Here is a 57,671-nt window from a genome sequence, read left to right as displayed (position 1 = left end):
CCTATATCTCGGCGAATCTTGCCGATGCCAGTCTTGTCCAGGCCGCACGTTCCGCGTCGATGAGTCCGTCGACGTTTTCCCGGTTCTTCAAGAACGTGGCCGGCATCGGGTTCTCTGATTTCGTCTGCCAGCTGAGAATCGGTCGGGCATGCCGACTGCTGACCACCACGACCATGCCCATCGCCAAAATCCAGAAGTCGAGCGGCTATGCCAACGCCTCCAATTTCAATCGTCGTTTCCTGGCCCGGACCGGTATGACGCCGTCACAGTATCGCAAGACGCATGCCGGACGGTAAACGGGTGTTCGTCGGCGTCGCACAAGATACTGCCGGAGAATAATTCCGTGGCATAGTTTTGGCAGGGAAGCGGTATTTCGCCGCATATTGCGTTCCGCAGCCGGTTGCCTTGGCAGGGAACGCCCGTATATCGCGTTGTTGTATTCCGTGGCGGAATTTCTTGGCATGGAGCAGTTGAATGGGTGTTTTCTTCGTTCCGTGCCGGAATCCTCAATATGAAGGATTTCAAAATCGTTGAAAAATCAACGTTCTTAGTATGTGCCCTGTAATGAAAAACGGCACGGAGTACGGAATTGTAGAAAATCCGTACTCCGTGCCGCATTTGTCCGTTCACTCTTTTCGAAAGGATGAAAACGAGTGAACCGGAATTCGGGTTTCACACGATCTGGCAGAACTCGATGGTCTCGTTGTTCGGGCCGTAGACGTTGAAGAATCGGATGCCGTTGCTCCAGAACGAGGGGATGGACTGGATCTCGGTGTCCTTGAAGCGCAGGCCGAGCGCCTTGGCGTTCTCGAACGCGGCCTCGATGTCCGGGGTGTCGAACGCCCAGTGGTTGATGGCGCCGGTCTCCATCGGCGCCGGGTCGCCCTCCCAGGTTTCGATGGTCAGATGGCCGTAGCGCAGGAACGCGCAACGGTTATCGCCGTTGTGGAACAGGCCGGCCAGCTCGAAGCCGAGCTTCTTCGTGTAGAACTCGATGGTCTCGTCGAGGTTTTTGGCGGGCATGCCGGAATGCTGGAAATCGGTGGTGAATGCGGTCATGGGCTTGGAATCGGCCATGGTCGATGCTCCTTTGCAAGGGTTGGTGATTTGAGTGATTTCAGTGTATGAAGGCACGTCGTGTCTGGCGCCGCCGCAATGCCGTGCCATTTGCCGAATGATGATACTTTGATGCGATCGTCGGTTGATGCACGACGGTGATGTTCGGGGGATTATGTGTGCGGTCCGGAGTTCGGGACGTGACTGATGGACCCCTCGGTCAGTCTGGAGACTGGCAACTCCCCCTGCGTGGCGGGGAGAGTTGCCAGCATATAACCGTGGTCAGGCGGTGGCCATGACCTTGGTGGTCTTGGTGCCGGAGGCGATGGTCCTGGACTCGGATTCGGAGGAGGAATCGGCCACGAGGGTTACCTCCTGCTCGGCCTCCTCGACCAGCTCGTCACCGATGGTCCTGGCACCGGGGATGCGACGGCCCTTCTCGTCGAAGCCGGGCTGCTTCGGATGCAGGGTGAACGTGAGCAGCAGCGCCACCACGTACAGCGCCGCGTACGTCCAGCAGATGCCTTCGATGCCGATGACGGGCAGCAGCACCGTGGCGATGCCGGGGCCGACGAACGTGGTCAGGCCGGCGGCGAGATTGTAGGCGGAGAGCGCCGCGCCCTGCTTGTCGGGGGCCTCAAGCGTCATGATGGTCGGCAGGCAGGAGAACGCGCAGGTGCCGATGCCGACCACGATGGAGGCGACGATCATCATCAGCGTGTTCGGGCCGAACCAGCGGGGCATGTAGTAGAAGAGCACGGAGCCTACGGCCAGCACGCCGCAGCCGAACCAGCGCATCGGCCACACCCATCCGAAGCGGTCCATGAACCAGCCCCAGAAGGTGTTGAAGATTAGCGTGACGACGAACACGAAGCCCCAGATGCGCATCCATTCCTCGGTCTTGAAGATGTTGATGCCGCCGTACTTCGTGGTGCACAGATACAGCGGCATGATGACCGGGAAGCCGTAGAGCAGCAGGTTGTTGATGATGCGGATGACGGCGCAGATGGCGATCTTGCGGTTGGTGAACAGGATGGTGGCGCCGTCGGTGAGCTCCTTCAGCTTCTCGGCGGTGCTCAGACCGTCGCCCTTGACCACCTTGTTCTTCGGCACGCAGAAGAAGCACATGATGGTGCCGACGATAGAGAACGGCAGCGCGAACCAGAAGGTGCGGTACTCGCCGAAGTGCGGCATGATGTAGCTCGGCAGGTAGGCGCCGAACACGCCGATGCCCAACGAGAAGCAGGTCCAGAAGAAGCCGGTGGCGGAGGCGAGTCGGGCCGGTGGGATGTACTGGGCCATAAGCACGACGAACGAGTAGATGAACAGCGGGTAGCCGATGCCGCGCACCGCGTAGATGCCTAGGATGAACGGATAGATGCCGCTCGGCAGCGCGAGTCCGAGGAAGACGAGATGCACGCCGATCCACCAGCAGGCGCCGAACATCATGACGCGACGGGCGCCGAACATCTCGGCGAGCACGCCGGCCGTCCAGCCGCCGAGCGCGGCGAACAGGCCGTAGACGGTGACGAGCAGGGAGGCCTGCGAGGCGGTGAAGCCCTGGTCGACCATGTATTTGGAAAGGAAGGTGAGCTCGAATCCGTCGCCGGTCATGAAGATGGCCACGGCAAGGAATCCGAGCAGCAAAGTTCGTGGAATACCGAATTTCTCAAAAAGCCTGATCATAATGTCTCTCTTGGTTCCCATCCCGCCTCGTTGCGGGATCCTTCGAATGTGCGCGTGAAGTCGCTGAGATAAGAATTGCGTTGCATAAAGCCAACAGGCACCGAGTGGGTTCTCCATGCCCTTGAGTCCAAGTACTCGCGCCACCGTGGCGTAGGGAGGGGGTGTGTTTCTAGACCGTAAGCAACGGAGGGGGTTGTTATGCTGGGCAAAACAACCCCCGGAGTGAGGCCGAACGGCCTTGAGTGTGTCCAGAAACACACCCCCTCCCTACGCCCCAGCAGTAAAGCGAGGCTTACTTGTCGAAGTCGCCGACCTTGACGACCGCCTTGGAGACGCCCTTGATCTTGCCGTCGAGGAAGTCCTGCACCTCTTCGAGTTCGAGCTCGTGGCTGATGAGGCCGCCGATGTTCATCTTGCCGGTGGAGACGAGGGCGATGGCGTCCTTGAAGGTCAGCGGGTTGATGAAGGAGCCCTGGATGGTCAGCTGCTTCTTGTAGATCTCGTAGGTGTTCATCTCGAAGTGGGCCTCCTGCGGGCCGACGCCGAACATGAGCACCTGGGCTCCCTTCTTGGTGGCGGCAACGGCCTGGGCCTGGGTGGTGGGCAGGCCGACGGCCTCGATGACGACGTCGTAGGCGTCGGCGGGAATCTGCTCGCGGGTGGTGTTGAACGTTTCGGTGACGCCGAACTTCTCCTTGTTGCGGGCGAGCTTGTCGTCGAAGATGCCGGCGAGGTCCACCTGATGCACACCGTAGGCCTGGAGCAGCTGGGCGAAGATCTGGCCCATGAAGCCGTCGCCGATCACGAGAGCCTTCTGGTAGGGGTGCAGGTCGAGCAGGTCGAGGCCGTGCACGCCGCAGGAGACGGGCTCGATGGCGGCGGCGTCGCGCAGGCTCACGTTGTCGGGCAGCTGGTAGACCACGGAGGCGGGGGCGGTGAACTGTTCGGCGAGGCCGCCGTCGCGGGTCACGCCGACGGCGCTGAGATGGTCGCACAGTTCGGGACGCTGGGTGAGGCAGAACTCGCACTGGCCGCAGTAGATGTTCGGGTCGACGGCCACGCGGTCGCCGGGCTTGACATTGGTGACCTCGGCGCCGACGGCTTCGACGATGCCGGAGTTCTCGTGGCCGAGCACGATCGGCGGGACGGCGGCGGCGGAGCCGGGACGGCCGGCGTACAGGTCGTGGTCGGTGCCGCACACGCCCGCGTACGCAGTGTTGATGAGCACCTCGTTCGGGGCGATCTCGGGGGTGGGCAGGTCCTGGATTTCGAACTGCTTGACGCCGGTGAGAACAAGAGCCTTCATGATGATTTCCTTCTTATATAAAAGTCCGTGGGGCAAGTGGTTTGTTATTTGAATTCTTCGTTGAATCCGGGTGGATGAATCCGGAAGGGGATGTCATGCGACGGCTGCGTCGCGGAAGGACTTTGTGCGTCGAAGGCTCTTACATGTGGGTGAGGCGGCCGACCAGACGTTCCTGACGGTGACGGAACTGCGCTTCCGTAAGGGCCGAGTCGGCGAAGAAGTTCATCATGGTGGTTCACCTCCTGTCGTCGTTGAATGGCGGTTGATCTCCCGCCGCCTTTCGGCGGCTGTCTCGTTTGGGTCGCCTCCGTGGCGACCGCTTCGTTGCGTTGTTGTTGATATTGACTATAGCTTATAGAAAAGACTTTTGCAAATATAATTTGTAAAACTGGCGACATGCCTGAAATTTCAACCTTTTCAAGGGGAAAGACATAAGTTACATAACGACGATAAGGCGAAAGATCCGGCCGACCGCAAGGCGGCGCCGGCCGGCATCGGCCGTGGACGACCGACGAATGTGACCAAATCGACCCTTCCCAAGACCGATGAATCACGCTACCGTTGTGGGGATGTTTTCAAGCGGGATGTTTCCGAAGGGGATGTTCCAATATGGAAGGGACGGCATGTTCGACAAACGATTGTTCTCGGTGACCCCCGGCATCGGCCGGCTCGTGGCGGCGAAGGTCGCGGCGTTGTGGATGACGCTGATCGCCAACATCGCGTTCGCCGTCACCGTGGTGCTCGCGCTCGCCGACCTGCTGCGGGTCGTCGACCGCAACGCGCCGGTCGCGGCGTTCTGCCAGATCGACCCGAACGGAGGCTGCGTCACGCCCACGCCGCTTGAACGGCTCGCCGCCTTCGTCCCCACCCCCGACGGCCATGCCATCGCCGTGTATGCCGCCGTGTTCGTCGTCATCGCCGCCGTACGATACGCCGCCACCCGCGCCGCCACGCACTTCGGCTTCCTCGCCGCCGAACGCGTCAAACTGGCGTTGCGCCAGAAGCTCATGCGCAAGATGCTCGCACTCGGTCCCTCGTACTCCAACGCCACGCGAACCGCCGACGTGGTGCAGCTCACCGGCGAGGGCATCGAACAGGTGCAGACCTTCTTCGAACTGTTCCTGCCGCAGCTGTTCTTCAGCATCCTCGCGCCGGTCACCCTGTTCGTCGTGCTGCTGCCCGTCAACATCCCCGCGGCGGCGACGCTGCTCGTCTGCGCGCCGCTGATCGTGCTGATCGTGGGTCTCGTGGCGATGAGCGCCGCCCGCGTCTTCAAGAAGTACTGGGGCAAGTACACCGACCTCGGCTCCACCTTCCTCGACGACCTCCGGGGCCTTGAGACGCTGAAGATCTTCGATGCCGACGAGCACGCGCACGCCGTCATGAACCGTCGCGCCGAGGAATTCCGCGTGATGACCATGAACGTGCTGCAGATTCAGCTGCGCTCGCTGTCGGTGATGGACCTCGTGGCATACGGCGGCAGCGCGGCCGGCATCATCGTGGCGCTCTGGCAGTACCTCGCATCCGACAGTGTGCTGCCGCTGACCGGATTCCTGCTGGTCGTGCTGCTCTCCGCCGACTTCTTCATCCCGTTGCGTCAGCTCGGCTCCTACTTCCATGTGGCCATGAACGGCATGACATCGAGCCGGAAGATCTTCGCGCTGCTCGACCTTCCCGAACCCGAACACGGCGGCCGTCCGTTGCCGGCCGGCGACGTCGACGTGACGTTCGACGGCGTATCGTTCGCCTACGGCGTCGATACGACCGACGACGCGGCTGACGTAGCCGACGCGACAAGCGGGGCCGATGCGGCGTCCGATGGCGGTCCCGGCAGGACCTACGCCCTGCGCGGCGCGACCTTCACGGCCAGGCCGCGCGCGCTCACCGCCATCGTGGGTGCGAGCGGATCGGGCAAGTCCACCGCGGCCGGCCTCATCAGCGGCCGCCTCACCGGATACGAAGGCTCGCTGACATTGGGCGGCGTCGAACTGCGCGACCTCACGCTCGACGCCCTGCTGCAGGACGTGACCGTCGTCTCCGCCACCAGCCACCTGTTCCGCGGCACGCTGCGCGAGAACCTGCTCATGGCCCGGCCCGACGCCGGTGACGACGAACTCATGGCCGCCCTGCACGCGGCCCGCATCGACGACGTCGTCCGCAATGGCGTCGACGGGCTCGACATGCCCATCGCCGATGACGGCGGCAACCTCTCCGGCGGGCAGCGCCAGCGCATCGCCCTGGCCCGTGGGCTGCTCCATGACTCCGCCGTATACGTCTTCGACGAGGCCACCAGCAACGTGGACGTCGAAAGTGAACGGCTGATCCTCGAAGCCATCCACGACCTCGCCGCGCATAAGACGGTCATCATGATCACCCATCGCATGGCCAACGCCGTCGACGCCGACAACGTCGTGGTGTTCGACCGCGGCACCGTGGCGCAGACCGGGCCGCATGACGTTCTCATGGCCGATGCCGCCGGGGTCTACGCCCGCATGTTCCGCACGCAGAGTGCGGTGGAGAACCTCGACGGAGCCGTCTGCGGCACGCCGGCCGAGACCGAGGCAGGTGTTGATGCCATGACAGGTATTGACGCCACGACGAATATCGGTGTCGCAGAGCAGGCCGGCGTCACGTCCGCCGATGCCGAGCGTTCGGTCACCGAGCGTGCCGTCATCGATTCTTCGACCGCCATCGATTCCCCGGCCACCGCGGATTCATCGACCGGCAGGCTCATCGCCCGCCTCCTGCGCGTGGCCTCGCCGCTGCGCGGATTCATGACGCTCGCCGTCGTCTGCGGCACGGTCGGTCATCTCGCCGCCGCGGCCATCCCCGTGTTCGGAATCTTCGCCGTGCTCGCGCTCGCCGGCCACCCCGTCTGGGGGCTCGGCTTCGGCGCATCCGTCGCCGTGATGGTCGTCAGCGCGGTATTACGCGGCGCCATGCGATACGTCGAGCAGTACATGAACCACAACGTGGCGTTCCGCCTGCTGGCGCTCTTCCGCGACAAGGCCTTCGGCGCGCTGCGCCGCCTGGCCCCCGCCAAGCTCGCGGGCCGCGGCAAGGGCGACCTCATCGCATTGATCACGACCGATGTGGAACTGCTCGAGATCTTCTTCGCACACACCATCTCGCCGGTCGTCATCGCCGTCGTCACCTCCCTCGTGTTCGCCGTGGCATTGGTCGCGCTCGACCCGTGGTACGCCCTGCTGCTCGTCGTGGCCCATCTTGTAGTCGGCGCGGCCCTGCCCAAGGCGTTCGCCGCCCGTGTGAAGCCCATGGGCGAGCGCATCCGCCGCGAATCCTCGCAGCTCGACGACTACGTGCTCGACGGCATGCGCGGCATCGACGAGATCATCCGCTTCCGTCAGGGAGACCGTCGCATCGACGGCATCACCTCGCGCACGAAGTCGCTGTGGGACGAGCGTGGCCGGCTCAGCCGAGCCAACGGCTCGTTCGCCGCAATCGGCGGCGTGCTGGTCGAACTGTTCGTGGTGGCCGCCGTGGCCGTTGCCTGGTGGGCGGCGGCCGGCACGTCGCTGTCCATCCCCGAATCGGTGATTGCCGTGGTGCTCATCGCCAGCTCCTTCGGTCCCACGCTCGCATTGAGCGCGCTGCCCGCGAACCTGACGCAGACGTTCGCCGCCGCGCGCCGCCTGTTCTCCTTGATGGACGAGGCTCCCGCCGTCGTCGAAAACGGCACGGAGGCGCCGCGTTACGACGGCATGGCGATGGACCACGTCACCTTCGCCTATCCGCAGGACGGTCCCGCATCCTCGAAGGCCCGGCCGGTGCTCGACGACGTGTCGATCACGGTGCCGAAGACCGGCGTGCTCGGCATCCAGGGACGTTCCGGCGCCGGAAAGTCGACGATGCTCAAGCTGATGCTGCATTATTGGGACCCGCAGGCCGGCGTCGTCGCGCTGTCCGGCGTCGACATCCGCGATGTCGAGCCGCATCATCGCCGCCGCATGCAGACGATGATGACGCAGGAGACCTATCTGTTCGACGGCACGATACGCGAGAACCTGCGCATCGCCGTGCCCGACGCCGGCATGGGTGGCGCGGGGCACGGCGATGCGGCGACCGACGACGAGGGCGACGGCATCGATGACACGCGACTGCTCGACGCCTGCCGCAAGGCGTCCGTCGACGACCTCATCGCGTCGCTGCCCGACGGACTCGACACGCAGGTCGGCGAACTCGGGGACCGACTCTCCGAAGGCGAACGCCAGCGTATCGGACTGGCCCGCATGTTCCTGCGACAGGCCGATCTGGTACTGTTCGACGAGCCGACGAGTCGTCTGGACGCGTTCAACGAGGCCGTGATCCTGCGGTCCATACGCACGCTGGCCATAGGCTCCGACGCGAACCGCGATGTGGACGACGCCGATAAGTCTGGGGATATCCCCGCCGCGCGGCATGCCGCGCCGGCGGTCGTGCTGGTCTCGCATCGTGAATCCGCCATGCGCATCGCCGACCATGTGCTCCATGCGGACGATGTCGACTACGCTGATGGAAAGACATGCTGATCGAAGACATGACGAACATCGGTAAGGAGACACGATGACGTTTGGACCCATTCCCGACATCACCCTGGCGGATGGCAACCGCATTCCGCAGATCGGCCTCGGCGTGCTGCGCATCGACGACGAGCACACCGCACCGGTCGTCGAATCGGCGATCGCCGCCGGCTACCGCCACATCGACACCGCCGCCGGCTACAACAACGAGGGCGGCGTGGGCAAGGCGCTCGAAAACAGCGGCTATGCCGCCGGCGAGAAGCGCAAGGACATCTGGGTGACCACCAAGCTGCGCGACTCCGAGCAGGGCTACGATTCCGCGCTCAGGGCGTTCGACCGCCAGATCGGCCTGCTGCGCACCGACTACGTGGACATGTACATGATCCACTGGCCCACGCCGTTCGACTGGCGTAGCGACGAGGTGTGGCGCGCGTTCGTGCGTCTGCGCGAGGAGGGCCGCGTCCGCACGCTCGGCGTGTGCAACTTCCTTCCCGAGAACCTCGACCGTCTGCACGAGGAGACCGGCGAATACCCGACCGTCAACCAGATCGAGCTGCACCCCACCTGGCAGCAGCGTGAGGTCGTCGCCTACTGCAAGGAGCATGGCATCGCCGTCGAGGCTTACTCGCCCATGGCGCGCGGCGCCGACCTCGACGCCGGCGACGGCGTCATCGGCCGTATCGCCGAAGCGCACGGCGTCAGCCACGCACAGGTGATCCTGCGCTGGCACATCGAAAACGGGACCATCATCATCCCCAAGTCCACGCATGCGGAACGTCAGATCGAGAACGCCTCGCTGTTCGACTTCGCGCTGACGGACGAGGAGCACGCCGCCATCGACGCGCTCGACGGCCCCACGCGCGCCGGCCACGACCCGCGCACCTTCTCCTACAGCTGACCGTCGGTTCGATCAACCGATCAGGGCTGATTCATGGCGTATCGTCGCAGGCGATTCCGCGGAGCAACCGCCTTCGGGCGGTTCCTGGTTCTGCTGGTGATGGCCGTGGCCATCGGGGTCACGGCCGGTCTCGTGCTGCCTCAGGTGAGCGAGACCGCAGGGAGGATCACCGGCGAATACACGGCGCGGGGGAGCGCCGCCGACACGCTGGAAACGCTTGCGGTCGTCGACGGCCGCAGGCCGCAATCCGTATACAAGCGCGACGCCTTCGGCTTCCGCCAGTACGATCCTGACGGCAACGGCTGCGATTCGCGCAACGACGTGCTCGCCCGCGACCTGAGGAACGTGCGGTATGCGAACGCTGAACGATGCAAGGTGCAGTCGGGGACGCTCGACGACCCGTACACCGGCAGGACCATTGATTTCGTGCGCGGACAGGCCACCAGCGCCAGGGTGCAGATCGATCATGTGGTCGCGCTCAACAACGCGTGGAAGTCCGGCGCCGACCAGTGGAACACGAAGAAACGATACGAGTTCAGCAACGCCCCCTACAACCTGCTCGCCGTGGATGGTCCCGCCAACGAGGACAAGGGCGACGCCGACGCCTCCGTATGGCTGCCACCGAACACCGCATACCGCTGCGATTACGTGGCGCGGCAGATCGGCGTGAAGGCGAAGTACGGGCTGAGCGTCACCGGCGCCGAGAAACGCGCCATGCTCGGCGTGCTCCACGACTGCCCGGGGCAGGCGGTGCCGGAGCGGTAGCGGTCGGCTGTGATCTGTGATTGTGATTGTGGTTTGTGACCTGCGCCGTGCCTCGTGCCATGGAAACGTGGGAAGTCCGCCGAGGTGCTATACCAATAGGCGGGGAGGCAAGGAATGGACGAATCAGAATCCATGGAATCCGCAGAATCCACGACGTCGACACGGTCCACAAGATCTGCGCGGCGCCATCATATCGATCCCGACGAGGAGAAGGCGCTCGAGGCGAGCGGGCATCCGCACACCGAGCACATGCACAGCGTGCCGAAGCTCGCCGCGCCCCATACCGATGCCAAATCCAAGCTCAGCGCACTGCTCGGCCCGGCGTTCGTGGCGGCCGTCGCCTATGTGGACCCGGGCAACGTGGCCGCCAACATCACGTCGGGCGCCCGATACGGCTATCTGCTGGTCTGGGTGCTGGTGCTCGCCAACGCCATGAGCGTGCTCATCCAATACCAGAGCGCCAAGCTCGGCATCGTCACCGGCCAGTCGTTGCCGGCATTGCTCGGCAACCGCATGAACCCGGGCGGCCGCCTCCTGTTCTTCGCCCAGGCCGAGGTCATCGCCATCGCCACCGACCTCGCCGAGGTCATCGGCGGCGCCATCGCCCTGAACCTGCTGTTCGGTCTGCCGCTGTTCGTCGGCGGATGCATCATCGGCGCCGTCTCCACGGTGCTGCTGCGATTCCAGGGAGGCCATACGCAGGGCACGTTCGAGAAGATGATCATCGCGCTGCTGCTCGTCATCACGTTCGGCTTCATCGCCGGCCTGTTCATCGCGCCGCCGGACCCGGGGCAGGTGCTCGGCGGCCTCGTCCCGCGCTTCACCACCACCGACTCCGTGCTCATGGCCAGCTCCATGCTCGGCGCCACCGTCATGCCCCACGCCATCTACCTGCATTCCACGCTCGTCAACGACCACTTCGCTGGACGCACCGACCGCCCCGGAATCAAGCGGGAACTGTTCGGCGCCAAGATCGACGTGGTGTGGGCGCTGCTGCTCGCCGGAACCGTGAACCTCGCACTGCTGCTGCTCGCCGCCAACTCCCTGCACGGCATGGCCGGCACCGACACCATCGAAGGAGCCCAGCACGCCGTCGTGCAGGTGCTCGGACCGGTCATCGGCACCATATTCTCCATCGGTCTGCTCGCCTCCAGCCTGTCGAGCACATCGGTCGGCACCTACGCCGGACAGGAGATCATGCACGGCCTGCTGCACGTTGACGCCCCCATGTGGGCATGCCGCATCATCACGCTCGTGCCCGCGCTCGTGGTCCTGTGGTTCAGCACCAATCCCACGTTCGCGCTGGTCGTCGGCCAGGTGATCCTCTCCATCGGCATCCCCTTCGCCATCATCCCGCTCATGCGCTACACGCACGACCGCGAGCTCATGGGCAAGTGGGCGGACGGGCCGGTCAAGCACGTCGTATTCATCCTCGTCGCCGCGCTGATCGTGGCCCTCAACGTGGTGCTCGTCGTGCTGACGCTCGCCGGACAGGATTAGCGAGTCGTCGCCGGCCGCGCCTGACGCCGTCGTTGTTGCCACGATGGCATATCGTTGGTGACGAATCCGAAGTCACGCGAATCACATCGGTCGCGTATGCACACAGTCGGGCCGTGCGGCCCGGCGGAACGGTCGGTCGAGCACAATGGCAATCTCACTTTCAACGACGGAATCCTCGTTCTTCCTCATCGTCCTCATCATCGTGGTCGCGGCCGCGGCGCTGCTCATCTGGCAGTCGTATCGCAAGGGCGTCGACGCCGGCGCCCTGCGGATGGTGAGGAAGATCGCGCAGGACAACGAGCCGCCGGCCTCCTCGGTGTTCGGCAGGGGGGTCAATGCGCAGAACGCGGCCCACAATCTGCTCGACGTGATGCGCAGCGCCGTCATCCTCGTCGATGGACTCGGCAATACACGATACGTCAGCCCGCTGGCCGAACAGCTGGATGTCGTCTCCGACGGGCATCTCGAATACGACGAGATCCGCGACATCCTCGCCCAGGTGGTCTCCGACGGCAAGATCCGCGACCGCGAGATCGAACTGCATGTCGAGCCCGAATCCGGCAGGCTCACCGACCGCGTGCCGATGTACCTGCGCGTGCGCATCGGCCGCATCGCGCGGATACACAGCGACGTCATGCCCGACGACGACGTCGACGACATCGCCGTCTCGGGAGGCGCCGACGAGCTGTACGCCGTCTTCCTCGAGAACGTGAGCGAGCGCCGCAACTTCGAGCGCATGCGCCGCGATTTCGTGACCAACGTCTCCCATGAGCTCAAGACTCCGGCCGGCGCCATCTCGCTGCTCGCCGAGACGGTGTCGGACGCGGCCGAGGACCCCGACGCCGTGCGCTACTTCTCCGGCCGCATCTCGAAGGAGTCCGAGCGCCTGACCGAGCTCGTGCAGAAGCTCATCGCCCTGCAGAAGGTGCAGAACGACGAAGGCCTCGCCGCGGCCGACCGCCGGCCGGTCGACGTGCCGAAGGTCGTGCGCGAGGCGCTCGACGAGAACGCGGTGCAGGCCGACGCGGCGAACATCGAACTGCGCATGTACGTCGGCGACGACACCGTCGGCGTGCAGACCAACGAGGCCGACGGCGCCGGCAGGCCCGGCGACGGCGCCGACGGCGAGGCCGCCGCTCCCGCAGCGCCGGAGTGCGAGCCGATGATCGTGGACGGCGACGCCGACGCCATCAAGACCGCCGTGAAGAACCTCGTGGAGAACGCCGTGCACTACTCGCCCAGGGGCACGCACGTGGGCGTGAGCGTCAAGCAGGAGGGCGATGACGTCCGCATCCGCGTGATCGACCAGGGCATCGGCATCCCCGTCGAGGCGCAGAGCCGCATCTTCGAACGGTTCTACCGGGTCGATCCGGCCCGCTCGCGCGAGACCGGCGGCACCGGTCTCGGCCTCGCCATCACCAAGCACATCGTGCAGGAGGCGGGTGGAACGATTGACGTATGGTCCCGCCCCGGAGAAGGCTCCACGTTCACCATCACGCTGCCCGTCGCAAGTGGGGAAAATCACTCCGACGATTAACCCGTGCGCAAGATATGTGGGTACACTGTTCATGTCTGTGTAAGGGCGGGGAAGTCTTCGCCGGCCTGGGTAAGTTTCGAAAAATCAAGGGAAGTCAACGTATATGACGCGCATACTTATCGTCGAGGATGAGGAATCCTATCGCGAGCCTCTGGTCTACCAGTTCACGCACGAGGGCTACGACGTGATCGCCGCGGCCACGGGTGAGGAGGGCCTGGAGCTGTTCACCAAGGGCGGTGTCGACCTGGTGCTGCTCGACCTCATGCTTCCCGGCCTTGACGGAACCTCCCTGTGCCGCCGCATCCGCGAGCAGAGCCGCGTGCCCATCATCATGCTCACGGCCAAGAGCTCGGAGATCGATAAGGTCGTCGGTCTGGAGATCGGCGCCGACGACTATGTGACCAAGCCGTATTCCTTCCGCGAGCTGCTCGCCCGCGTGCGCGCCGTGCTGCGTCGCAACCAGGCGAGCGTCGACGCCGGCGACGTCTCCGGCGACGACGTGCCGCTGGTGTGCGGACCCATCCGCATGCTGGTGGGGCAGCATGCCGTCACCGTGCACGGCGAAAGCGTGTTCTTCCCGCTCAAGGAGTTCGAGCTGCTGGAATACCTCATGCAGAACAAGGGCCGCGTGCTCACCCGCCACCAGCTCATCGACCGCGTGTGGGGCTCCGACTACGTCGGCGACACGAAGACGCTCGACGTGCACATCAAGCGCGTGCGCTCGAAGATCGAGGAGGATTCCGCCCATCCGCACTACATCACCACGGTGCGCGGCCTCGGCTACAAGATCGACGAGCCGTCCGACTGACGGCGCGCGCGGCCGGCGCGCCGTGGTGCCGGCCATGTAGTACATTCATAACCGTATGCAAAATCTACGTAGATATTGCATACGGTTTTCTTGTACCTACCTCTTTCGACGAAAGGACGATCGGCAACCAACAAGCGCGCATGATACTGATATCCGATGGGGAATCGCGGCTTTCCAACGATTTTCGCGTCGAACGCCGGTGGTCTCCGCATCGTGGAAATACTACAAAAACAGATATCAGCACAAGTTCACTTACTGTTTACCGATTTTGGTTTTCGACCCCCGAAACCATCAATAATCTGTTAAGTGTCATAACAAAGGTGCGCATATCCACATGGTTTCAAGACGTGGTGCGCACGGCGGCCCCGGACCTGCCGGGGACGCGGACAGACAAGAGGGAATAAGTTATGCGAAAGAATCTTCTGCTTCGCTCCATGGCCGTGGTTTCCGGCCTGGCAATGATGGCTTCTCTGGCGGCCTGCGGCGACAACGCCCCGGCCGGTAGCTCCTCCTCCAGCTCCAGCGCCTCCGGCACCCAGCTGAGCGGCGAGTTCTCCGGCGCCGGCGCCTCCTCCCAGAAGAGCGCCGTCGATGCCTGGATCGCCGGCTTCGGCGCCAAGCAGCCCAACGCCAAGATCGCCTACGATCCGTCCGGATCCGGCGCCGGCGTGAGCACCTTCCTGACCGGCGCCACCGTGTGGGCCGGCTCCGACGCCCCGCTCGAGGCCGATCAGGTCGAGCAGTCCAAGAGCGTGTGCGAAGGCAAGACCGCCTTCGACGTGCCGGTCTACATCTCCCCGATCGCCATCGTCTACAACCTCAAGTCGGCCGGCCTCAACGGCACCGACAAGCACCTGAACATGGACGCCGCCACGCTGGCTAAGATTTTCGACGGCAAGATCACCAAGTGGAACGATCCGGCCATCGCCAAGCAGAACCCCGACGCCAAGCTTCCGTCCACCGACATCACCGTGGTTCACCGTTCCGACAAGTCCGGCACCACCAAGAACTTCCTGAGCTACATCAAGGACGCCGCCGGCGACTCCAACTGGAAGTACGAGGTCGGCGAGAACTGGCCGAACAACGTCGGCCAGGGCGGCAAGGGCACCTCCGGTGTGATCTCCACCGTCAACCAGGCCGAAGGCACCATCGGCTACGCCGACGCCTCCCAGGCCGGCGACCTCGGCACCGTGGCCGTCAAGGTTGGCGAGAAGTACGTGCCGTACTCGGCCGAAGCCGCCGCCAAGGTCGTGGACGCCTCCCCGAAGGACGACACCGCCAAGGGTGATAACCGCGTGGTCATCAAGCTCGACCACAAGACCACCGAGGACGGCGCCTACCCGGTCGTGCTCGTCTCCTACGACGTCGCCTGCCCCACCTACAAGGACGCCAACAAGGCCGAGTTCGCCAAGCAGTGGCTCAGCTACGTGGTGAGTGACGAGGGCCAGCAGACCGCCGCCACCAACGCCGGCTCCGCCCCGATGTCCGACACGCTGCGCGCTCAGGTCCAGAAGTCCATCGACGCCATCCAGACCAAGTAACCCATCCGGGTTCGCGTCCCCATCGCTTCATCTACGCGAAATCACGACGGTGATGTCGTCAGGAAGTGGTGGGGGCGCCTTCTCGTTTCTACCAACCATCATTGAAGGAGAATGAGGTGACTTCTCAAACTACGTCGGAGGTAGGTGGCGCCGTCAAGGACGGCAAAACCGCCGACAAAGTGTTCAAGGGAGTGGCCTACGCCTGCGGCATCCTGATTCTTGTCGCGCTGGCGGCCGTGTTCATCTTCCTGTTCGTCCGCGCCCTGCCGCTGCTCGTCGGCGACCAGGCCGCCAACAAGGCGACCATCGAGAACTTCTCCGGTGGCACCGCCCATAACTTCCTGCAGTACGTCGGCCCGCTCGTGTTCGGAACCATTCTGGTCTCCGCGCTCGCACTGATCATCGCGTTCTTCATCGCGGTGGGCATCGCACTGTTCATCTCCCACTACGCCTCGCCGAAGCTGTCGGCCGTGCTCTCGGCCGTCATCGACCTGCTGGCCGCCATCCCCTCCGTCATCTACGGTCTGTGGGGCGGTCTGATTCTCGTGCCGCACATCGTCGGCGTATGGAACTGGTTCGCCAAGTACCTCGGCTGGACGTACATCTTCGGCGGTCCGGCCTCGAACCCGCCGCGTACGGTCGCCACGGTCGCCGTGGTGCTGGCCGTGATGATCCTGCCGATCATCACCTCCGTCTCGCGTGACATCTTCCTGCAGACCCCGGCCCTCCAGCAGGAGGCCGCCCTGGCGCTCGGCGCCACCAAGTGGGAGATGATCAAGCTGGCCGTCATTCCGTTCGGCAAGTCCGGCGTGATCTCCGCCTCCATGCTCGGCCTCGGCCGCGCACTCGGCGAGACGATGGCCGTGCTCATGATCCTGTCCCCGGGCATGCTGTACTCCTTCAGGCTGCTGCAGGCCTCCCAGAGCCAGACCATCGCAGCCAACATCGCCGCGCAGTTCCCCGAGGCCAACGACCTCGGTGTGAGCACGCTGATCGCCACCGGTCTCGTGCTGTTCGTCATCACGTTCATCGTGAACTATGCGGCACGCAAGATCACGGATAGGAAGGACGCCTGATGACCGCCGCAGCAACCAATCCCGAATTCCATCGCGGACCGCAGCCCGACTTCGACAAGTTCAAGCCCAGCCGCTCCTCCATCCAGGCGCGTAAGTACAAGGACATCGCCATGCGTGTCCTCATCTACATCGCGTTCCTCATCGCGCTGGTCCCGCTCATCTCCGTGCTGTGGACCTGCCTCGCCGAAGGCTACAAGCGTCTTGACGGCTACTTCCTGAGCCACAACATGGTCGGCGTCATCGGCGGCATGTATCCGTACGGCGGCATCCTCCACGCCATCATCGGCACCGTGGAGATCACGTTCGGCGCCATGGTCATCTCCATCCCGATCGGCCTCATGTGCGCCGTCTACCTCGTGGAATACGCGCAGAAGGGCGCGCTGTCGAAGACCATCTCCCTGCTGGTCGACGTGATGAGCGGCATCCCGTCCATCGTCGCCGGTCTGTTCGCCTTCTCGCTGTTCACCATCCTGCTCGGCCCCGGCACCGTCAACGGCTTCGTCGGTTCGGTGGCGTTGTCGCTGCTCATGATCCCGACCGTGGTGAAGACCAGCGAGGAGATGCTCAAGATCGTGCCGAACGATCTTCGTGAATGCTCCTACGCACTGGGCGTCACCAAGCAGCGCACCATCACCAAGATCGTGCTGCGCACCGCGCTTCCGGGCATCGTCTCCGGCGTGATCCTCGCCATCGCGCGAGTCATCGGCGAGACCGCCCCGCTGCTCATCGCCTCCGGCTTCATCGCCAACACGAACTTCAACCTCTTCTCCGGTCGTATGACGACGCTGCCGGTGTACGTCTACAACGAATACTCCCAGGGTCTGGCCACCTGCACGCCCGCCGCGCTCAAGCTCAACCCGCCGTGCCTGCCGGGCATCCGTATGGAACGTGCATGGGCCGCCGCCCTCGTGCTGATCCTCATCGTGCTGCTGCTGAACGTCATCGGCCGCATCGTGGCCAAGGTGTTCTCGGTCGAAGGCACGCAGAAGTAATCGAGTAATCGCCGTCACTGGAAAACATAAGGAAAGAACATGGGACAACGAATTGATGTCAACCATCTGAACGTCTACTACGGCGACTTCCTGGCCGTCGAGGACGTCAACATGAAGATCGAGCCGAACAAGGTCACCGCCTTCATCGGCCCCTCCGGCTGTGGCAAGTCCACCGTGCTGCGCACCCTCGACCGCATGCACGAGATCATCCCCGGCGCCCACGTCACCGGCGAGGTGCTGCTCGAAGGCAAGAACCTCTATGGCCCCGGCGTCGACCCGGTCGCCGTCCGTCGTGACGTCGGCATGGTGTTCCAGCGCCCGAACCCGTTCCCCACGATGTCCATCCGTGAGAACGTGCTTGCCGGCATGAAGCTCAACAACCGCTCCGTCGACAAGAAGGACGCCGACGAGCTCGTCGAATGGGCCCTGCGCGGCGCCAACCTGTGGGACGAGGTCAAGGACCGTCTCGACAACCCCGGCATCGGCCTCTCCGGCGGCCAGCAGCAGCGTCTGTGCATCGCCCGCGCCGTGGCCGTCCACCCGCAGGTGCTGCTCATGGACGAGCCCTGCTCCGCCCTTGACCCGATTTCGACGCTCGCCGTCGAGGATCTGATCAACGAGCTGAAGAAGGACTACACGATCGTCATCGTGACCCACAACATGCAGCAGGCCGCCCGTGTGTCCGACTACACCGCCTTCTTCAACCTCAAGGAGATCGGCCAGCCCGGTCATCTCGTCGAGATGAACGAGACCAAGGTCATCTTTGAGAACCCGCACGAGGAAGACACCGAGCGTTACATCTCCGGCCGCTTCGGCTGATCCTCACCGTTGGGGGACCGTCCGCAGTCGTTCCCATCCGTTGCGCTCCGGTGCCGGGCCGCCGGCGATATCAATCGTCCGGTGTTCGGTCTCGCGGCGTGACGGAGGGAAACGCAGGGTCCGAGGGCTTCGACTCGTCATTCATTCATGAGTGCAACGCGGAATGACGGGCCGGACGCCTGATGGGCCGCGGCCCCCAACGGATCGACTCTTCCCCTGTCGTTCTGTTTCTTCTCTCCGACGGGGGATACCAAGACTCCTGTACTGCCTCGCGCAGACAGGAGTTTTTGCATATCATGCGGCCGGTGCATATTCGATTGCAGCGTATATGGCTGACGTTGCATATGCGGCCGTGGTGCATATGCAACGCATGCGCGAGGCTTCCGAACCCATCCTCGCGGTCTTCCGCCGTATTCCCGGAATCTCCGGCACATGCCGCACGGTGCATGCCTGTACGCGATGTTTGCAGACCCTGCAGAATACCGTCGTCAAGACGAATCGAATGAAACCATGCCCCAAGAAATACAAATCGGGTTTGTGGGCCTATGCAATCAGATTTTATGGGTCTAGGGCATCAGCTTTGTGGGTCAAGACATGCGCGGGGACCCGAAAATCCCCTCCTCGTGAGCGGATGGACCCGCTTTCGTATTCCGACGACCGATCAGACCCACAAACCTCTATTTGGTTCCCATTGGTTCCCATTTGATGACGCGATGGACCCACAAGCCCGACCGGATTGACGGGGCGGCCAGTCGACGGTGGTATTGCCGCCGATATATGCCGAGGTCCCGGCACCTCAGGGGAAGTGCCGGGACCTCGGTTGCGGAGATTCGATATTCGTGAATCGGCGCGGAGTCGCGCGAATCAGTAGTTGTGGTTGGCGAGCCAGTAGTTGTAGGCTCCCTGCACGCTGCCGTATCGTTCGTTGCAGTAGCTGAGGAACCACTTGAGCTGCGTCTGGTAGTTGGTCTGCCAGTCGGCGCCGGCGGACGACATCTTGCTGCCCGGCAGGGCCTGTGGCAGGCCGTATGCGCCGGAGGACGGGTTCGTGGCGGTCGGATCCCAGCCGGACTCGTGGTTGATGATGTACACGGTGGCGGAGAAGTCGGCCTCGCTGTAGCCGTTGGCGAGCAGATAGTCATGCGCCCACTTCTGCATGTCGCTGGCCGGGACCGTGGTGCCCAGGTTCGAGGAGCCGGTGGAGCTCGACGACGAGGACGAAGAGGAAGAGGAGGACGACGAAGACGAGGAATCGGACTGCGTGCTGCCGGTGCCGATGAGGATGACCTTCGACTTCGGGGCCTTCTTAACCCATGCGCTCAGCGTGTTCGAGGAGGTGACCTTGCCGCCGGCCTTGGTGACCAGGTTGGTCATCTGCATGATGCCCTTCTCGCCTTCCTCCTGCACCTTCTTGGTGCCGGCGGGCAGCGCGTCGGTCTTCTTCTCGACGGTGTTGAAGGCGATGGCCTTCTCGGCGGTCTCGATGGAGGAGCCGGCACGGTCGATGGTGATGACCGTGGACTCGTTCACCTTGGTCGTCAGGCTGGGGGAGACGGCGTCATCGGGCTCGAGGGTGATGTTGCCCTGGTCGAGCACGGACTTGACGTCGGTGAAGTTCTCGCCGAGCACCACGCGGGAGTTGCCGTTGATGACGACCTTCACATAGGACGTGTTCGCGTCGGCGCCACGCAGGCCCGCCTTGATGTCGGCGCGGGCGTCGCCACGGGACGCGGCCTGGAACTGGTTGACCTCGTCGCTCTTCGTGGCGGAATACGAGGTGATGGACGACGTGTTCGTACGGTTCGTGTTGCTCGTGTAGAAGTCACGGGAGACGAAACCCCCGGTGATCAGCAGCGCAGCGGCGGCGGCTCCCGCCCCCAGACGAATCCACTGACGACGGGTGATGCGCTTGAGAATAAAAGCCTTTTCCTTGCGGTGGCTTGCCATGAATCTCCTTACGTAGACCTACAGAGTCTCACACAACATCCATATCTTACCGACCCATGATGACGGCGGCAAAAAAATCAGCGCGCCGTATGCGACAACGACGCGCCGAATGTGATAAAAAAGATTATTTCGACGATTCGTCCGACGGTCGCGACCGCGACCGCGTCGGACGGATGATCGTCATGGCCGTCAGGCCGCGGGAGTCTCCTCCTTGACCTTGTCGATCAGCGTGTCCAGATCGGACGCGCGCAGCGCGCCGGCCTGCTTGAAGACCACCTCGCCGTTCTTGAGGACGATGAGCGTCGGCACCGCGGAGATGCCGGCGGCCTCGGCCAGACCCTGCTGCTGGTCGATGTCCACCTTGGTGAACCACACGTCGTCATGGGATTCGGAGGCCTTCTCGTAGATCGGGCCGAATGCGCGGCACGGGCCGCACCACGTGGCCCAGAAGTCGATGAACACCAGCGGGTGCTCCTTGACGGTGGTTTCGAAATTCTCGGCGGTCAACTCGTGCGTGGCCATGGTGCCTCCCTAACGGATCATGGAAGATTGACGGAACAAAGGGCGTCGCCGCAAGGGCGACGACATACGTACATAAGCATCTCATAGCGTGGCCGCGACACAAGACCCTATTGCTTACGGCGCATAGACATGCAAAGGTCATACGGCGGTCTGATAATAAGGGCATGCCTGTGCTGAATGACGAAGTGCCCGACGAGGGCGACTACGACGCGTCGCGCCGTCGCGGCGAATTCGACGACATCACCCCCGACGATTTCATCCGCGGATCGGGGCACGACAACCCGCCGGGATGGCTGGACTCCTCCGACATCGACCGTGCGCGCCGCCAGCTGCCGATCGTCTATGTGGAGATCGTGCCCGTGCGCACCGACGAGCTCGGCCGCATATCCAAGGTCGGCACGCTGCTGCACGCCGGCGACGACAGCGCCATCGAACGCACGCTGATCACCGGTCGCGTGCTGTTCCACGAATCGTTGCGCGAGGCCGTGGCCCGCAACATCGCCAAGGACCTGGGCGACATCGCGCTGCCCATCCTGCCGGTCTCGCTGCAGCCGTTCACCGTGGCCGAGTTCTTCCCCACGCCCGGCGTCTCCGAGTTCTACGATCCCCGTCAGCACGCCGTGGCCCTGTGCTATGTGGTGCCGATCGCCGGCGACTGCAAGCCGCAGGACGAGACGCTCGACGTGGAATGGGTGAGTCCCGCCGAAGTGCTGCGCCCCGACTACCTGGCGCAGATGCCCGGCGGCCACGACCGCATCATCCGCCGCGCGCTGGCCTGGGCCGAATAGACGCAACCGAACATACCGAGGTGATTTCTTCATGACCATCGACAACCCCGCGACCATGACGATTCTGAACACCGTGTACCGCGACGTCCCCGCCGTCGAAGGCTCGCCGACGCCGGTGGTACTGGTGCACGCGTTCCCCGTGGACCATCGCGTATGGGACGTATGCGCCGGCCGTCTGGCCGCAATGGCCGACGAACAGGGCGCGGCGCCGTTCGCCGTCTACGGGCTGGAGATGCCGGGCGCCGGCAAGTGCCCCATCCCCGGTGCCGAACAGACCGGGCCGGTCGCCGCCGACGGCGCCTACCCCGAGGCCATGGACCGCATGGCCGAATCCTTCGTCGCGGCCCTCAAGGCCACGGGCTACGACAAGGCCGTATGGGTGGGCATCTCGATGGGAGGCTACCTCACGCTCGCGGTGCACCGCCTGCACCCCGAAGCCGTAGCCGGCGTGGTGCTGTGCGACACCAAGTCCGAAGGCGACGGCCCCGAGGCCCGCGCCAACCGCCTGCGCATCGCCGACGAATGCGAGACGCACGACACCGTCGAGCCGGTCATGCACTTCGCCAAGCCGCAGCCGGGCGACTCCGCGCTCAAGCGCTCGCAGGGCTTCATCGACCTGTTCAGCGGCTGGATCGGCGAACAGGACCCCAAGGGCGTGGCATGGCGCCAGCGCATGGCGGCCGGACGCCCCGACGAGACCCCGCAGCTCGCGAAGATCGCCGTTCCCGCCGGGCTCGTCTCCGGCACGCTCGACCCCTCCAGCGCCCCGGACCGCATGCGCCCCATGGCCGAGGCGATGACCGCCACCGACCCCGTGTTCACCGTGGTCGACGACGCCGGCCACTTCACCTGCGTGGAAAAGCCCGACGTGGTGGCGCAGGCCATCCTCGACGTCCAGCGCCGCGCCTGAGCCCACGACCGTCGGCGCCGCGGACGATGCGGACGACACAGCCGACATAGCAGTAAGGATTGTCATGACCGATTCCATCGACCCCGTATTCTCGCCGCTGGCGCTCACCCAGGCGCTGCCGTTCCTGCCTCTGGCGCAGGGCACCATCGACTATGAGGTCGACCGGCGCGGCGAGGAGGGCCTCATCGACACCGTGCTCGGCGAGACCGCCACCCAGGTGATGCTCATCAGCAACGGACTCATCGCCGTGCCCAAGGGCGACGCCGCGAAGGTCGAATACGACGTGGCGAAGATCCGTCCCGCACTGGTCCCCGGCCCCTACGTGCGCGCCGAGCTGCGCGCGCACCGCGGCGTCACCGCCATCTTCCTCGGCACCGACCGGCTCGGCGCCGCGCCGGAGACGCACTACGTGGCCCTCGACATCACCCGCGCCGCCTCCGACATCCCCGGCAGCCAGTTCGGCGCCGACCACACCTTCGGCCGCGACGACGACTCCCTGATAGGCAAGGCCGCGGCCCGCTTCGACTGGGTCGACCTGCGTGGCTTCGCGCCGCACGTCGGCTCGCGCGACGCCGGCCTCGCCACCAGCGCCGTCACCGTCGGCATCTGGCACAACCGCCAGCGCTTCTGCCCCTGCTGCGGCTCGCCCGTGGAGCCGGCGCTCGCCGGATGGGCGCAGCGCTGCACCAACGCCTCTGACGGCAACCGCATCCTGTTCCCGCGCATCGAGCCGGCGGTCATCACCGCCATCGTGGACTCCTCGGACCGTCTGCTCCTGCAGCACAACGCCGCATGGAAGGACAACCTCTACTCCGTCTCCGCCGGATTCGTGGAGGCCGGCGAGAACCTCGAGCACGCCGCCCGCCGCGAGGCCAAGGAGGAGACCGGCATCACGCTGGGCGAGGTGAAGTACCTCGGCTCCCAGCCATGGCCGTTCCCCGCCTCGCTGATGATGGCGTTCAAGGCCCGCGCGCTGACCACCGAGGTCCGCGTGGACCACGAGGAGACGGCCGACGCCCGGTGGTTCACCCGCGACGAGTTCACCGACGCGATGATCATGGGGCGCATCAAGGTGCCCGGCAAGGCCACCATCGCCCGGTACATGCTCGAGGAATGGTACGGCCGGCCCCTGCAATAAGGTCAATAAGGTCATTGTCGTCTGGCGGCCGGCTTCGGGGCCGCGTCGCGGGGCGAGGCACCCCCGCCCTCGATACGTGGTGTCCGGCGGCCATGCGAATCGTCCACTGTGCCCTGCAATGGACACGGTCTCCCTCGACGGACACAGTTCTCCCGCGCGTTCGTTGTCGGATTAATCACAATTACGGCCCTCGGGAAATGTCATTTGCGCGGGTATAGTTGGGAACGTTGAAAATACACGAGAAATGGGAAGATCATGACTAACGAACAGAACTTCGAGAACGGGAGGCCCGAACAGGGCGCGTCCTTCGATTTTCTTTCGTCCGCCTCTGCGCCGGACGAGGCGCAGACCGTAACGATGGCCCCCCTGCCGGCATCGGCGTCTGGTGATGTGTTCAACGGCGCCGCGACCGTGAGGACGAAGAAGAAGCCGGTCGGGCTGATCGTCGCGCTTACCCTGCTGGTTGTGGTCCTCGCCGCATTCGCCGGCTACATCATCGGCGGACAGTACTACTTCAAGGACAAGGCCGCCCCCGGCGTGCGCCTCGGCACCATCTCCGTCGCCGGCCAGACCTCCGACGAACTGAAGAACACGGTGACCGACGCCGTGCGCAACTCCTCTGTCAAGGTGACCGTCAAGGGCGGCGCCTCGACCACCGCCTCGCTCACCGACCTCGGCGTGAGCGTGAACGTGGACAAGACCGTCAACGACCTGATGAACGCCAACAAGGAGAACTTCATCAGCACGGTCAACCCCTTCGCCAAGACCTCGGTCTCCCTGGAGACCAGCGGCGACAAGCTCGCCATGACCACCTTCCTCTCCGACAAGCTGATCGGCGAGGACTCCCGCGTGGTCAACGCCACCGTCAAGTACGATTCGTCCGCCAAGAAGTTCGTCGTGTCCAACAGCCGCGACGGCGAGTCGCCGAAGATCGCCCCCGTCCAGCAGGCCGTCAACGCCATCAAGGCCGAGCCCGGCGACACCAAGTCCGTCGAGATCGGCACCGAGACCATCAAGGCCCCAATCAGCGACGCCACCGCCACGAAGGCCGCCGACGACGCGAACGCGCGTCTGGCGAGCCAGCTCGTCATCTCGAACGGCGACACCAAGACGTTCACCATCCCCGCCGACCAGATCGCCACGTGGATCAAGGTGAACGAGGACCCGACCAAGGGCACCATCGCCCTCTCGTATGACGAGAGCGCCATCAACTCCTACCTGTCCAGCACGCTGCCCGACGCCCTGAACCAGAAGATGGTCGCCGAGCAGAACGTCGTCAACACGGCCGGCACCGTGATCACCACCGACGTCAAGGGCGTCAACGGCGTGGAGGTCAACAGCGACGCCTCCGCCACCACCAAGCAGGTGTGCACGGCGCTGCGCAACGGCACCTCCGGCACCATCAAGGCCGACGCCAAGGTGGTCAAGTACGAGACCAAGTCGCGCAAGGTGCGCTACGACGTGCCGAACGGCGACCCGCACATGGTCATCAACCTCAGCGAGCAGAAGGCCTACGCCTACAAGGGCACCACCCTGGTGAACACCTTCAACGTCTCCACCGGCAAGCCCTCCACGCCCACCGACAACGGCACCTTCTTCGTGCACACCAAGTACGAGAGCCAGACGATGCGCGGCGAGGACTACGTGACGCCGAACGTGCCGTGGGTCACCTACTACAACGAGGGCGAAGGCTTCCACGGCGCCCCGTGGAACCCCGACGGCATCGCCAGCGGCACGCCCAAGTCGCACGGCTGCACCAACATGAACGTCGCGGACGCCAAGTGGGTCTACGACTTCATGCCGATCGGCGCGATGGTCGAAGTGACCGGCAGCACGCCCAGCGGCGCCGTGCGGTAAACGCCTGCGGGTACGCTTGGAGTCATGACTGACGAACAGCGTTATGACCATGAGCTGGCCGCAGCCGCCAGCAGCATCGAAGTGCCCGAGCACCTGAAGTATTCCGATGACCACGTGTGGCTCGACGATTCCGTCGACCCCGTGGTCATCGGCATTACTGAGCATGCCGCCGAGGAACTGGGCGACCTGGTGTTCATCGACTTCCCCGAGCCGGGAACCCGCGTCGAGGCCGGCGACGAGATCGTGTCGCTGGAATCCTCCAAGGCCGTCTCCCCGGTGATCAGCCCCGTCGCAGGCGAGGTGAAGTACGTCAACCGCGAGGCATACGACGATCCCTCCGTGGTCGATTCCGACCCGTACGGCGAGGGATGGCTGCTGAAGATCGCCCTTGACGACGACGAGCCCGACATGATGGACGCCGAGGAATACGTCGCCCTGCTGCGCAAGTAAGGACGCCTCCATGCGCCGCGCCCCGCCTTCGGGCGGCGCGGCGAGAACAAGACTATCGAAGACTACCTAAGGTTGACCATGGTCGATTCCCATTCCATCCATTCCCATGCTCCCTCCGGTCGCGGGACGGCGGCCGACGCCGATTCCGCTCCCGACACGGCCGTCGAGGCCGAGACCCCGATCGTCGCGCAGCCGTCCACGTCGAACTTCGACACGGCGAGCCGTCGCGAGCAGATCGACTTCAAGCCGTTGGCCGTGCGCGCCACACGCCGCGCCGTGACCCACACGTTCGGCCTGTGGAGCCTGTTCTCCACGGCCATCGCACGGCGTCTGGGATGGTATCCGCGCGTGGAGCCGTATGTGGGCTATGGCACCGGCGCGTATTCGCGGCTGATCTGCCGCACCGTATACGCTCCCGAGCAGCGCACCGCCGGTCTGGTCACACGCGGCATCCGCGCCGCGTTCATGGTCCCCGCCGCCGAGACGCAGGTGAAGATCAGCATCGACTCCATCCCCCTGGTCACCGTGCAGGTGGGGGATTCCGAACAGTACGACAAATTCGACAGCGCCCGCGAGCAGGGCAGCGAATTCGCCGTCTCCGATTCGCAGGGCTATCTCGACCTCGTGGCCGAGCGCGAGCTGACGCCCGGCAGGCATGACGTCTCCTACACGGTGGACCGCCGCCATCCGGTGCACTCCACGCTGTATACGATCCCGGCCGACGCGAAGGTCGGCATCATCTCCGACATCGACGACACGGTGATGGTCACGCAGGTGCCCACGCTGTGGCGGGCCGTGTTCAACATGCTGTTCCTCAACCCGCGCAAGCGCATGTCGGTGCCCTCGATGTCGGTGTTCTACTCCAAGCTGCGCGAGCTGTTCCCCGACGCCCCGTTCTTCTACCTGTCGACCTCGCCGTGGAACGTGGAGAGCTCCATCCGCCACTTCATCGAATACCACGGGTTCCCCGAAGGCCCGCTGCTGCTGCGCGACCTCGACCCGCGTCCGAAGACGTTCATCCCCTCCGGCGTGCAGCACAAGCTGGAGTTCGTCGAGCAGCTCATGGCCGACTTCCCCGAAATGCGGTTCATCCTCCTCGGCGACGACGGCCAGAAGGACCCGAGCACGTACGCCACCATCGCACAGCGCTACAAGGGCCGTGTGATCGCCATCGGCATCCGCCAGCTCAGTCCGCGCGACATGGGCCGGTCGCTGCCGCAGCGGGTCACCGGGCCGGTCGTGCCGGCACCCGTGCCCGACGTGCCGGTCTTCTACGGTCCGAACGGCGTCAATCTCATGAACACGATGATGCCGTATCTCAGGAACCTCTTCCACTGACGCGGAATCCCGATCGCGATTCATCGCTGTCCGATTCCACGTCGTCCATCCGATGGGGCCGCCGACGAATCGTCCGGCGGCCCCATCGCCGTCATTATCCGTCATCAATGACGTCAATCCATATGCTTCGTGACGAAAAACCGCCGAATTCTATAAGAAACCGATAAAAGCGTGGGATACTTGAGCGTATGACTGTGGACAATGGATGGACGGACGTCGCAGGGCTCAAGCCGCCGGAGGCCGTGAAGGAACCCAGCCGACGCCGCGCTCAAGGGGATACGTTCAGCGATCCGTACGAATGGATGCGCGACAAGGAATCCGACCGCGTGCAGGAGTACGTGGCCGCGCAGAACGCATACTGCGAGCAGCGCATGGCGGGATTGAAGACGCTGCGCGGCACGCTGTTCGAGGAGATTCGCTCCCGCGTGCAGCAGACCGACATGTCGGTGCCCACGCGCATGAACGGCTACTGGTACTACACGCGCACGCAGGAGGGCAAGCAGTACGGCATCCAGTGCCGCGTGCCCATCCGCGGCGCCGACGACTGGGATCCCCCGACCATCGCCGCGGCCGGCGGCGACCGGCCCGTCGGCGAGGAGATCGTCTTCGACTGCAACGAGGAGGCCGAGGGCCACCAGTTCTTCAGCATCGGCGGCATGGACATGAGCCATGACGGACGTCTCATGGCATATAGCGTGGATGTGACGGGCAACGAACGCTACGACCTGCGTATCCGCGACCTCGAAACGGGGGAGGACTTCCCCGAGACCATCCACGAGGTCGCCGGCGGCGGATGCATCACGCCCGACGGCAAATGGGTGTTCTACACGAAGGTCGACGCCGCATGGCGCCCCTACTGCGTCTGGCGTCACCGCGTCGGCACCAGCGCCGACGACGACGTGCAGGTGTATCACGACCCCGACGAGCGGTTCTGGGTGGGCGTCGGCATCTCGTTCGACGAACAGCAGATCATCGTCGAATCCGGGTCGAAGACCACGTCCGAGGTGCTGATGCTTTCGGTGGACGACCCCGAAGGCGAGTTCAAGCCGTTCATCGAACGCACCGAAGGCGTCGAATACGACGTGAGCTTCGCCGAGTTCGAGGACGAGGCCGGCAACATCCCCGTCGCCCTCGTGATCCACAACGTGTCGAACCCGAACTTCGAGATCGACGTCATCGACATGCGCACCCACCAGCCGCCGTACACGCTCGGCGAGGGCGTATGCGTGGCGCAGGGGTCGCTCGCCGGATGCGAGCCGCCGCACGGCGGCCGTCCGACGCCGCAGACCCGCGCCACCCGATACCAGTCCATCAGCACGCTGAGCGACATCCCCGACAATCCGGAGATCCTGCAGGGCGTGCAGGGACTGCGCATCGAGGGCATCGCCATGTACCGGCACTTCGTGGCGCTGTCGTACCGTGCCGACAGCCTGCCGCAGCTGGCCGTCATGCCCAAGCGCGCCGCCAAGGAGGACTTCCTCGCCGGCCGCCCGTGGGGATTCGGCGGCATCGTGCCGCGTGTGGACGGCAAGCTGTACTCCATCGGCATGAGCGGCAACCCCTCGTATGACGCGCCGCGCATGCGCTACACGACCGTGAGCTACACGCAGCCGGGCGAGCTGCATGAATACGATCCCGAGACCGACACCGACGTGCTGCTCAAGCGCGCCACCGTGCTCGGCGACTTCGACCCCGCAGACTACGCCGAAAAGCGCATGTGGGTGCGCGTGCGCGACGGCGAGCATGTGCCCGTCTCGCTGGTGTGGCGCCGCGGGCTCATCCCCGCGCTGGAGGGCGCGCGCGAGGGCCTGACCGACGAGGTCATCGAGGTGCCGCGCGAGCTGACGCTCTCGTACGAGGACATGTCGGCGCGCTACGACCGCCGCGAGGCGCCGATGTTCATCACCGGCTACGGCGCGTACGAGATCAGCTCCGACCCGAGCTTCTCCGTGCCGCGTCTGAGCCTGCTCGACCGAGGCGTGCTCTACGCCGTGCCGCATGTGCGCGGCGGCGGCGAGCTCGGCCGAGGCTGGTATGAGCAGGGCCGCAAGCTCAACAAGATGAACACGTTCATCGACTTCATCGACGTCACGGCCGCCCTGCAGCGCAACGGCATCGCCGACCCGAAGCGCACCGTGGCCAACGGCGGCTCGGCCGGCGGCCTGCTCATGGGCGCCGTGGCCAACATGGCGCCGCAGCTCTACGCGGGCATCGAGGCGGACGTGCCGTTCGTCGACGCGCTTACGTCCATCCTCGACACGTCGCTGCCGCTGACCGTCACCGAATGGGACGAGTGGGGCGACCCGCTGCACAACGCCGAGGTCTACCGCTACATGAAGCAGTACTCGCCGTACGAGAACGTGCAGGACGCCGACGAGCGCGAGCGCGAATACGGCACGAGGCACTTCCCTGCCATGTTCATCACCACGTCGATGAACGACACGCGCGTGCTCTACGTGGAACCGCTCAAGTGGATCGCCCGCCTGCAGGAGCCGGACGCCGAGGTCGACGCCGTGGCGAAGATCGAGGTGGAGGCCGGCCATGGCGGCGTGACGGGCCGTTACAAGCGCTGGCAGGAGATCTCCTACGAAAACGCCTGGTGCCTCTCCGCCATGGGCATCGAGGAGTAGAACGAGGACCGGCCGGCTCCCCTTCCCGGAAAGGGGAGCCGGCATGTGTCCATAAGACGGAACGGCGGGATTGTTTCCGGACGGGCGCACCTACCCTGTTGGGTATGGCAAATGACATCAAGACATTGAACATCGCGGTCATCCCCGGCGATGGCATCGGCAAGGAAGTCACGCCCGTCGCCCAGGCCGTGCTGGAGAAGGCCTCCGAAGGCGTCGTGAACTTCAACTACACCAACTTCGAGCTCGGTGCCGAGCGCTACCTGCGTGACGGCGCCATCCTGCCCGACGACGAACTCGAGGAGATCAAGAAGCAGGACGCCATCCTGCTCGGCGCCGTCGGCGACCCGCGCATCAAGGCCGGCATCCTGGAACGCGGCCTGCTGCTCAAGCTGCGCTTCGCGCTTGACCAGTACGTGAACCTCCGCCCGACCAAGCTGTACAAGGGCGTCACCTCGCCGCTCGCCAACCCCGGCGACATCGACTTCGTCGTCGTGCGTGAAGGCACCGAGGGCCTGTACTGCGGCGCCGGCGGCGCCGTGCGCGTCGGCACGCCGAACGAGGTGGCCACCGAGGTCTCCATCAACACCGCCTACGGCGTCGAGCGCGTGGTGCGCTACGCCTTCGAGCTGGCCATGAAGCGCAAGAAGCACGTCACCCTCGTGCACAAGAAGAACGTGCTCGTCAACGCCGGCGACATGTGGCAGCGCATCGTCGACAAGGTCGGCGAGGAGTACCCGGAGGTCACGCACGACTACCTGCACATCGACGCGACCACCATCTTCCTGGTCTCCAACCCGAGCCGTTTCGACGTGATCCTCACCGACAACCTCTTCGGCGACATCATCACCGATGAGGCCGGTGCCGTGGTCGGCGGCGTGGGATACTCCGCCTCCGGCTGCATCAACGCCAGCAACGAATACCCGTCGATGTTCGAGCCGATCCACGGATCCGCCCCCGACATCGCCGGCAAGGGCATCGCCAACCCGACGGCCGCCGTGCTGTCCACCGCCATGCTGCTGCGTCACTTCGGCTACGACGAGATCGCCGAGCGCATCGACGCCGCCGTGGAGGCCGACATCGAGGAGCTCGGCTCCACGCAGCGCAGCACCGAACAGGTCGGCAAGGACATCCTCGCCCGCCTGTGAGCGTTGCAAGCCATGCAAGCCTTGTAGGCACTGCATCGTTGCGTCGCTCGCATCCAACAAAACCGCCTTGTGGAATATCTACGGGGCGGTTTCGTCGTATGTACGCGACGAACGGGACGCGAAGAGATGGTGCGGTTCCCATTCGTCGCGTATCGTGCAACGGATGGGAACCGAGGAATCCTTAAGATTCCTGTCCGTTGCGTGGGATTTGGCGAACAGGACGCAGGGGAGGGCTACGGTTCCTGTCTGTCATGTTTCGTGCAACGGATGGTAACCGGGGGAGTCGTGCGGTTCCCATCCGTCGTATGGGTACGACGAACCGGACTCGAGCGGCGGTAGACAGCGGCCGATACGGTGGCGGTATGGTCATACGCAACGTTGAATCCGAATCCGCCGTCATGGAGTCCGATGCCGTGGAACCCGATGCCGTGGAGTACGGCGCCGCGAGGTCCGCAGCCGGGCCGATGCAAACCGTCGGCCGTGGCGAATACAAGACGCCGAGCGGCAAACTTGTGGCGGTGTCCGTCCGATTGGGGAGCGGCAAACCGGCCGCCGGCGATGACGGGAACGGCGATGATGACATCATCGTGACGGAGGCCCATATCGACGGCGATTTCCTTATCGAGGAAACCGACGACACCGGCGTCGCCGATATGACATTGATAACCGGCATCGAACGGATTCTTGCCCGACGGCCGCTGCCGATCGACACAATGCGACTGCGTGATGTCATCGCCGCCGTCATCGCCGACCATACGAACGTACGATTGATCGGCACCACGACCGACGCCATCGCCACGGCCACGATGCGTGCCGTCGCCAATGCCCTCGGCCATGGCGCACGGGATAACGACGGCCGGTGGTCCGGTCAGACGGAAGAGAACCCGACCGCCAGGGAGATTCTCGACGGTCCGGGGAATGACGATTTCGCCAGACGATGGTCCGCTCTCGTCCCGTGCGTCGACGTCATCATCGACGCCGAACCCTATGACCCAGCCATGCAGATGGCGCTCGACGAGGTCATCGCGCGGCGCGTGGCCGCAGGCCAGCTGCCGCCGACGCTCAGATTCTGGCGGTGGGGGAGCGCGGCCGTCGTCATCGGCGCCTACCAGTCCGTGCGCAACGAGGTCGACGAACAGGCGGCGGCATCGGCCGGATTCACGGTGGTGCGCCGAGTGACCGGCGGAGGCGCCATGTTCGTCCGCCCCGACGAGACCATCACGTATTCGCTGTACGTTCCGTCCGGGTTCACGGCCGGCCTCGACGCCGCGGCATCCTACCGATTGTGCGATGCGTGGGCGTTCGACGCCCTGCACGCCATCGGCATCCCCGCCGTCCCGCAGCCGCTCAACGACATCGCCACGGTCGACGGCGGCAAGATCGGCGGCGCCGCCCAGCGCCGCTTCCCCGCGCCTCGGCGTGCCTCGGACGGCTCCCGCGGCCCCGGCTGCATCCTTCACCATGTCACCATGGCCTATGACATCGACGCCGAACTCATGACCCACGTGCTGCGCATATCCGGGGAGAAGCTCGTCGACAAGGCCGTATCCTCGGCGAAGAAACGCGTGACGCCGTTGCGCACGCTCACGGCATTGAGCCGTGAGGCCGTCGTCGAATCGATGCGGGACCACGCGCTCGCCGATATCTTCTCGTCCCGTCCGTCTGTTCTGTCGGCCGACGTCATCGACGAGGCACGGTTCCTGGCCGTCGACAAATACGAGACCCGGGAATGGACGTATCGCATCACCTGACCGGAATATCCACGAAACTTGGCCGAACCGTTCATAAGGACGTCGATTATGGGGCCCTTATAACGGATTCGACCAAGTTAGAGATTTCGTGACCGAATCAACCGACTTTCGTGACCGGATCTATCGGATTCCTTGGCGTCGGGCGGCGGAAGCGTGTAAAAAGGGACGTATGAGTTACGTGTCGCAGTCGCCAGTACAGAACGCCATCAACAAGGCCAGCACCGATCTGTTCACCTTCGCCTACCGGAACGTGGCGAAGAAGATGTTCTTCGCCATGCCGCCGGACAAGGCGCATGACGCGATGATTGCCGGCTGCGCCGCCGCCGGCCGGGTGAAGCCGCTGATGTGGATGCTGCGCGAGATGCTCGACTACACCGACCCCGCCCTGGAGACCGAGGTCATGGGCATCCGCTTCGACAACCCGTTCGGCCTTTCCGCCGGTCTCGACAAGAACTGCGACCTGCCGGCCGTGCTCGACGCCGCCGGATTCGGCTTCGAGACCGTCGGTTCGACGACCGCCCGTCCCTGCGCCGGCAACCCCCGCCCGTGGTTCCACCGCTTGCCCGACTACGGTTCGATGGTCGTGCACGCCGGCCTCGCCAACATCGGTTCCGACAAGGTCATCGCCCGCGCGGAGAAGGCCTATACGAACGCGAGGACCATGAGGATGTCCGTATCGATCGCCCGCACGAACGACAATCTCGTCGGCGACCTCGACGAGGGCATCGCCGACTACCGCACGTCGTTCGAACGCGCCGTGGGCCGTACGAACATGATCGAGATCAACGTCTCCTGCCCGAACACCATGGCCGGCGAGCCGTTCACCAGCGACCCGAACAACCTCGACCGTCTGTTTGCTGAACTCGACAAGGTCGACCGTCCGCAGCCGGTGCTCGTCAAGCTGCCGCTCAACAAGCCGTGGCCCGAATTCAAGGAGCTGCTCGACGTGCTGGCCGAACACAACGTGCAGGGCGTCTCCATCGCGAACCTGCAGAAGGACCGCACCGGCATGGACGACGTCCCCGCCGACTGGAAGGGCGGTCTCTCCGGTCTGCCGTGCCGCAAGCGCAGCGACGCCATGGTGGCGCAGACCTACCGCGAATACGGCGACCGGTTCGCCATCGCCGGCATCGGCGGCGTGTTCACGCCCAGGCAGGCGTATATGAAGATTCGCGCCGGCGCCTCGCTGGTCATGTTCATCTCGTCGCTGATGTACTGCGGCCCGCAGAACATCACCACGCTGAAGCGCGGACTGGTCGAGCTGCTCCACGAGGACGGCTTCGACAACGTCGCCGAAGCCGTCGGCGTGGACGTGCGCTAGAAGGCTCCGGCGACGTACTGGTCCGGATACGGCGCGTTCTCGTCGGGGATGCCGAGCTTGTAGGCGGCGCGCAGCGGCCAGTACGGGTTGCGCAGCGCCGCACGGCCGATCTCCACGGCGTCGGCGTCGCGCCGGCGGATGATCTTATCGGCCTGCTTGGCCTTGGTGATGAGTCCGACGGCCGTGGTGCGCACATCCGCGCGCTTGCGGATCTGCTGCGCGAACGGCACCTGGTATCCCGGTTCGACGGGAATCGTCACACCGGCGATGATGCCACCCGTCGAGACGTCGATCAGATCGACCCCATGGCCGCGCAGCACGCGCGCGGTCTCGATGGTCTGATCGAGGTCCCAGCCGCCGGCCGCCCAGTCCGTGGCGGAGATGCGCACCAGCAGCGGCATGGTGTCGGGGATGACGCTGCGTATCGCGTCGGTCACCTCGATGAGCAGACGCATGCGGCCGTCGAGGTCGCCACCGTATTCGTCGGTGCGTTCGTTGGTGAGCGGGTCGAGGAACTCGCTGATCAGATAGCCGTGGGCGGCATGGATTTCGATGGCCTGGAACCCCGCGCGTACGGCGCGTTCGGCGGCGGCCCGGAACTGGTCGACGATGCCGTGGATCTCATCGACGTTCAGCTCGTGGGGCGTGGCGTAGTCCCCGAACGGGATGGCGCTCGGCGCCACGGTCCGCCAGCCGCCGGCCTCGGCCGGAACGGTCTGGTCATGGTAGCCGATGGAGAACGAGCCGGTGGAGCCCTTACGTCCGGAATGGTTCAGCTGGATGGCGGGGACGGCGCCGGCCTGACGGATGCCGTCGACGATCCAGCTCCATGCGGCGACCTGGTCGTCGTTCCACAGGCCGACGTCGTTGGGGGAGATGCGGCCTTCGGGACTGACGGCCGTGGCTTCGGCGATGATCATGCCGAAGCCGCCCAGCGCACGCGAGACGTAATGCTGGTAGTGGAACGGCGTGGGCTTGCCGTCCCGCGCGAACACCGAATACGTGTCCATTGGCGGCAGCCATACACGGTTGCGAATCTCCAGACCGCGCAGCGTCAGCGGGTCGAACAGATGCGGTTTGACGGCCTTCGCCGTCTTCCTCTTTGTCGTAGTGGCCATTGCGGCGGTAGTCGGTTCCTTCTTCGCCATGATGATGTTCCTCCCACATGTCGGATACGGATGGTTCATGGCATTCGCGGCGGACGGACGCCATAACGCAGAACAGGCGTAGAGGTTATCCCCCTACGCCTGTTCTACCACATGACGCCGGCCGTCCGGCCGCCATCATGCCTTGACCCGCTTGGCTTACTGGCCCTCGTTGGTCGTGCCCTCGGTGCCGGTGCCCGTTCCGGTGCCCGTGGAACCGGTGGTTCCGCCAGTCGTGCCCGCCGTGCCGCCGGTGGTTCCCGACGTGCCCGATTCGCTGCCGCTGGTCGTGCCGGAGCTTGCCGAACCGCCGGTCTCGTCGGAAAGGCCATAGCTGTTGTCGGCGGGAATCTTCGCCGACGAGATGTAGCCCTCCATGAACTGCTTCCACGTCGGCAGTGCGATGTCGGAACCGTACCAGGTGGAGCGGTAGACGCCGTTGATGGTGCCGTACAGGTTCTGGCCCGAGTTCTCCGCGTTGGTGATGATGGCGAAGGCCGCCACCTGCGGGATGAAGCCGGACGTGGCCAGTGCGTTCTGTTCGCTCGTACCGGTCTTGGCGTAGGTGCGGCGTCCGTCGCTCAGCTGGGCGTCCTTGGCGATACCCTGCGTGACGTTGAGGTTCATCGCGTAGGCGGTGCTGTGCGCGATCTCCTTGGAGATGGCCTGATGGCAGTTGGCGCTGGGCACCTCGTAGTTCTTGCCGGAGGCGCTGGTCATCTTGGTGATGGCGATGGGGGTGCACTCCACGCCGTTGCCGGCGATGGTGGCGTAGATATTCGCCATGGTCAGCGGCGAGGCCGGCATGGTGCCGATCACCATGGACGGCGACAGCTTGCCGATGGCCTGGCCGTCGGGACGATGGTAGCCAAGCGTCTTGGCCATGTCGGCGATGGCGTTCAGGCCGATGATCTGCGCCATGGACGCCTGCGTGGTGTTATGCGACTGGTTGAGTGCCTGCAGCGGGGTCTCGGGGCTTACCGTGCCACCGCCGGAGTTCTGCAGCTCCCAGACCTCGGAGGCTCGGCCGGCGCCGGGGAACGACGACACCGGATAGCTCGTGTACGTGGCCAGCGACTCGTTCATGGAATGCCCGGCCTTGAGCCATGCCGCGAAGTTGATGGGCTTCCACGTGGAACCGACCTGGAAGCCGCTGCCGCCGCCGTCCGCGCGGTCCACGGCGTAGTTCACCGAGGTCTTTGTGGTGTTCGGGGCGCCGGCGACGTCGTAGATACGGTTCTGCGCCAGGGCCAGCACCTCGCCGGTGCCGGGCTTCACGGCGGCGATGATGTTCTCATAGCCGCTCGGGTCATTGACGGGAAGGTTGTCGGTGACGGCCTTCCACGCCGAGTTCTGCGCGTTCACGTCAAGCGTGGTGTAGATGTTGAGGCCGCCCTGCTTGATGAGCTTCTTGCGGTCGTCCAGCGTCTTGCCGAACTTCGGGGAGTTCTCGATCTGATGCAGCGCGTAGTCGCAGAAGTACGCGGCGTTGCCGGCCGACTGGCAGCCCACGGCCACGGTCTTGCGGTGCAGCGTCTTCTCGATCGGGATCTTCTTCGCCTCGTCGGTCTTCGACTTGTCGACGAAACCCCACTCGCTCATGAGGTCCAGCGTGATGTTGCGCTGCTTCTCGGCCTCGTCCGGGTTGACGGTCGGGTCGTAGCTCGTCGGGTTCTTCGTGATGGCGGCGATCGTCGCGGCCTCGACGAGGTTGAGGTCCTTGGCGCTCTTGGAGAAGTAGCGCTGCGCGGCGGTCTCCACGCCGTACGTGTTCTTGCCGAACTGGGCGATGTTGAGGTAGCCCTGCAGGATCTCGGCCTTGCTGTAGTTCTTCTCCAGCTCCACGGCGATGAGCATCTCGCGCAGCTTGCGGGCGATGGTCTCCTCCTGCGCATGGTAGGCGGCGATCGGGTCGTCCTTCTCCAGCGACTGGTCGATGAGGATGTTCTTCACGTACTGCTGGGTGAGGGTCGAACCGCCCTGGGTGTCGCCCTTCTTGATGTACGTCTGCACGAAGGCTCGTGCGATGCCCTGCGGATCGATGCCGGTATGCTCGAAGAATCGGTGGTCCTCACGGGCGACGACCGCCTTCTGCATGTAGTCGGAGATGTTCTTCAGCGGAACGATGATGCGGTTCTGCTCGTAGAACGTGGCGATGACGGTCTTGCCGTCGCGCGCGTACATACGTGACTGCTGCGGCAGGTCGGCCAGCTCGAAGTCGATGTCTTCGGCCTTCAGCTGTGCGGTGAGGCTCTGGGCCACGGTGTTGGCGCCGAACACTGCGGGAAGCAGGAATCCCGACGCGACCACGCCACCGGTGACGCAGAACATAATATAGGCAAGGATCAGCGTGAATACACGACGTGCTGTCTTTGGTTTCTTTTCGGGCATGCTGCCCATTGTAAAATGCCGACTCTACCTTTTACCGCTGGGCATGCAATCTCCACAGCACTGCCATTCCATGGGGATTCGCTGGGAATTCCATGGAGGCGGCGGGGCCGAAATGCTGCGGCTCCGCCGCGTGGCACATCATTTATTGGTGTGCGCGACGGATGAGCTTTCCAGGTTGGTAGATGATGATGGTGCGGCCCTTGCGGGAGATCCAGCCGCGCTGGGTGAACTCCATCAGCGCCTTGTTCACGGTCTCGCGCGAGGCGCCGACCAGCTGGGCCATCTCCTCCTGCGTCAGGTCGTGCGGCACCACGAGGCCGTCCTCGCTCGGCTCGCCGAACCGCTGCGCCAGGTCGATGAGCGTCTTCGCGAGACGTCCGGGGACGTCGGCGAACACGAGGTCGGTGATGCGCTCGTTGTTGAGCCGGGCGCGGTTGCCCATCACCTGCAGCATGTCGATGGCCACGCGCGGATGCTCGTCCAGCCATGCGAAGATGGCGCTGCGCTCCAGCGAGGAGACGACGGTGCCGTTGGTCATCACGATGGCGGACGCGGTACGCGGGCCGCCGGTCGGGTCGAACACGGGAATCTCGCCGAGCACCTCGCCGCGGCCGTGGATGCTCAGCAGATGGATGCGATGGTCGCTGGATTCGCGAATCAGCTTGACCCGTCCGGTCTCCAACAGATACAGACGGTGGTCGGTATCGCCCTCGCGGAAGATCGTGTCGCCCTTCACGCAATACCGGCGCTGAAGATGGGGTAGCAGCAAGTCGGCTTCCTCAGGACGCACCTGCTTGAAGAGGGCGGTGTGCAGAAGAGCGTCGCGTTGATCCTCCAACTCATTGGCTTCGTGGATCACTAGGGTCCTCACCTCCGTGCTTCGTTGTCCCTGGACAGAAATCGACACCTAGAGTGTCTAGTTTAGCGCGGGGTTCATGATACGCGTGCGAAAATGTGAAGCGTCACAACGACGGGCGTCGCGAGTCGTCGTCGGCTGCGTGTCGTGAATCCGGTTGTTCCGTAGGGAAACGGCGGATGGCGGCGGCGGGCGTGTGCCGCGAAAAAAATTGGAAACCGATACACTGTCGTGTCGTCGGCGAATGTGTGATGCTTGAATGCCGGACGGTCTCGACGGATGATGAAAGGACGTGCGCAGTGGCGGACGCGAACAGTACGGTGGATGCGGATACGACGTCGAATGTCGCGACGTCGGACGTGACGAAGACGGACATGGCGGCGAACGGCGTGGGGGCCGCGAAGACGAACGGGACGGCCGGCGCCGCGGCATGGCCGGCGTCGCCGTCCGTTCTGGTGGTGATGCCGACCTATAACGAACGGGAGAACCTCGAGACGACCGTCGGCGGGGTGTTCAGGCACTGCCCGCAGGTGCATGTGCTGGTCGTCGACGACAATTCTCCCGACGGCACGGGGCGGCTGGCCGATGCGATGGCCGAGGGGGACGGCCGCGTCCATGTGCTGCATCGCAGGGAGAAGAACGGTCTTGGGCCGGCGTATCTGGCCGGTTTCACCTGGGCGCTCGACCATGGCTACGACGTGATCTGCGAGATGGACATGGACGGCTCGCATCGTCCTCGGGATCTGGCGCGGCTGGTGGCGCTGTCGTGCCGCGAGCCGGACGTCGACCTGGTCATCGGCTCGCGTCGCGTGCCCGGCGGGAGGATGGAGAACTGGCCGTGGTATCGCGACCTCATCTCCCGGGGTGGTTCGTGGTACGCGCGCACGATGCTGGGCATCCGCGTGTTCGATATGACCGCCGGGTTCCGCGCCTATCATGCGTCGATGCTGCGCCGCATCGACTTCGCCGACGTCGAATCGGGCGGATACGTGTTCCAGATCGACATGACGAGGCATGTCGTCGCGGCGGGCGGCGTGATCCGCGAGCTGCCCATCACGTTCGTGCAGCGTGCCCGCGGGGTGTCGAAGATGAGTTCGGCGATCGTGGTGGAGGCCATGGCGCGGGTGACGCAATGGGGAATACGCCGCATGTTCATTTGATTTTACTTTTTGAGTAGTTGTGTGCGATAATGTTACTATGATTTCCTCACAACGACAGCATGTGATATTGAGTAGGCTCCGCACCCGCGGGGCCGTACGCATTACCGCACTGAGCAAGGAACTCGGCGTCTCATCAATGACGATCCGTCGAGATATTGCGGAGCTGGCGGATAAAGGTCTGCTCAAGCGCGTTCACGGCGGTGCGGTGACGACCAGCACACTGCTTGCGGAACCGCTGTTCTCCGTGAAATCGCAAATGGACATCGGCCTCAAGGACGCCATCGCGCGCAGTGCCATCAACTACGTCTCCCCGGGCGACGTGATCGCCATCGGCGGCGGCACGACCGCCTACGTGTTCGCCCAGCATCTGCTGGAAAGCGAGAACTCGTCGGGCATCACCATCCTCACCAACTCCATCCCCGTGGCCGAGCTCGTGCAGGCCATGGAGAACAAGGACGCCGAGGTCATCGTCACCGGCGGCGTGCTCACCCGTTCGAACTCGCTGGTCGGCCCCATCGCCGACAAGGTGATCTCGTCGCTGCGCGTCAACACGCTGTTCCTCGGCACACACTCCGTGTCGATGCCCAGGGGCTTCCTGACGCCGAACTCGCTCGAATCGGCCACCGACGCGGCGCTCATCAACATCGCCGACCGCAAGATCGTGCTGGCCGACCACACCAAGTGGGACAACACGTCGCTCTCCATGTTCGCGAGCTTCGATTCCATCGACGTGCTCATCACCGATGACGGGCTGAGCCGCGAATACGCCGAACAGGCGAAGGATCTGGTGAAACAACTCGTCCTGGCCTCCCAGGGCGACACCGACAAGGAAAGAGAATAGCAATGGCTGAATTCACCCAGTATGTGCCCGGAGACTATGCAAAGGAGCATATCCGCATCACGCCGACGAAGCTTGCCGACGGACGTGACTTCTTCTATCTCGACGACGACCCGGAATACGTCTCCGGTGCCAAGACCCGCGAGCTCAACGACCCGCGTCCGCTGGCCTACCGCTTCAGCAACCAGCTGAACGCCGCCGGCGAGGAGGTGCCGTACGCCGCCCCCGAGATGCGCCGCGATCCGCTGACCGGCGACTGGATCCCCATGGCCACCGCGCGTATGAACCGTCCGATCACCGCCGGCCCCGGCGCCACCGCCAAGGGCAACCCGCTGGCCGCGCGCAAGCCCGGCGACCCGTATCAGGACGGCGAGGTGCCCGACACCGACTACAACGTCGTCGTGTTCGAGAACCGCTTTCCCTCCATGGTGCGCGTGCCCGGCCGCTCCGAGGACGTGACCTACGTGGACGGCAACCCGCTGTGGGAGAAGAAGATGGCGGCCGGCCGCTGCGAGGTCATCTGCTTCGACCCGAACGAGCACGGCCTGCCCGCCGACCTGCCGGTCTCGCGACTGCGCACGGTCGTGGAGGCGTGGGCGTTCCGCACCGCCGAGATCTCCGCCATGGACGGCATCGAGCAGATCTTCCCGTTCGAGAACCACGGCCAGGAGATCGGAGTCTCGCTGGCCCACCCGCACGGCCAGGTGTACTGCTACCCGTTCATCGCGCCGAAGATGGAGGCCGAGCTCAAGCACACCGAGGCGTACTTCGAGAAAACCGGCGGCAACCTGCTCAAGGACCTCATGAACGCCGAGCTGGACGCCAAGGAGCGCGTGGTCATGCGCAACCACAGCTGGGTGGCCTACGTGCCGGCCGCGGCCCGCTGGCCATTGGAGGTGCATGTGGCGCCGGTGCGCGACGTGCTCACGCTCGACGAGCTCAACGACCAGGAGCGCTGGGACCTCGCCCAGATGTACTCCACGCTTCTGAAGCGCGGCAACGCGTTCTTCGACAAGGGCGACGGCAAGGGCATGGACCTGCCGTACATCGCCGCGTGGCATCAGGCCCCGGTGCACGACCCGCGCCGCGCGCACTACCGTCTGAACCTGCAGTTCTTCTCGTTCCGCCGCGCCGCGAACAAGATCAAGTACCTCGCCGGCTCCGAATCGGGCATGGCCGCATGGATCTCCGACACCACGCCGGAGCTCATCGCCAAGCGGTTCCATGAGCTCGGCCCCATCGACATCGCATAGTCATCGTTCGCACGCGTCGGCCGACGCTTGGGAGATGTTCTGGCTCCCCTCATGATCGAGGGGAGCCGTCCGGCATGGCCGGACTGAGGGGGAGTCGGTTCGATGCTTCGTCGGTCTCTGGCGAATCACGCGCCGTGGATTGCGGTTTTACGGCTATTGTGACTATACTTGTTCATTAAGCGAACAAAACTTAACATACCTAAACAAAATCTGTTCGAGAACGGTATGGTGCATTGCCGGCGAACACCATATGCTCGGGTATGGCGGCCATGCTGCAAGGAAGGAGAATCATGGCTCAGGTAGAATTCATCGCTCCGATCGAGGCGGACGAGGGTGTTGCGCGCGTTACGGAACTGTTCGAGAAAACATACGGTGAGAAGCCCGAAGGCGTGTGGAGCGCCCCCGGACGTGTGAACCTCATCGGCGAGCATACGGACTACAACGCCGGCCTGTGTCTGCCGATCGCGCTGCCGCACCGCACGTACATCGCGCTGAAGCCGCGTACCGACACGACCGCGCGCGTGGTCTCCGAAATCAGCCCCGACGAAGTGACGACCGCCGAACTCGACGGGCTCGAGGCGCGCGGCGTCGACGGCTGGGGCGCCTACCCGATCGGCGTGGCCTGGGCGCTGCGTGAGAAGGGCTTCAACGTGCGTGGCTTCGATGCCGCGTTCGTCTCCTGCGTGCCGCTCGGTTCCGGCCTGAGCTCGTCCGCCGCCATGACCTGCTCCACCGCCCTGGCCCTGGACGACGTGTACGGCCTCGGCTACGGCCAGTCCGATGCCGGTCGCGTGACGCTCATCAACGCCGCCATCAGGTCGGAGAACGAGATGGCCGGCGCCTCCACCGGCGGACTCGACCAGAACGCGTCCATGCGCTGCGAGGAGAACAAGGCGCTGCTGCTCGACTGCCGTCCCGAGCTCACGCCGCTGGAGAACGTCTCGCAGCAGGCGTTCGACCTGAAGGCCAACAAGCTCGAACTGCTGGCGCTCGACACGCAGGCGCCGCATCAGCTCAACGACGGCCAGTACGCCGAGCGCCGCGCCACGTGCGAGAAGGCCGCCGAGATTCTCAAGGTGCCGAACCTGCGCTACTGCGCCGACGGCATCATGAAGGCCGGCGACCCGTTCCAGGCGCTCAAGGAGACGCTGGACGCCCTGCCGGACGAAATCATGAAGAAGCGCGTGCGCCACGTCGTCACCGAGATCGAGCGTGTGCGCAGCTTCGTGCACGCGTTCGCCGACAACGACATCGAGGAGGCCGGCCGCCTGTTCAACGCCTCGCATGATTCACTGGCCGTCGATTACGAGGTGACCGTGCCCGAGCTTGACGTGGCCGTCGACGTGGCCCGCCGCAACGGCGCCTACGGCGCCCGCATGACCGGTGGCGGCTTCGGCGGCTCCATCATCGCGTTGGTCGACGAGGGAAAGAGCGAGGAGATCGCGCAGAAGATCGCCGACGAATTCGCCCGCCGCGGCTTCCACGCCCCGCGCGCAATGGCCGCAGTGGCCAGTTCGTCCGCGTCGCGCAACGCCTGATTAGAGCGCTACGACGGTAAGCATGGGCTGCACAGTCCGGTGGACTGTGCAGGGCCGCTGCGGAGAGGTTGTCTTTCCCGCGAAAGGCAACCTCCAAGGTTGAGTCGGCCTTTCAGGCCGTCCATGATTGCGGGACCGCAGTGGCCAGTTCGTCAGCCAGTCGTAACGCCTGATTCGCGCTGAACCGGGGTCAACTCCCCTCAGTCCGCTTCGCGGACAGCTCCCCTCAATCATGAGGGGAGCCGGGTGTCTGAGACGTGTCATCTCGTTGGCTCCCCTCGAAGATCGAGGGGAGCTGTCAGGCGTAGCCTGACTGAGGGGAGTTGATTCCGAAGTGGCTAGTGTTTCCTTCGTCGTTCGAGTTCTCGGCCAATCACTGCGCATACACCTTCAAAATTCCTGTCGATGTCGATATTGGTGAAGCGCAGGACCGTAAAATCCTTGGCGTTCAGAAACGCCGTTCGTTCTTGGTCATACGTCTGTTGCTCGGCCGTGTAATGTCCGCCCCCATCAAGTTCGATTACCAGCTTGGCGTCGTTGCAGCTGAAATCAACGATATAAGGCCCGATTGGTTTTTGTCTCCGAAAATGTTCGGGACGGTTACGTAAATATCCATGCCAAAGTTTGCGTTCCCATGGTGTCATGGCCTTACGAAGATTTCGGGCTTTTGCGACATTGCGTTTGTCATAGGCAGGCATGAAAACGAGTGTAGGGGAGTGCAGGGCATTTGCCGCATCGATGCTGTGTCGCGGGCCAACTCCCCTCAGTCCGCTTCGCGGACAGCTCCCCTCAATCTTGAGGGGAGCCAATACGAAGATCCGTTAATCGTTTCCCCTCAATCTTGAGGGGAAACGACGGCGATGCCGTCAGCGGTAGGAGTGCTGACGACGCTTGTCGGCGAAGGAGCCGCGGCGGTTGCCGCGGTCGTTCCGCTCGAAGCGGTCACGGCGGTTGCCGCGGTTGGAGCGGCCGTTCCCGCGGGAGTCCTTCTTCTCGAAACGGTTCCTACGGAACTCGTCGCGCTCGAAACGGTCCGAGCGCTCGAAACGGTCGGAATCGTTGCGGTCGAAACGGTCGCGCTTGGTGGAACGGTGATGCTTGCCGTAGCCGTCCTTCTTGGCGAAGCGCTCGGAGCGTCCGCGGCCGCCACGTTCGAAGCGGCCGTCATCGCCGAAGCGATCATGCCCGAAACGGTCGTCGCCGCGCTTGCCGTCGAACCGGTCGTCACGGTCGAAGCGCTTCCTCTTGTTGAAGCGGTCAGACCTGTCGAAGCGGCCGCCACGTTCGAAGCGGTCGGACCTGTCGAACCCGTCCTTCTTCTCGAAGCGGTTGCGACGGAACTCGCCGTTCTCGAAACGCTCGAAATCTCGTTCGGGACGGTTGCGGTCGGAACGTCCGTAGCCGGAGCGGTCCTTTTCGAATTTATCGAATTTATCGAACCGGTCGTGCTTGAAATCCTTGCGGCCGGCACGACGGTCATCGCGTTCGAAGCGGTCGCGCTTGAAGCTCCTGCGCTCGCCGCGGCGTGCATCGCGATCGCCACGGCGACGCTCGCCTCGACCGCCACGGGAGTCCTCGCGCTGCGGCCTGCGCTTCTTCGGCTGCAGCATCGGCAGCTCCCAGCCCTCGACCAGCGGAGCCTTCTCGCCGACCAGCTCGAGCACCTCGGGGGAGTCGGCCGTCACGCGGATGAACTTGCAGTCGATGCCGGCGCGGCGCAGCATGCGAGCCGTGCCACGACGCTGATGCGAGGTCACCAGCGTCACCACGTCGCCGTTCTTGCCGGCGCGCGCGGTACGGCCGGAACGGTGCAGGAACGACTTCGGGTCGCGCGGCGGATCGATCTGCACGACCAGCTCCACGCCGCTGATGTCCATGCCGCGGGCCGCCACGTCGGTGGCCACCATCACATGCACCTCGCCCGAACGGAACGCCTGCATGTTGCGTTCGCGCAGGCTCTGCGAAAGATCGCCCTGCAGCTCGGCGGTCGGGATGCCGGCCGCAATGAGCCGCGCCGTCAGCTCGGTGGCGAAGTTCTTCGTACGGGTGAACATGATGCGCTTGCCCTTGCCCGATGCCAGCGCCTCGACCACGCCCGGCTTGTCCTTCGCGGAGACCTGGAACACATGCTGCGTCATGGTCTCCACCTGCGCGGTGGCGGAATCGATCTCATGCACCTTCGGCTCGTGCAGGAAGCGCTTGACCAGGGAATCGATGTCGTGGTCGAGCGTGGCCGAGAACAGCATGTGCTGGCAGTTTTCCGGCACCTGCTCGAGCAGCCTGGTCACCTCGGGCAGGAAGCCCATGTCGGCCATCTCGTCGGCCTCGTCGATCACCACGACCTCCACGTCGTCAAGACGGCAGCGGTGCTGGTTGATGAGATCCTGCAGACGGCCGGGGCAGGCCACGACGATGTCGGCGCCGCGACGCAGGTCGTTGACCTGACGATTCTGCCGCACGCCGCCGTAGATGGTGGTCGTGCGCATATGACGGGCGTGCGCCAGCGGCATCAGCACCTCGTCGATCTGGTTGACGAGCTCGCGGGTCGGGGCCAGCACCAGCGCGCGCGGGCGCGTCGGCACGGCGCGCTCCGAGATGCGCGAGACCAGCGGAATGGAGAATGCGAGCGTCTTGCCGGAGCCGGTCGCGCCGCGGCCGAGGATATCGCGGCCGTTGAGCGAATCCGGCAGCGTATCGGCCTGGATCGGGAACGCATGGGTCTTGTCGTCATCCGCGAGCGCGCGGACGATCGGCTTCGGCACGCCAAGCTCATAGAACGTGGGTTGGCGGGTTTCGGTGGTTTCTTCGATGGCTTCGCTGATGCCGTTGGATTCGGCCGTGGCCTTGTTCGTTTCGGTTGTCGTCGTTTCGGTGACTGCGGTTTCGGTGGTCGTCGTTTCGTCGGTCATGCCGTCGATGGGCATATTGATATCGGACACTATTGCCTTTCGGAACGTCAAGAAAGCGTTGTTGAATACACGGCGGGCATACTGCTCCCGCCCCTGTTTATCGCGATTCAAAAGCATACGTACGATCGCGATACATGGTTCGGCCTCATGCGCGCGGAAACGCCGCATACCTCCCTGCGAGGGGAAGCGGCCGACTGGATGTGCCCCGATGATGAATCATGCTTGTATGGTGAGCGACGCCGGGTGCTTTCTTCCGTATCCCGGCCAAGGAAACATTGTACGCCATGCCGCCCGACGCGGCGCGTTGCGCGAATGCGACGATGCGTGCACGAATCGACCGATGCCACTATTTCGGGGCAAACGTGGCAATCGTCGGCAATCCCCAGCGTTCCGCAGGCCCGCGGGGCATAGGATACCGATGAAACATCGAACGGCTGGAAAACCAAACGGTCGGAAACCGAACGAGTGCAGAACGGACGGCCGGCGCATCAAACGGCCGGAACAGGGAAGTGACCATGGCGACAATCGATATGACGACGGGCAGGCCCACGCCTCATCTCATGAACTACGCGGTGCCGCTGGTGCTGACCAACGTGTTCCAGCTGTCGTACAACGCCCTCGACGCCATCATCGTCGGCCGGTTCATCGGCAAGGAGGCGCTCGCCGCCACCGGCATGGCGAGCCCGGTCATGAACCTGCTGATCCTCGGCATCTCCGGTCTGACGATGGGCGCCGGCGTGCTGATGAGCGAATACTTCGGCGCCCGGGATTTCGGTCGCATGCGTCGCGAGATGTCGACGACGATACTCTCCGGCCTGATATTGTCGGTGGCCGTCGCCGCGCTGGGATTCGCGTTCACGACGCCCCTGCTGCGCGTATTGAACGTCCCTGCGGAGGCGTTCGCGCAGACGCTTGTCTATCTGCGCATCACGTTCATCGGAGTGCCGTTCACATATTGCTACAACGCGCTCGCCGCCGCGCTGAAAAGCGCCGGCGACTCGAAGACCCCGCTGATATTCCTGAGCATCGCGCTGGTGGTCAACGGTCTGCTCGACGTCGTATGCATCGGATTCCTCGGCTTCGGCATCGACTGGGCCGCCACGACCGACGTCATCGCGCAGGCGCTCGCCATGACGATGACCGGCGTCTACATGGTCCTGAGGATGCCCGACTTCCGCCTGCGTCGCGGCGAATTCGGCATCGATATGTCGCTGTTGCGCAAGACATGGGAATATGGCTCGGTTACGGCGTTGCAGCAGTCGATCCAGCCGATCGCCAAGCTGCTGATCCAGGGCGCGGTCAATTCGCTGGGCGTGGATGTGATCGCCGCGTTCAACGCCGTCACCCGCGTGGATGATTTCGCGTTCACGCCGCAGCAGAGCATCTCGCACGGCATCACCACGTATGTGGCGCAGAACCGCGGCGCCGGCAAGACCGGGCGCATCCGGCCGGGATTCCGCGCGGGACTGCGTCTGGAATTTCTCTATTGGATTCTCATCGGCGTCGTGGTGCTGCTGTTGCACCGGCCGATCATGCAGCTGTTCGTCACCGCAGATCAGACGCGCGTGGTCGATCTTGGCAGCCAGTATCTGACGACGATGGCGTTGTTCTATATCTTCCCCTCGTTCACGAACGGCATCCAGGGGTTCTTCCGTGGCATGGGGAACATGTCGGTCACGCTGATCTCCACGTTCATCCAGGCGTCGCTGCGTGCGGTGTTCACGTGGCTGCTCATCGGTTCGCTGGGCATGTACGGCATCAGTTTCGCCTGCGCGATCGGCTGGAGCGCCATGCTGCTGTTCGAGGTGCCGTACTACTTCGTGTATATGCGCAGGCGTGGTTTCTTCGGTGCCGCGTCGGACGGGACCCGCGACGCGTGAGCGAGACCGTTCGCGAATTCGTCCTTCGTTCGTGATTTCCGTATGCGTTTTCCGTTCGTGAATCGGCCGATACGGCCGTAATCGTCGATTCGTGCGCACGAAAAAGGGGCGGTATCCGGAACATGGATACCGCCCCTGCGGCGTATTTATGCCGCTCCTTCGACGTGCCGCGTCCTCGGCGTGAGGAGTACGGTGCGAGACGTGCGCCTGCGACACGAGACGCACGCCGTCGGAAGAGGCCTAGTTCTTGAAGCTGTGGATCGGGGCGGGGATGCGACCGCCGCGGGTCACGAACGCCTCGCAGCTCGTCTGGTTGACGGGCATGATCGGCGCGTAGCCCATCAGGCCGCCGAAGTTCGCCATCTCGCCCACGCCCTTGCCGGCCACCGGAATCACGCGGACGGCCGTGGTCTTCTGGTTCACCATGCCGATGGCCGCCTCGTCGGCGATCATGCCGGAGATCGTGGCCGCGGACGTGTCGCCGGGGATGGCGATCATGTCGAGACCGACCGAGCACACGCAGGTCATCGCCTCGAGCTTCTCCATCGTCAGGCAGCCGGACGCGGCGGCGTCGATCATGTTCTTGTCCTCGGAAACGGGGATGAACGCGCCCGAAAGACCGCCGACGTAGGACGACGCCATGATGCCGCCCTTCTTCACCTGGTCGTTGAGCATGGCCAGCGCGGCCGTCGTACCCGGCGCGCCCACCTGTTCGAGGCCGATCTTCTCCAGCACCTCGCCGACCGAATCGCCCACGGCCGGCGTCGGGGCCAGCGACAGGTCGATGATGCCGAACGGGATGCCGAGACGGCGCGACGCCTCCTGTGCCACCAGCTGGCCCACGCGCGTGATCTTGAACGCGGTGCGCTTGATGGTCTCGCACAGGAACTCGAAGTCCTTGCCCTTGGCGGCGTCGAGCGCACGGGAGACCACGCCCGGGCCGGAGACGCCCACGTTGATGACGGCGTCGCCCTCGGTCACGCCATGGAATCCGCCGGCCATGAACGGGTTGTCGTCCGGCACGTTGCAGAACGCCACGAACTTCACGCAGCCGTAGGAATCGTTGTCCTTCGTGAGCTCGGCCGTGTCCTTGATGATGTGGCCGAGCAGTTCGACCGCGTTCATGTCGATGCCGGTCTTCGTGGAGCCGACGTTCACCGACGAGCAGACCAGGTCGGTTTCGGCCAGCGCCTTGGGCAGCGACTTGATGAGCAGCTCCTCGGCCGGGGTCATGGCCTTCGAGACCAGCGCCGAATAGCCGCCGATCAGATCGACGCCGACCTTCTTCGCCGCGTCGTCGAGCGCGTGCGCGATCTTGACGAAATCGTCGCTCGTCTTGCACGAGCTGGCGCCGACCAGCGAGATCGGCGTGACGGTGATGCGCTTGTTGACGATCGGGATGCCGTAGTCGCGGGCTATCTCCTCGCCGGTCCTCACCAGGTCCTTGGCGTACGACGTGATCTTGTCGTAGATGTTGTCGCAGACGGTGTCCACGTCGGCGGCCGCACAGTCGAGCAGGCTGATGCCCATCGTGATCGTGCGCACATCGAGCTTCTCCTGCTCGATCATCTGATTGGTCTCGTGGACCTCCATGATATTCAGCATGGTGTTTTCTCCTTCAGCAGGCTTGCCTCAGACGCGGTGCATCTTGGTGAAGATCTCCTCGCGCTGGCAGCGGATGCGCACGCCGATGTCGTCGCCGAGGTCCTCGAGATTGCCGACCATGGCGCTGAAATCCTTGTCGGATTCGGAGTAGTCGACGATCATCATCATGTTGAAGAAGCCGTCGATGATGGTCTGCGAGATGTCGAGCACGTTGACGTGGTGCTTCGACAGATACGTGCAGACGCGGGCGATGATGCCGACCGTGTCCTGGCCGACGACGGTGATGATTGCCTTGTTCATGAAGTCTCCCTTAAGACCAATACGACCGTTTGAATCCATCCCCGGCTCCGGACGGCGGCCTGATTGCGGCGGCCGTCCATGAAAAAGCCGTGTTCGCCCAGTCTACCAGTGGATTGTGTATGGCGTTCGCGTCGTCTCACGCCCGGTTTCCCGGTGGAGGTTTTACTTACCGCCTTGGAAGTTCAGCTGGCGCCAGGCTTCGTAGATGGCGATGGAGGCGCAGTTCGTCAGGTTCAGGGAACGCAGCGAGGGGCGCATGGGGAGCCTCACCTGCTCGGCCACGTGCGGGCCCTCCATGATGTCCATCGGATCGGGGATGTTGCCCGGCTCGGGGCCGAACAGCAGGATGTCGGTCGGCTTGTATTCGATCTCGGTATACAGCTTCGTGGCATGCGCGGTGAATGCGATGATGCGCGAGTTCGGCATCGACTCCACGAGGTTCTCGAAGTTCGGATGCAGCACCACATGCGCCATGTCGTGGTAGTCGAGGCCGGCGCGGCGCAGTTTCGTATCGCGCAGGTTGAAGCCCAGCGGCTCCACCAGGTGCAGGATCGTGCCGGTCACCGCGCACAGGCGGATGGCCGAACCGGTGTTGCCGGGGATGCGCGGCGAGTAGTAGCACAGATGCGGGGTGACCGTCTCGGCCTCGGCGGCCTTCTCGGCGGACAGCATGGCGTCGACCACGCTGATCGGATTGCCATGGGCATCGGTCACGAGCTCGTCGGGACCGTAGTTCGACTTGCGGTAGCCGTACTCGAACATCTTCTCGACCTTGGATTCGGGGTCGGAGCCGTGGTTTTCGGCCGGCTGCTGGGGATTCTGTTCCATATTCACAATCGTCAAGGATAGAAACGCCAACCGACACGGCGCATCGTGCGGGACGGCGTCTCGGATTTGCGCGGGCGTATGGTTTTTGGCATGGTTGCTGTGATGCAGGAAGAACGTGTTGACAAGCTTCGCGAACAGGCCCGCGAACAGGCCGGGGAACAGGTCCGTGTGCGCCTCGCCGCATGGTGGGAGGCGAACGCCCGCGACCTTCCCTGGCGCTTCGGCCGCACCACCCCATGGGGCGTGCTGGTCTCCGAGGTCATGAGCCAGCAGACCCAGATGAGCCGCGTCGTGCCGTACTGGACCGACTGGATGCGCGCCTGGCCCGACGCCGCGGCGCTCGCCAAGGCATCCACCGCCGAGGTCATCGCCGCGTGGGGGCGCCTCGGCTATCCCCGTCGCGCCCTGCGGTTGCAGGAATGCGCCCGCGTCGTCGCCGAACGGTACGGCAATACGCTGCCCGACGACTACGACACGTTATTGTCGCTGCCCGGCATCGGCGACTACACGGCCAGCGCCGTCTCCAGCTTCGCGTTCGGCCGGCGCGTCGCCGTCATCGACACCAACATCCGCCGCGTGCTCTCCCGCGTGCTGCTCGGCGTCGAATCGAGGGGAGGGGCCGCCACCCGCGCCGAACGAGACCTCGCCGACGACGTGCTTCCCGCCGACACGGCGCAGTCGGTCATGTGGAACCAGTCGGTCATGGAACTCGGCGCCGTCGTCTGCACGGCGAAGAAACCGGTGTGCGAAATCTGCCCCGTATCGGCATGCTGCGCGTTCCTCGCCGCCGGCCGGCCGGGACTGGGGGAGAAGCGCACCCGCCCCCGCCAACGATTCCAAGGCACCGACCGTCAGGTGCGCGGCATCGTATTGAACGCGCTTCGCCGGCGCCACGACGACGGACTGACGGCCGGCCTTCCGCGCGCCGACGCGGAATCGCTGTGGCCGGACCAGGGCCAGCTCGCCGCATGCATCGCCTCGCTCGACGACGACGGACTCATCGAGATCAACGAGGACGGCTCGCTGTCGCTGCCGCGGTGACGGCGCCGTCATGGCCGCCGCGATAACGGGCCGGGGTCGCCGCGGCCGCCGTATGGCGGCGCCGATGTGGAAATGCCGCTAGGAATCGCCGTGTTCCACGCCGTTTCCCGTCGGACGTTCCTACACTCATGAACTATGGCAAAACGGAGAATCAGCAAACAGCAGCAGCGTATCTATCGTCGTCGTCGCATCGTGGCGGTCATCGTGCTGATAGCCGTTCTTGCCGTATTCGGCGGACTCGTCTACGGCGTGGTCAAGGGCGTGCAGGCATTGACCGGCGGCGAACAGTCCCAATCACAGACCGCGAAGTCGTCGAAATCCTCGAAGGACACGAAATCATCAAGCGCCGAGGCATCGTCGGACAGCACGAAGAAACCCAAGACCACGGCCGGCGTGCCCGACTGCGACGACTCCAACATCACGCTGAACCTGTCGGCCGACTACACGACCGTCGGCGTCGGCGGCGCCGTGAACTTCAAGACGTCGATCCTGCACAGCGGCGGCAAGGCCTGCCTCATCGACGCCTCGAACGCGTCGCGCATACTGACCATCACGTCCGGCAACGAGACGGTATGGCGTTCGGACTCATGCGACGTCGACTCGCGCATGCTGCTCATGGACGGCAACGACAAGGACATCCAGACCGTCACATGGAACACGAACCGCACCGGCTCCACCTGCCAGGACGACGCCTCCCGACCCCATGTGGAGGCCGGCACCTACGTGGCCGTATTGAGCCTGCGCGACAACAAGGCCGTGAAATCCGATCCCCTTACCATCACCGTGCAGTAGCTCCGAACTACCGGCGCTTCACCACGCCCATCGCCTTCAGCGCCTTCGACACCGAATCCGCCTCGATGACGGTCAGGCCGTCGATGGCGACGGGCTTCGCGCCCCGACGGCGTCTGGGCACGACCACATGGGTGAATCCCAGACGGGCCGCCTCGCGCAGACGGTACTCCAACCGCGGCACCGGCCGAATCTGGCCGGTCAGGGAGATCTCGCCGATCGCCGCGTAATCGCGGGCGATCGGCGCATGGAAGGCGGCGCTCGCCAACGCGGCCGCGATGGCGAGGTCGCATGCCGGCTCCTTCGCCAATCCGCCGGCGATCGTGGAGATATACAGATCGTTGTTCAGCAGCGGGATGCCGCCGTGCCGGTACAATACGGCGACCAGCATGGCCAGCCGGTTCGAATCGATGCCGTTGGTCGCACGGCGCGGCGTCGGCAGCACGGAGTTCGTCACCAGCGCCTGGATCTCGATGGGCAGGCTGCGATGGCCGTCCACGGTGAACGTCACGCATGTGCCCTCGGTGGCGTCGTCGCCGTCGGAAAGGAACAATGCGCCCGGATTGACGACCTCGTCGATGCCCTCGCCGCTCATATCGAAGCAGCCGACCTCATCGGTCGGGCCGAAACGGTTCTTGACCGCGCGCAGCATGCGCAGCGCGGTCTGCGAATCGCCCTCGAACTGGCAGACCACATCCACCAGATGCTCGAGCGTGCGCGGGCCGGCGATCGAGCCGTCCTTCGTCACATGACCGACCAGCAGTACGGGGATGTCTCGCGTCTTGGCCACGTCGATGAGGGCGCCGGCGACCTCGCGCACCTGCGAGGAGCCGCCCGAGATGCCATCGACGTCCTGCGAGATGATGGTCTGCGCCGAATCGACGATTGCCAGCACCGGATTCACCTGTTCGATAAGACCGAGCACGGTGGCGAGGTCGGTGGTGGAGGCGAGCAGCAGATGGTCGTTGACGGCGCCGATGCGGCCGGCGCGCATACGTACCTGCGACGTGGACTCCTCGCCCGAGACATACAGGACCTTGCCGCCGGCGTCGGCTGCCGACGACGCGCCGGCCGCGGCCCGGGCCACGCGGCCTGCCGTCTCCAACAGCAACGTGGACTTGCCGATGCCGGGCTCGCCGGCCACCAGCACCACCGAACCGGGCACGATGCCGCCGCCGAGCACACGGTCGAATTCCCCGAAGCCCGTCGGCACGCGCGTCACGTCGGCCTCGCTCACCCTGGTGATGGGCACGACCATGGAATCGGGCACATGCGCCGCCTGCGTATGCGACGTGGCCGCGCCGATTCCCGAGCGCGAACCCGCGGCCATGCCGTTGACGCCGACGACGCCGGCGGCCGACGCCGCACCGCGCGTGCGCGCCGCAGCCCTCGGGCGCGCCTCGCGGAACTCCTCGATGGTGCCCCATTCGCCGCATTCGGGGCAGCGTCCGAACCATTTGCCGCCGCTCCATCCGCATTCGGAGCACAGGAACTGAGTAGAGGATTTCGCCATGCCGTCAACGCTATTGTCGTTGAACGACAAAATCCCCGCAGCACCCTCGCCCCCTATTGCGTCGCGTCGGCGGGAGCCGCCGGCGCGATTCGCAGAGAGGGCCATCGCGGCCGTTGGCATTGCAGGCGTCGGCGCATGCGGCGCCCGCCGGCCAGCGTCCTAACGGCGTGAGAGAATCACGCTATGCCAAATTCCAATTCTTCTTCCTCGCGACGTCGTCTGATCGTTATCGTCACCGCGGCGGTGATCATCATCATCGCGCTGTTCAGCGCGTTCGTCTGGCCCGGCTGGGCGATGAAGGACAACGGCGGCGATGCGCGGAGCCTGCAGACGCAGTCCGCGGCGGCGACCCCGACCATCGAGGCGTCCGCGCTGCCGAAGAACGCCAGCGAACTGGTCAAGGCGTTCCCCGATGCCGTGGCGAACTACGCGCGCACCGGCGTCGAGGCCACGAAGGACTGGGAATCCGCCAAGCCGGTCGAGGAGTATGCGGTCACGTATTCCACCGGCGCCAAGTCGAAGGACGTGGCGATGGTCATCGGCCAGTGGTCGAACTCCTCCGGCGCGAAGACCCAGTACGACAAGCTGACGGCCGCTCTGGAAGGCGACACCCTGGCGCACGGCAATGTGAAGGTGTCCGGCGCCAACAAGGGCACGTACGTGGTCAAGACCGACGCCGACGACGACGCCAAGGCCGTCGCCGTCTGGCAGAACGACACCGTGGTCTTCCAGGTGACGGGCGGCAAGGACGCGGTGATGGCGTTCTACCAGAAGTTCCCCATGTAGGCCGCCCCCATATGGTCTCGGCGTGGTCCATCGCACGGGGCCGCGGCACGGATTGGCGCCGTGGGTGGTGTTCGTCCGAAAGCCGTAGTACTATTGGGCAAGTTGCAATCTTTTCGATACATATAGAACGGAGGCTGAGATGGGTTCGGTCATCAAGAAGCGCCGCAAGCGGATGAGCAAGAAGAAGCACCGCAAACTGCTGCGTAAGACTCGCCACCAGCGCAAGTAGTCTTCAGCGCCGTACGGCGCAGCGTCGAGCAGACGCAGGAAAAAGCCCCGTGAACCTTACGGTTCCGGGGCTTTTGTCATAGGTGACGTTGCGTCACTTGTTGCCGTTGGTCATGACGCGCGGGCCGTTCGGGTCGCCCACGATCACGGTGTCGACCATGTTGAGGAACAGGCCGTGCTCCACCACGCCGACCGTGTTGATGAGGTCCTCGGCCAGCTCGCGCGGGTGGTCGATGCGGCCCAGGTGCAGGTCGACGACGAAGTTGTTCTCGTCGGTGCGCACTTCCTTGCCGTCGGCGTCAAGGCGCAGCACGGGCTTGTAGCCCTTGGCCTCGAACTTCTTGATGACGTGGCCGGCGCCGAACGGGATGACCTCGACCGGCAGCGGGAACGCGCCGATGGTGTCGACGACCTTGGACTCGTCCACGATCCAGACGATCTTGTTGGAGTTCGTGGCCACGATCTTCTCCCACAGCAGGGCCGCGCCGCCGCCCTTGATGCCGTCGAAGTTCTTGTCCACCTCGTCGGCGCCGTCGATGGTCACGTCGATGTGGTCGACGTCATCGACGTCCACGATCTTGATGCCATAGCCCTCGGCCTGCTCCTGCGTACGGCGGGAGGTGGTCACGCCGGTGAACTGAAGGCCTTCCTCCTGCACGCGGCGGCCGAGCTCGTCGACGAGGAAGCGCACGGTCGAGCCGGTTCCCAGGCCTGCGATCATGCCGTTCGTCACCAGCTTGGCGGCCTCGATGCCCGCCGCCTTCTTCAATGCATCCTGCTGTGCCTTGTCCATGGTTCTCTCCTTCGCTGGACCGGATTTTTGAACGTTCTACACATTCATTAACCAAGTGTATGCAACGGTGCGGTCAGCGTCCGAGGAAGACGTCGCCGTCGAGCTCCATCGTGCCGTCCGCGGCCACCGTGCCGGTGAAGGTGATGGTGCCGGTGATGGTGATGGACCCGCCTTGGAATGACGGGCTGCTTGACGGCGGGGGGGTGATGCGCACGGTGCCCTGCGCCCGCAGGCCGGAGGGACGGTGCGCGGCAGGGGTGGGGGGTGTGGAGGCGGGCTGTGATCGCGGCGCCGGTCGGCGGGCCGATGCCGGTGCGGGCTGTTTCTCCGGTGCGGGCTTTGCATCGTAGTCGGGCACGCCCTCGGGCTCCTTCAGCAGTTCGGCCAGTGAGGGCTTTGCGGACGGCTTCGACGCCGATTTCGACGCTGACTGCGCCGCATGGTTCGTCGTCGAGCCGTTGGGCCCGTCGCCGCTGGACTCGCCGCGCCCCAGATGGTATTCCTCCGCCGTGATGCTGCCGTCCAGAAGCATCTGCGCGTCGGCGGGCACGTCGGTGCCCTTCGAATAGTCGGACCCCAGCAGCGACTGCCAGCCCTCCTTCGGCAGGTATCCGTCGCGCGCCTTGGAACGGCAGTCGCCCGCATACGTGCGCGCCAGCTCGTCCACCTTCTCGTTGCCGGCGTTGCCCGCGTGGCCTTTGACCCACACGAACTTCACCGAACCGGCACGACGGGAGATCTCCGCGTCGATGGCCTTGACGAGCTGCGCGTTCTTCACCGGCTTCTTCTGCGAGTTCTTCCAGCCGTTGCGCTTCCAGCCATGCACCCACTTGGTCGAGCAGTTGATGGCGTACTGCGAATCGGTCTCGATGACAAGGGGCTCCTCGCCCGGATGCGCGCGCAGCGCCTCCAGCACCGCGCACAGCTCGCCGATCTGATTCGTGCCGTTCGTCGCGCCGCCCGCGTCGCAGTCGCCGGGATGCTCATGGCCGGGCCTGCCGCCCGCATCCACCTCGTGGTCCGCCCACGCCCAGCCCATTGGACCATTGGGGTTTCCAAGAGCGCTGCCATCTGTTGATACCGTGATCGTCATGATTGTCAGGGTAGTGGATGCCTTGGCCGTCGGCCGTGCAGCGTCGGCTATGACGCATACGTCCGTGAAATCCGACGCCGAGAGGTTCCGGACGTCGGTTGCAACGTACTAGGGGTGTATGCTACGCCCCGCCGAACTATGTAGTGTGATGTATATCACATCTATTGATTTTGGGAACGATTCTTGATATCGCGCGTGCGCGAATACGGAACCAAGCTTGGAAAAACAAGACTTGAGAATGATTTTTTCCTCGTCGTATCGTGCGTACGAACTTCACAGGGCATGCCTGTCAGCTCTATATCTTTTTCGAGGCGACGCCCCCCGTGAGGAACGTGTTGGAACCCCGAATCCGCATCAGGTTTCCGTTGGATGAGGGCATGGGGACATGAAGACGAAAGGAACATCAGTGTTCTTGAACAAGAAA

Annotated in this window: 47 protein-coding genes (2 of these 47 cut by a window edge); 31 read left to right on the top strand and 16 right to left on the bottom strand. The window is 64.4% G+C overall.

The window, feature by feature from the left end; translation table 11 throughout:
• Nucleotides 1-296, top strand: the 3' portion of a protein-coding gene (locus GFD18_RS04390; RefSeq protein WP_163198296.1) for an AraC family transcriptional regulator. The gene continues 625 nt to the left of window position 1, outside the view; the window shows 296 of its 921 coding nt (coding positions 626-921); its start codon lies beyond the left edge, outside the window; the stop codon is at nucleotides 294-296.
• Nucleotides 297-672: 376 nt separating this feature from the next.
• Here the strand turns inward: GFD18_RS04390 and GFD18_RS04385 are convergent, their stop codons facing one another.
• The 3 genes from GFD18_RS04385 to GFD18_RS04375 form a co-directional block, all read right to left on the bottom strand.
• The gene (locus tag GFD18_RS04385) at nucleotides 673-1,077 is read right to left on the bottom strand and encodes a VOC family protein (RefSeq protein WP_225432886.1); all 405 of its coding nucleotides are present in this window, start codon (nucleotides 1,075-1,077) and stop codon (nucleotides 673-675) included.
• A 261-nt stretch (nucleotides 1,078-1,338) separates the two neighbouring features.
• The gene (locus tag GFD18_RS04380) at nucleotides 1,339-2,742 is read right to left on the bottom strand and encodes an MFS transporter (RefSeq protein ID WP_163198294.1); all 1,404 of its coding nucleotides are present in this window, start codon (nucleotides 2,740-2,742) and stop codon (nucleotides 1,339-1,341) included.
• Nucleotides 2,743-3,034: 292 nt separating this feature from the next.
• On the bottom strand, nucleotides 3,035-4,048 hold the full coding sequence (locus GFD18_RS04375; RefSeq protein WP_163198292.1) for a zinc-dependent alcohol dehydrogenase family protein: 1,014 nt from the start codon (nucleotides 4,046-4,048) through the stop codon (nucleotides 3,035-3,037).
• Nucleotides 4,049-4,671: 623 nt separating this feature from the next.
• Between GFD18_RS04375 and GFD18_RS04370 the strand changes: the two genes are divergently transcribed.
• The 10 genes from GFD18_RS04370 (at nucleotide 4,672) to pstB (ending at nucleotide 18,504) form a co-directional block, all read left to right on the top strand.
• The gene (locus GFD18_RS04370; protein WP_163198290.1) at nucleotides 4,672-8,577 is read left to right on the top strand and encodes an ABC transporter ATP-binding protein/permease; all 3,906 of its coding nucleotides are present in this window, start codon (nucleotides 4,672-4,674) and stop codon (nucleotides 8,575-8,577) included.
• 34 nt (nucleotides 8,578-8,611) lie between these two features.
• A complete protein-coding gene (locus GFD18_RS04365; protein ID WP_163198288.1) occupies nucleotides 8,612-9,466 on the top strand; it encodes an aldo/keto reductase in 855 nt (284 codons plus the stop codon).
• 33 nt (nucleotides 9,467-9,499) lie between these two features.
• Nucleotides 9,500-10,231, top strand: coding sequence for an HNH endonuclease family protein (locus GFD18_RS04360; protein WP_163198286.1), 732 nt, complete (start codon nucleotides 9,500-9,502; stop codon nucleotides 10,229-10,231).
• A gap of 132 nt (nucleotides 10,232-10,363) precedes the next feature.
• Nucleotides 10,364-11,731, top strand: a complete 1,368-nt coding sequence (locus GFD18_RS04355) for an Nramp family divalent metal transporter (RefSeq protein ID WP_404801605.1) — start codon at nucleotides 10,364-10,366, stop codon at nucleotides 11,729-11,731.
• Nucleotides 11,732-11,876: 145 nt separating this feature from the next.
• The gene (locus GFD18_RS04350) at nucleotides 11,877-13,268 is read left to right on the top strand and encodes a sensor histidine kinase (protein ID WP_163198284.1); all 1,392 of its coding nucleotides are present in this window, start codon (nucleotides 11,877-11,879) and stop codon (nucleotides 13,266-13,268) included.
• Nucleotides 13,269-13,371: 103 nt separating this feature from the next.
• Nucleotides 13,372-14,076 carry a response regulator transcription factor gene (locus GFD18_RS04345; protein WP_163198282.1) on the top strand — a complete coding sequence of 235 codons (705 nt, stop codon included), beginning with the start codon at nucleotides 13,372-13,374 and terminating at the stop codon, nucleotides 14,074-14,076.
• Nucleotides 14,077-14,483: 407 nt separating this feature from the next.
• Nucleotides 14,484-15,617 (top strand): phosphate ABC transporter substrate-binding protein PstS, encoded by a 1,134-nt coding sequence (gene pstS, locus GFD18_RS04340; RefSeq protein ID WP_163198280.1) that lies wholly within the window; start codon nucleotides 14,484-14,486, stop codon nucleotides 15,615-15,617.
• Between the two features lie 116 nt (nucleotides 15,618-15,733).
• Nucleotides 15,734-16,693 carry a phosphate ABC transporter permease subunit PstC gene (gene pstC / locus GFD18_RS04335; protein WP_163198278.1) on the top strand — a complete coding sequence of 320 codons (960 nt, stop codon included), beginning with the start codon at nucleotides 15,734-15,736 and terminating at the stop codon, nucleotides 16,691-16,693.
• Nucleotides 16,693-17,685, top strand: coding sequence for a phosphate ABC transporter permease PstA (gene pstA, locus GFD18_RS04330; protein ID WP_163198276.1), 993 nt, complete (start codon nucleotides 16,693-16,695; stop codon nucleotides 17,683-17,685). Before pstC ends, pstA begins: the two co-directional genes overlap by 1 nt.
• Before the next feature lie 39 nt (nucleotides 17,686-17,724).
• Nucleotides 17,725-18,504, top strand: a complete 780-nt coding sequence (pstB, locus tag GFD18_RS04325; RefSeq protein ID WP_100510089.1) for a phosphate ABC transporter ATP-binding protein PstB — start codon at nucleotides 17,725-17,727, stop codon at nucleotides 18,502-18,504.
• 864 nt (nucleotides 18,505-19,368) lie between these two features.
• Here pstB and GFD18_RS04320 read toward each other — a convergent pair.
• Nucleotides 19,369-20,451 (bottom strand): aggregation-promoting factor C-terminal-like domain-containing protein, encoded by a 1,083-nt coding sequence (locus tag GFD18_RS04320; protein WP_163198273.1) that lies wholly within the window; start codon nucleotides 20,449-20,451, stop codon nucleotides 19,369-19,371.
• 189 nt (nucleotides 20,452-20,640) lie between these two features.
• The gene (gene trxA, locus GFD18_RS04315) at nucleotides 20,641-20,973 is read right to left on the bottom strand and encodes a thioredoxin (RefSeq protein ID WP_100510087.1); all 333 of its coding nucleotides are present in this window, start codon (nucleotides 20,971-20,973) and stop codon (nucleotides 20,641-20,643) included.
• Between the two features lie 164 nt (nucleotides 20,974-21,137).
• Between trxA and GFD18_RS04310 the strand changes: the two genes are divergently transcribed.
• The 10 genes from GFD18_RS04310 to GFD18_RS04265 all read left to right on the top strand — a co-directional run bounded on the left by GFD18_RS04310 (nucleotide 21,138) and on the right by GFD18_RS04265 (nucleotide 34,301).
• A complete protein-coding gene (locus tag GFD18_RS04310; protein WP_163198271.1) occupies nucleotides 21,138-21,761 on the top strand; it encodes an NUDIX hydrolase family protein in 624 nt (207 codons plus the stop codon).
• A gap of 31 nt (nucleotides 21,762-21,792) precedes the next feature.
• Complete coding sequence (locus GFD18_RS04305) at nucleotides 21,793-22,671, top strand: alpha/beta fold hydrolase (protein WP_318644315.1); 879 nt, start codon at nucleotides 21,793-21,795, stop codon at nucleotides 22,669-22,671.
• Between the two features lie 64 nt (nucleotides 22,672-22,735).
• On the top strand, nucleotides 22,736-23,809 hold the full coding sequence (gene nudC / locus GFD18_RS04300) for an NAD(+) diphosphatase (RefSeq protein WP_163198269.1): 1,074 nt from the start codon (nucleotides 22,736-22,738) through the stop codon (nucleotides 23,807-23,809).
• Nucleotides 23,810-24,064: 255 nt separating this feature from the next.
• Nucleotides 24,065-25,666, top strand: coding sequence for a L,D-transpeptidase (locus GFD18_RS04295; RefSeq protein WP_163198267.1), 1,602 nt, complete (start codon nucleotides 24,065-24,067; stop codon nucleotides 25,664-25,666).
• Nucleotides 25,667-25,690: 24 nt separating this feature from the next.
• Nucleotides 25,691-26,116, top strand: a complete 426-nt coding sequence (gene gcvH, locus GFD18_RS04290; protein WP_163198265.1) for a glycine cleavage system protein GcvH — start codon at nucleotides 25,691-25,693, stop codon at nucleotides 26,114-26,116.
• A gap of 78 nt (nucleotides 26,117-26,194) precedes the next feature.
• Nucleotides 26,195-27,454 (top strand): App1 family protein, encoded by a 1,260-nt coding sequence (locus GFD18_RS04285; RefSeq protein WP_100510082.1) that lies wholly within the window; start codon nucleotides 26,195-26,197, stop codon nucleotides 27,452-27,454.
• 188 nt (nucleotides 27,455-27,642) lie between these two features.
• Nucleotides 27,643-30,084 (top strand): S9 family peptidase, encoded by a 2,442-nt coding sequence (locus tag GFD18_RS04280; RefSeq protein WP_163198263.1) that lies wholly within the window; start codon nucleotides 27,643-27,645, stop codon nucleotides 30,082-30,084.
• Between the two features lie 104 nt (nucleotides 30,085-30,188).
• Nucleotides 30,189-31,229 (top strand): 3-isopropylmalate dehydrogenase, encoded by a 1,041-nt coding sequence (locus tag GFD18_RS04275; RefSeq protein ID WP_163198261.1) that lies wholly within the window; start codon nucleotides 30,189-30,191, stop codon nucleotides 31,227-31,229.
• Between the two features lie 362 nt (nucleotides 31,230-31,591).
• Nucleotides 31,592-32,980: a lipoate--protein ligase family protein gene (locus tag GFD18_RS04270; RefSeq protein WP_225432885.1), complete on the top strand. Its 1,389-nt coding sequence runs from the start codon at nucleotides 31,592-31,594 to the stop codon at nucleotides 32,978-32,980.
• Between the two features lie 169 nt (nucleotides 32,981-33,149).
• Nucleotides 33,150-34,301: a quinone-dependent dihydroorotate dehydrogenase gene (locus tag GFD18_RS04265; protein ID WP_163198259.1), complete on the top strand. Its 1,152-nt coding sequence runs from the start codon at nucleotides 33,150-33,152 to the stop codon at nucleotides 34,299-34,301.
• Here GFD18_RS04265 and GFD18_RS04260 read toward each other — a convergent pair.
• From GFD18_RS04260 to GFD18_RS04250, 3 genes are all read right to left on the bottom strand, one after another.
• Entirely contained in the window at nucleotides 34,298-35,419 is a 1,122-nt protein-coding gene (locus GFD18_RS04260; protein ID WP_225432892.1) for an NADH:flavin oxidoreductase/NADH oxidase, read from the bottom strand. The genes GFD18_RS04265 and GFD18_RS04260 overlap by 4 nt on opposite strands.
• Before the next feature lie 186 nt (nucleotides 35,420-35,605).
• Complete coding sequence (locus tag GFD18_RS04255; RefSeq protein ID WP_163198255.1) at nucleotides 35,606-37,846, bottom strand: transglycosylase domain-containing protein; 2,241 nt, start codon at nucleotides 37,844-37,846, stop codon at nucleotides 35,606-35,608.
• 133 nt (nucleotides 37,847-37,979) lie between these two features.
• Nucleotides 37,980-38,708: a Crp/Fnr family transcriptional regulator gene (locus tag GFD18_RS04250; protein WP_318644314.1), complete on the bottom strand. Its 729-nt coding sequence runs from the start codon at nucleotides 38,706-38,708 to the stop codon at nucleotides 37,980-37,982.
• A gap of 446 nt (nucleotides 38,709-39,154) precedes the next feature.
• Here GFD18_RS04250 and GFD18_RS04245 point away from each other — a divergent pair, with 446 nt between their 5' ends.
• The 4 genes from GFD18_RS04245 to galK all read left to right on the top strand — a co-directional run bounded on the left by GFD18_RS04245 (nucleotide 39,155) and on the right by galK (nucleotide 43,482).
• Nucleotides 39,155-39,853: a polyprenol monophosphomannose synthase gene (locus GFD18_RS04245; RefSeq protein ID WP_225432891.1), complete on the top strand. Its 699-nt coding sequence runs from the start codon at nucleotides 39,155-39,157 to the stop codon at nucleotides 39,851-39,853.
• Between the two features lie 37 nt (nucleotides 39,854-39,890).
• Nucleotides 39,891-40,694, top strand: a complete 804-nt coding sequence (locus GFD18_RS04240; RefSeq protein ID WP_163198253.1) for a DeoR/GlpR family DNA-binding transcription regulator — start codon at nucleotides 39,891-39,893, stop codon at nucleotides 40,692-40,694.
• 2 nt (nucleotides 40,695-40,696) lie between these two features.
• Nucleotides 40,697-41,944: a galactose-1-phosphate uridylyltransferase gene (gene galT, locus GFD18_RS04235; protein WP_163198251.1), complete on the top strand. Its 1,248-nt coding sequence runs from the start codon at nucleotides 40,697-40,699 to the stop codon at nucleotides 41,942-41,944.
• Between the two features lie 290 nt (nucleotides 41,945-42,234).
• Nucleotides 42,235-43,482 (top strand): galactokinase, encoded by a 1,248-nt coding sequence (gene galK / locus GFD18_RS04230; protein ID WP_163198249.1) that lies wholly within the window; start codon nucleotides 42,235-42,237, stop codon nucleotides 43,480-43,482.
• 338 nt (nucleotides 43,483-43,820) lie between these two features.
• Here the strand turns inward: galK and GFD18_RS04225 are convergent, their stop codons facing one another.
• Both GFD18_RS04225 and GFD18_RS04220 read right to left on the bottom strand, forming a co-directional pair.
• Nucleotides 43,821-44,291 carry an endonuclease domain-containing protein gene (locus tag GFD18_RS04225; RefSeq protein WP_204313960.1) on the bottom strand — a complete coding sequence of 157 codons (471 nt, stop codon included), beginning with the start codon at nucleotides 44,289-44,291 and terminating at the stop codon, nucleotides 43,821-43,823.
• A 57-nt stretch (nucleotides 44,292-44,348) separates the two neighbouring features.
• Entirely contained in the window at nucleotides 44,349-46,421 is a 2,073-nt protein-coding gene (locus tag GFD18_RS04220) for a DEAD/DEAH box helicase (protein ID WP_318644313.1), read from the bottom strand.
• Between the two features lie 485 nt (nucleotides 46,422-46,906).
• Here GFD18_RS04220 and GFD18_RS04215 point away from each other — a divergent pair, with 485 nt between their 5' ends.
• Nucleotides 46,907-48,271 carry an MATE family efflux transporter gene (locus GFD18_RS04215; protein ID WP_163198246.1) on the top strand — a complete coding sequence of 455 codons (1,365 nt, stop codon included), beginning with the start codon at nucleotides 46,907-46,909 and terminating at the stop codon, nucleotides 48,269-48,271.
• Between the two features lie 240 nt (nucleotides 48,272-48,511).
• Here the strand turns inward: GFD18_RS04215 and GFD18_RS04210 are convergent, their stop codons facing one another.
• From GFD18_RS04210 to GFD18_RS04200, 3 genes are all read right to left on the bottom strand, one after another.
• The gene (locus GFD18_RS04210; RefSeq protein ID WP_163198244.1) at nucleotides 48,512-49,876 is read right to left on the bottom strand and encodes a PFL family protein; all 1,365 of its coding nucleotides are present in this window, start codon (nucleotides 49,874-49,876) and stop codon (nucleotides 48,512-48,514) included.
• A gap of 27 nt (nucleotides 49,877-49,903) precedes the next feature.
• Entirely contained in the window at nucleotides 49,904-50,176 is a 273-nt protein-coding gene (locus GFD18_RS04205; RefSeq protein WP_094664857.1) for an ACT domain-containing protein, read from the bottom strand.
• Between the two features lie 162 nt (nucleotides 50,177-50,338).
• Complete coding sequence (locus GFD18_RS04200) at nucleotides 50,339-51,004, bottom strand: tRNA (cytidine(34)-2'-O)-methyltransferase (RefSeq protein ID WP_163198242.1); 666 nt, start codon at nucleotides 51,002-51,004, stop codon at nucleotides 50,339-50,341.
• A gap of 102 nt (nucleotides 51,005-51,106) precedes the next feature.
• Between GFD18_RS04200 and GFD18_RS04195 the strand changes: the two genes are divergently transcribed.
• Both GFD18_RS04195 and GFD18_RS04190 read left to right on the top strand, forming a co-directional pair.
• Complete coding sequence (locus GFD18_RS04195; protein WP_163198240.1) at nucleotides 51,107-52,045, top strand: A/G-specific adenine glycosylase; 939 nt, start codon at nucleotides 51,107-51,109, stop codon at nucleotides 52,043-52,045.
• A 135-nt stretch (nucleotides 52,046-52,180) separates the two neighbouring features.
• Complete coding sequence (locus tag GFD18_RS04190; RefSeq protein WP_163198238.1) at nucleotides 52,181-52,837, top strand: hypothetical protein; 657 nt, start codon at nucleotides 52,181-52,183, stop codon at nucleotides 52,835-52,837.
• A 7-nt stretch (nucleotides 52,838-52,844) separates the two neighbouring features.
• Here the strand turns inward: GFD18_RS04190 and radA are convergent, their stop codons facing one another.
• A complete protein-coding gene (gene radA / locus GFD18_RS04185; protein WP_163198236.1) occupies nucleotides 52,845-54,347 on the bottom strand; it encodes a DNA repair protein RadA in 1,503 nt (500 codons plus the stop codon).
• A gap of 183 nt (nucleotides 54,348-54,530) precedes the next feature.
• On the opposite strand from radA, the gene GFD18_RS04180 reads away from it, so the two are divergent.
• Together GFD18_RS04180 and GFD18_RS04175 are read left to right on the top strand one after the other, a co-directional pair.
• Nucleotides 54,531-55,133 (top strand): hypothetical protein, encoded by a 603-nt coding sequence (locus GFD18_RS04180; RefSeq protein WP_163198234.1) that lies wholly within the window; start codon nucleotides 54,531-54,533, stop codon nucleotides 55,131-55,133.
• 139 nt (nucleotides 55,134-55,272) lie between these two features.
• Complete coding sequence (locus GFD18_RS04175) at nucleotides 55,273-55,362, top strand: 30S ribosomal protein bS22 (protein WP_004268639.1); 90 nt, start codon at nucleotides 55,273-55,275, stop codon at nucleotides 55,360-55,362.
• Between the two features lie 93 nt (nucleotides 55,363-55,455).
• On the opposite strand, the gene rpiA is transcribed toward GFD18_RS04175, so the two are convergent.
• Together rpiA and GFD18_RS04165 are read right to left on the bottom strand one after the other, a co-directional pair.
• Nucleotides 55,456-56,154, bottom strand: coding sequence for a ribose-5-phosphate isomerase RpiA (gene rpiA / locus GFD18_RS04170; protein ID WP_100510062.1), 699 nt, complete (start codon nucleotides 56,152-56,154; stop codon nucleotides 55,456-55,458).
• Between the two features lie 73 nt (nucleotides 56,155-56,227).
• Complete coding sequence (locus tag GFD18_RS04165) at nucleotides 56,228-57,247, bottom strand: ribonuclease H family protein (protein ID WP_163198232.1); 1,020 nt, start codon at nucleotides 57,245-57,247, stop codon at nucleotides 56,228-56,230.
• 406 nt (nucleotides 57,248-57,653) lie between these two features.
• Between GFD18_RS04165 and GFD18_RS11270 the strand changes: the two genes are divergently transcribed.
• Nucleotides 57,654-57,671, top strand: the 5' portion of a protein-coding gene (locus tag GFD18_RS11270) for a fibronectin type III domain-containing protein (protein ID WP_163198231.1). Its footprint extends 3,153 nt past the window's final position; only the first 18 of its 3,171 coding nucleotides appear in the window; the start codon lies at nucleotides 57,654-57,656; its stop codon lies beyond the right edge, outside the window.

This window comes from Bifidobacterium saimiriisciurei (genome assembly GCF_010667655.1).
In the GTDB taxonomy this organism is placed as follows: domain Bacteria; phylum Actinomycetota; class Actinomycetes; order Actinomycetales; family Bifidobacteriaceae; genus Galliscardovia; species Galliscardovia saimiriisciurei.
The sequence above is the reverse complement of the archived record's forward strand: the minus strand, read 5'-3'. Positions and strand labels throughout refer to the sequence as shown.

Excerpts from the sequence above, each read along its gene's own strand:
- GFD18_RS04385 (WP_225432886.1), bottom strand. The coding sequence starts at position 1,077 with ATGGCCGATTCCAAGCCCATGACCGCATTCACCACCGATTTCCAGCAT.
- GFD18_RS04380 (WP_163198294.1), bottom strand. The coding sequence starts at position 2,742 with ATGATCAGGCTTTTTGAGAAATTCGGTATTCCACGAACTTTGCTGCTC.
- GFD18_RS04375 (WP_163198292.1), bottom strand. The coding sequence starts at position 4,048 with ATGAAGGCTCTTGTTCTCACCGGCGTCAAGCAGTTCGAAATCCAGGAC.
- GFD18_RS04370 (WP_163198290.1), top strand. The coding sequence starts at position 4,672 with ATGTTCGACAAACGATTGTTCTCGGTGACCCCCGGCATCGGCCGGCTC.
- GFD18_RS04365 (WP_163198288.1), top strand. The coding sequence starts at position 8,612 with ATGACGTTTGGACCCATTCCCGACATCACCCTGGCGGATGGCAACCGC.
- GFD18_RS04360 (WP_163198286.1), top strand. The coding sequence starts at position 9,500 with ATGGCGTATCGTCGCAGGCGATTCCGCGGAGCAACCGCCTTCGGGCGG.
- GFD18_RS04355 (WP_404801605.1), top strand. The coding sequence starts at position 10,364 with ATGGAATCCGCAGAATCCACGACGTCGACACGGTCCACAAGATCTGCG.
- GFD18_RS04350 (WP_163198284.1), top strand. The coding sequence starts at position 11,877 with ATGGCAATCTCACTTTCAACGACGGAATCCTCGTTCTTCCTCATCGTC.
- GFD18_RS04345 (WP_163198282.1), top strand. The coding sequence starts at position 13,372 with ATGACGCGCATACTTATCGTCGAGGATGAGGAATCCTATCGCGAGCCT.
- pstS (WP_163198280.1), top strand. The coding sequence starts at position 14,484 with ATGCGAAAGAATCTTCTGCTTCGCTCCATGGCCGTGGTTTCCGGCCTG.
- pstA (WP_163198276.1), top strand. The coding sequence starts at position 16,693 with ATGACCGCCGCAGCAACCAATCCCGAATTCCATCGCGGACCGCAGCCC.
- pstB (WP_100510089.1), top strand. The coding sequence starts at position 17,725 with ATGGGACAACGAATTGATGTCAACCATCTGAACGTCTACTACGGCGAC.
- GFD18_RS04320 (WP_163198273.1), bottom strand. The coding sequence starts at position 20,451 with ATGGCAAGCCACCGCAAGGAAAAGGCTTTTATTCTCAAGCGCATCACC.
- trxA (WP_100510087.1), bottom strand. The coding sequence starts at position 20,973 with ATGGCCACGCACGAGTTGACCGCCGAGAATTTCGAAACCACCGTCAAG.
- GFD18_RS04310 (WP_163198271.1), top strand. The coding sequence starts at position 21,138 with ATGCCTGTGCTGAATGACGAAGTGCCCGACGAGGGCGACTACGACGCG.
- GFD18_RS04305 (WP_318644315.1), top strand. The coding sequence starts at position 21,793 with ATGACCATCGACAACCCCGCGACCATGACGATTCTGAACACCGTGTAC.
- nudC (WP_163198269.1), top strand. The coding sequence starts at position 22,736 with ATGACCGATTCCATCGACCCCGTATTCTCGCCGCTGGCGCTCACCCAG.
- GFD18_RS04295 (WP_163198267.1), top strand. The coding sequence starts at position 24,065 with ATGACTAACGAACAGAACTTCGAGAACGGGAGGCCCGAACAGGGCGCG.
- gcvH (WP_163198265.1), top strand. The coding sequence starts at position 25,691 with ATGACTGACGAACAGCGTTATGACCATGAGCTGGCCGCAGCCGCCAGC.
- GFD18_RS04285 (WP_100510082.1), top strand. The coding sequence starts at position 26,195 with ATGGTCGATTCCCATTCCATCCATTCCCATGCTCCCTCCGGTCGCGGG.
- GFD18_RS04280 (WP_163198263.1), top strand. The coding sequence starts at position 27,643 with ATGACTGTGGACAATGGATGGACGGACGTCGCAGGGCTCAAGCCGCCG.
- GFD18_RS04275 (WP_163198261.1), top strand. The coding sequence starts at position 30,189 with ATGGCAAATGACATCAAGACATTGAACATCGCGGTCATCCCCGGCGAT.
- GFD18_RS04270 (WP_225432885.1), top strand. The coding sequence starts at position 31,592 with ATGGTCATACGCAACGTTGAATCCGAATCCGCCGTCATGGAGTCCGAT.
- GFD18_RS04265 (WP_163198259.1), top strand. The coding sequence starts at position 33,150 with ATGAGTTACGTGTCGCAGTCGCCAGTACAGAACGCCATCAACAAGGCC.
- GFD18_RS04260 (WP_225432892.1), bottom strand. The coding sequence starts at position 35,419 with ATGGCCACTACGACAAAGAGGAAGACGGCGAAGGCCGTCAAACCGCAT.
- GFD18_RS04255 (WP_163198255.1), bottom strand. The coding sequence starts at position 37,846 with ATGGGCAGCATGCCCGAAAAGAAACCAAAGACAGCACGTCGTGTATTC.
- GFD18_RS04245 (WP_225432891.1), top strand. The coding sequence starts at position 39,155 with ATGCCGACCTATAACGAACGGGAGAACCTCGAGACGACCGTCGGCGGG.
- GFD18_RS04240 (WP_163198253.1), top strand. The coding sequence starts at position 39,891 with ATGATTTCCTCACAACGACAGCATGTGATATTGAGTAGGCTCCGCACC.
- galT (WP_163198251.1), top strand. The coding sequence starts at position 40,697 with ATGGCTGAATTCACCCAGTATGTGCCCGGAGACTATGCAAAGGAGCAT.
- galK (WP_163198249.1), top strand. The coding sequence starts at position 42,235 with ATGGCTCAGGTAGAATTCATCGCTCCGATCGAGGCGGACGAGGGTGTT.
- GFD18_RS04215 (WP_163198246.1), top strand. The coding sequence starts at position 46,907 with ATGGCGACAATCGATATGACGACGGGCAGGCCCACGCCTCATCTCATG.
- GFD18_RS04210 (WP_163198244.1), bottom strand. The coding sequence starts at position 49,876 with ATGCTGAATATCATGGAGGTCCACGAGACCAATCAGATGATCGAGCAG.
- GFD18_RS04205 (WP_094664857.1), bottom strand. The coding sequence starts at position 50,176 with ATGAACAAGGCAATCATCACCGTCGTCGGCCAGGACACGGTCGGCATC.
- GFD18_RS04200 (WP_163198242.1), bottom strand. The coding sequence starts at position 51,004 with ATGGAACAGAATCCCCAGCAGCCGGCCGAAAACCACGGCTCCGACCCC.
- GFD18_RS04195 (WP_163198240.1), top strand. The coding sequence starts at position 51,107 with ATGCAGGAAGAACGTGTTGACAAGCTTCGCGAACAGGCCCGCGAACAG.
- GFD18_RS04190 (WP_163198238.1), top strand. The coding sequence starts at position 52,181 with ATGGCAAAACGGAGAATCAGCAAACAGCAGCAGCGTATCTATCGTCGT.
- radA (WP_163198236.1), bottom strand. The coding sequence starts at position 54,347 with ATGGCGAAATCCTCTACTCAGTTCCTGTGCTCCGAATGCGGATGGAGC.
- GFD18_RS04180 (WP_163198234.1), top strand. The coding sequence starts at position 54,531 with ATGCCAAATTCCAATTCTTCTTCCTCGCGACGTCGTCTGATCGTTATC.
- GFD18_RS04175 (WP_004268639.1), top strand. The coding sequence starts at position 55,273 with ATGGGTTCGGTCATCAAGAAGCGCCGCAAGCGGATGAGCAAGAAGAAG.
- rpiA (WP_100510062.1), bottom strand. The coding sequence starts at position 56,154 with ATGGACAAGGCACAGCAGGATGCATTGAAGAAGGCGGCGGGCATCGAG.
- GFD18_RS04165 (WP_163198232.1), bottom strand. The coding sequence starts at position 57,247 with ATGACGATCACGGTATCAACAGATGGCAGCGCTCTTGGAAACCCCAAT.